General features: G+C 69.1%; 51 protein-coding genes (1 of these 51 running past the window's edge). 27 read left to right on the top strand and 24 right to left on the bottom strand.

Translation table 11 applies throughout. The annotated features are described in order from the left end of the window. Positions 1 to 494 precede the first annotated feature (494 nt). Positions 495 to 1,628 carry an amidase gene (locus tag ACFTE1_RS12130; RefSeq protein WP_380622927.1) on the bottom strand — a complete coding sequence of 378 codons (1,134 nt, stop codon included), beginning with the start codon at positions 1,626 to 1,628 and terminating at the stop codon, positions 495 to 497. 388 nt (positions 1,629 to 2,016) lie between these two features. Between ACFTE1_RS12130 and ACFTE1_RS12125 the strand changes: the two genes are divergently transcribed. After that, on the top strand, positions 2,017 to 2,553 hold the full coding sequence (locus ACFTE1_RS12125) for a hypothetical protein (protein ID WP_380622929.1): 537 nt from the start codon (positions 2,017 to 2,019) through the stop codon (positions 2,551 to 2,553). 86 nt (positions 2,554 to 2,639) lie between these two features. On the opposite strand, the gene ACFTE1_RS12120 is transcribed toward ACFTE1_RS12125, so the two are convergent. Beyond that, positions 2,640 to 3,731: a CapA family protein gene (locus ACFTE1_RS12120; RefSeq protein ID WP_380622931.1), complete on the bottom strand. Its 1,092-nt coding sequence runs from the start codon at positions 3,729 to 3,731 to the stop codon at positions 2,640 to 2,642. Positions 3,732 to 3,804: 73 nt separating this feature from the next. Between ACFTE1_RS12120 and purU the strand changes: the two genes are divergently transcribed. Further along, positions 3,805 to 4,656: a formyltetrahydrofolate deformylase gene (gene purU, locus ACFTE1_RS12115; protein WP_380622933.1), complete on the top strand. Its 852-nt coding sequence runs from the start codon at positions 3,805 to 3,807 to the stop codon at positions 4,654 to 4,656. On the opposite strand, the gene ACFTE1_RS12110 is transcribed toward purU, so the two are convergent. Continuing rightward, positions 4,653 to 5,345, bottom strand: coding sequence for a phosphatase PAP2 family protein (locus ACFTE1_RS12110; protein WP_380622935.1), 693 nt, complete (start codon positions 5,343 to 5,345; stop codon positions 4,653 to 4,655). The genes purU and ACFTE1_RS12110 overlap by 4 nt on opposite strands. Positions 5,346 to 5,460: 115 nt before the next feature. On the opposite strand from ACFTE1_RS12110, the gene dxr reads away from it, so the two are divergent. From dxr to map, 5 genes are all read left to right on the top strand, one after another. Then, on the top strand, positions 5,461 to 6,657 hold the full coding sequence (dxr, locus tag ACFTE1_RS12105; RefSeq protein ID WP_380622937.1) for a 1-deoxy-D-xylulose-5-phosphate reductoisomerase: 1,197 nt from the start codon (positions 5,461 to 5,463) through the stop codon (positions 6,655 to 6,657). A gap of 148 nt (positions 6,658 to 6,805) precedes the next feature. Beyond that, the gene (locus ACFTE1_RS12100; protein WP_380622939.1) at positions 6,806 to 8,062 is read left to right on the top strand and encodes a M50 family metallopeptidase; all 1,257 of its coding nucleotides are present in this window, start codon (positions 6,806 to 6,808) and stop codon (positions 8,060 to 8,062) included. A 16-nt stretch (positions 8,063 to 8,078) separates the two neighbouring features. Then, positions 8,079 to 9,254, top strand: a complete 1,176-nt coding sequence (gene ispG, locus ACFTE1_RS12095; protein WP_380622941.1) for a flavodoxin-dependent (E)-4-hydroxy-3-methylbut-2-enyl-diphosphate synthase — start codon at positions 8,079 to 8,081, stop codon at positions 9,252 to 9,254. 195 nt (positions 9,255 to 9,449) lie between these two features. Further along, positions 9,450 to 9,974 (top strand): hypothetical protein, encoded by a 525-nt coding sequence (locus ACFTE1_RS12090; protein WP_380622943.1) that lies wholly within the window; start codon positions 9,450 to 9,452, stop codon positions 9,972 to 9,974. A 394-nt stretch (positions 9,975 to 10,368) separates the two neighbouring features. Further along, entirely contained in the window at positions 10,369 to 11,292 is a 924-nt protein-coding gene (gene map / locus ACFTE1_RS12085) for a type I methionyl aminopeptidase (protein WP_380622945.1), read from the top strand. 54 nt (positions 11,293 to 11,346) lie between these two features. Here the strand turns inward: map and ACFTE1_RS12080 are convergent, their stop codons facing one another. From ACFTE1_RS12080 to ACFTE1_RS12060, 5 genes are all read right to left on the bottom strand, one after another. After that, positions 11,347 to 14,154 (bottom strand): ABC transporter permease, encoded by a 2,808-nt coding sequence (locus tag ACFTE1_RS12080; RefSeq protein ID WP_380622947.1) that lies wholly within the window; start codon positions 14,152 to 14,154, stop codon positions 11,347 to 11,349. Next, on the bottom strand, positions 14,151 to 14,870 hold the full coding sequence (locus ACFTE1_RS12075; protein WP_380622949.1) for an ABC transporter ATP-binding protein: 720 nt from the start codon (positions 14,868 to 14,870) through the stop codon (positions 14,151 to 14,153). The genes ACFTE1_RS12080 and ACFTE1_RS12075 overlap by 4 nt, the downstream gene beginning before the upstream one ends. Before the next feature lie 89 nt (positions 14,871 to 14,959). Further along, on the bottom strand, positions 14,960 to 15,556 hold the full coding sequence (locus ACFTE1_RS12070; RefSeq protein WP_380622951.1) for a PadR family transcriptional regulator: 597 nt from the start codon (positions 15,554 to 15,556) through the stop codon (positions 14,960 to 14,962). A 134-nt stretch (positions 15,557 to 15,690) separates the two neighbouring features. Then, positions 15,691 to 16,104 (bottom strand): DUF4439 domain-containing protein, encoded by a 414-nt coding sequence (locus ACFTE1_RS12065; protein WP_380622953.1) that lies wholly within the window; start codon positions 16,102 to 16,104, stop codon positions 15,691 to 15,693. Further along, on the bottom strand, positions 16,101 to 16,505 hold the full coding sequence (locus ACFTE1_RS12060; RefSeq protein ID WP_380622955.1) for a hypothetical protein: 405 nt from the start codon (positions 16,503 to 16,505) through the stop codon (positions 16,101 to 16,103). Before ACFTE1_RS12060 ends, ACFTE1_RS12065 begins: the two co-directional genes overlap by 4 nt. 170 nt (positions 16,506 to 16,675) lie before the next feature. Here ACFTE1_RS12060 and rimP point away from each other — a divergent pair, with 170 nt between their 5' ends. From rimP to ACFTE1_RS12005, 11 genes are all read left to right on the top strand, one after another. After that, complete coding sequence (gene rimP / locus ACFTE1_RS12055; RefSeq protein WP_380622957.1) at positions 16,676 to 17,134, top strand: ribosome maturation factor RimP; 459 nt, start codon at positions 16,676 to 16,678, stop codon at positions 17,132 to 17,134. Positions 17,135 to 17,211: 77 nt separating this feature from the next. After that, on the top strand, positions 17,212 to 18,201 hold the full coding sequence (gene nusA / locus ACFTE1_RS12050) for a transcription termination factor NusA (protein WP_380622959.1): 990 nt from the start codon (positions 17,212 to 17,214) through the stop codon (positions 18,199 to 18,201). Between the two features lie 148 nt (positions 18,202 to 18,349). Beyond that, a complete protein-coding gene (locus ACFTE1_RS12045; RefSeq protein ID WP_380622961.1) occupies positions 18,350 to 18,697 on the top strand; it encodes a YlxR family protein in 348 nt (115 codons plus the stop codon). Positions 18,698 to 18,826: 129 nt separating this feature from the next. Continuing rightward, positions 18,827 to 21,775, top strand: coding sequence for a translation initiation factor IF-2 (gene infB, locus ACFTE1_RS12040; protein WP_380622963.1), 2,949 nt, complete (start codon positions 18,827 to 18,829; stop codon positions 21,773 to 21,775). A gap of 73 nt (positions 21,776 to 21,848) precedes the next feature. Continuing rightward, positions 21,849 to 23,279 (top strand): methyltransferase, encoded by a 1,431-nt coding sequence (locus tag ACFTE1_RS12035; RefSeq protein WP_380622965.1) that lies wholly within the window; start codon positions 21,849 to 21,851, stop codon positions 23,277 to 23,279. A 153-nt stretch (positions 23,280 to 23,432) separates the two neighbouring features. Further along, positions 23,433 to 23,729, top strand: coding sequence for a DUF503 domain-containing protein (locus ACFTE1_RS12030; RefSeq protein WP_380622967.1), 297 nt, complete (start codon positions 23,433 to 23,435; stop codon positions 23,727 to 23,729). Positions 23,730 to 23,757: 28 nt separating this feature from the next. Then, positions 23,758 to 24,195: a 30S ribosome-binding factor RbfA gene (gene rbfA / locus ACFTE1_RS12025; RefSeq protein WP_380622969.1), complete on the top strand. Its 438-nt coding sequence runs from the start codon at positions 23,758 to 23,760 to the stop codon at positions 24,193 to 24,195. A gap of 139 nt (positions 24,196 to 24,334) precedes the next feature. Next, complete coding sequence (locus ACFTE1_RS12020; RefSeq protein ID WP_380622971.1) at positions 24,335 to 25,684, top strand: MATE family efflux transporter; 1,350 nt, start codon at positions 24,335 to 24,337, stop codon at positions 25,682 to 25,684. 652 nt (positions 25,685 to 26,336) lie between these two features. Continuing rightward, positions 26,337 to 27,221, top strand: coding sequence for a tRNA pseudouridine(55) synthase TruB (truB, locus tag ACFTE1_RS12015; protein WP_380622973.1), 885 nt, complete (start codon positions 26,337 to 26,339; stop codon positions 27,219 to 27,221). Positions 27,222 to 27,250: 29 nt separating this feature from the next. After that, the gene (locus ACFTE1_RS12010) at positions 27,251 to 27,880 is read left to right on the top strand and encodes a mycothiol-dependent nitroreductase Rv2466c family protein (protein ID WP_380622975.1); all 630 of its coding nucleotides are present in this window, start codon (positions 27,251 to 27,253) and stop codon (positions 27,878 to 27,880) included. A 400-nt stretch (positions 27,881 to 28,280) separates the two neighbouring features. After that, positions 28,281 to 29,825: a sodium-dependent transporter gene (locus ACFTE1_RS12005; protein ID WP_380622977.1), complete on the top strand. Its 1,545-nt coding sequence runs from the start codon at positions 28,281 to 28,283 to the stop codon at positions 29,823 to 29,825. A gap of 291 nt (positions 29,826 to 30,116) precedes the next feature. Here ACFTE1_RS12005 and ACFTE1_RS12000 read toward each other — a convergent pair whose 3' ends face one another. After that, on the bottom strand, positions 30,117 to 30,611 hold the full coding sequence (locus ACFTE1_RS12000) for a DUF3145 family protein (protein WP_380622979.1): 495 nt from the start codon (positions 30,609 to 30,611) through the stop codon (positions 30,117 to 30,119). A 587-nt stretch (positions 30,612 to 31,198) separates the two neighbouring features. Between ACFTE1_RS12000 and ACFTE1_RS11995 the strand changes: the two genes are divergently transcribed. Then, on the top strand, positions 31,199 to 31,540 hold the full coding sequence (locus tag ACFTE1_RS11995; protein ID WP_380622981.1) for a hypothetical protein: 342 nt from the start codon (positions 31,199 to 31,201) through the stop codon (positions 31,538 to 31,540). A gap of 89 nt (positions 31,541 to 31,629) precedes the next feature. Here the strand turns inward: ACFTE1_RS11995 and otsB are convergent, their stop codons facing one another. Both otsB and ACFTE1_RS11985 read right to left on the bottom strand, forming a co-directional pair. Continuing rightward, on the bottom strand, positions 31,630 to 34,191 hold the full coding sequence (gene otsB, locus ACFTE1_RS11990) for a trehalose-phosphatase (protein ID WP_380622983.1): 2,562 nt from the start codon (positions 34,189 to 34,191) through the stop codon (positions 31,630 to 31,632). A gap of 69 nt (positions 34,192 to 34,260) precedes the next feature. Further along, positions 34,261 to 35,676, bottom strand: a complete 1,416-nt coding sequence (locus ACFTE1_RS11985; protein ID WP_380622984.1) for an alpha,alpha-trehalose-phosphate synthase (UDP-forming) — start codon at positions 35,674 to 35,676, stop codon at positions 34,261 to 34,263. Positions 35,677 to 35,949: 273 nt separating this feature from the next. Here ACFTE1_RS11985 and ettA point away from each other — a divergent pair, with 273 nt between their 5' ends. The 4 genes from ettA (at position 35,950) to ACFTE1_RS11965 (ending at position 39,724) form a co-directional block, all read left to right on the top strand. Beyond that, positions 35,950 to 37,629 (top strand): energy-dependent translational throttle protein EttA, encoded by a 1,680-nt coding sequence (gene ettA / locus ACFTE1_RS11980; protein WP_380622986.1) that lies wholly within the window; start codon positions 35,950 to 35,952, stop codon positions 37,627 to 37,629. A gap of 85 nt (positions 37,630 to 37,714) precedes the next feature. Next, positions 37,715 to 38,119 (top strand): acyl-CoA thioesterase, encoded by a 405-nt coding sequence (locus ACFTE1_RS11975; RefSeq protein ID WP_380622988.1) that lies wholly within the window; start codon positions 37,715 to 37,717, stop codon positions 38,117 to 38,119. Further along, a complete protein-coding gene (locus ACFTE1_RS11970; RefSeq protein WP_380622989.1) occupies positions 38,104 to 38,706 on the top strand; it encodes a hypothetical protein in 603 nt (200 codons plus the stop codon). The genes ACFTE1_RS11975 and ACFTE1_RS11970 overlap by 16 nt, the downstream gene beginning before the upstream one ends. Positions 38,707 to 38,998: 292 nt before the next feature. Beyond that, complete coding sequence (locus ACFTE1_RS11965) at positions 38,999 to 39,724, top strand: type III secretion system chaperone family protein (protein ID WP_380622991.1); 726 nt, start codon at positions 38,999 to 39,001, stop codon at positions 39,722 to 39,724. 323 nt (positions 39,725 to 40,047) lie between these two features. On the opposite strand, the gene ACFTE1_RS11960 is transcribed toward ACFTE1_RS11965, so the two are convergent. The 5 genes from ACFTE1_RS11960 to ACFTE1_RS11940 all read right to left on the bottom strand — a co-directional run bounded on the left by ACFTE1_RS11960 (position 40,048) and on the right by ACFTE1_RS11940 (position 44,678). Beyond that, complete coding sequence (locus tag ACFTE1_RS11960; RefSeq protein WP_380622993.1) at positions 40,048 to 40,872, bottom strand: lytic polysaccharide monooxygenase; 825 nt, start codon at positions 40,870 to 40,872, stop codon at positions 40,048 to 40,050. Positions 40,873 to 41,119: 247 nt separating this feature from the next. After that, entirely contained in the window at positions 41,120 to 41,914 is a 795-nt protein-coding gene (locus ACFTE1_RS11955; RefSeq protein ID WP_380622995.1) for a lytic polysaccharide monooxygenase auxiliary activity family 9 protein, read from the bottom strand. 138 nt (positions 41,915 to 42,052) lie between these two features. Further along, positions 42,053 to 42,532 carry a hypothetical protein gene (locus ACFTE1_RS11950; RefSeq protein ID WP_380622998.1) on the bottom strand — a complete coding sequence of 160 codons (480 nt, stop codon included), beginning with the start codon at positions 42,530 to 42,532 and terminating at the stop codon, positions 42,053 to 42,055. Between the two features lie 317 nt (positions 42,533 to 42,849). Next, positions 42,850 to 42,951 (bottom strand): methionine/alanine import family NSS transporter small subunit, encoded by a 102-nt coding sequence (locus tag ACFTE1_RS11945; protein ID WP_380623000.1) that lies wholly within the window; start codon positions 42,949 to 42,951, stop codon positions 42,850 to 42,852. A 2-nt stretch (positions 42,952 to 42,953) separates the two neighbouring features. Next, positions 42,954 to 44,678 carry a sodium-dependent transporter gene (locus ACFTE1_RS11940; protein WP_380623002.1) on the bottom strand — a complete coding sequence of 575 codons (1,725 nt, stop codon included), beginning with the start codon at positions 44,676 to 44,678 and terminating at the stop codon, positions 42,954 to 42,956. Between the two features lie 317 nt (positions 44,679 to 44,995). On the opposite strand from ACFTE1_RS11940, the gene ACFTE1_RS11935 reads away from it, so the two are divergent. Continuing rightward, positions 44,996 to 47,194 (top strand): HelD family protein, encoded by a 2,199-nt coding sequence (locus ACFTE1_RS11935; RefSeq protein ID WP_380623004.1) that lies wholly within the window; start codon positions 44,996 to 44,998, stop codon positions 47,192 to 47,194. A 59-nt stretch (positions 47,195 to 47,253) separates the two neighbouring features. Further along, complete coding sequence (locus tag ACFTE1_RS11930) at positions 47,254 to 49,014, top strand: Stk1 family PASTA domain-containing Ser/Thr kinase (protein ID WP_380623006.1); 1,761 nt, start codon at positions 47,254 to 47,256, stop codon at positions 49,012 to 49,014. Between the two features lie 14 nt (positions 49,015 to 49,028). On the opposite strand, the gene ACFTE1_RS11925 is transcribed toward ACFTE1_RS11930, so the two are convergent. Genes ACFTE1_RS11925 through ACFTE1_RS11915 form a run of 3 tightly spaced genes read right to left on the bottom strand, consistent with a single transcriptional unit; the run spans position 49,029 to position 51,010 of the window. After that, positions 49,029 to 49,787, bottom strand: a complete 759-nt coding sequence (locus ACFTE1_RS11925) for a hypothetical protein (protein ID WP_380623008.1) — start codon at positions 49,785 to 49,787, stop codon at positions 49,029 to 49,031. Further along, positions 49,762 to 50,199 carry a hypothetical protein gene (locus ACFTE1_RS11920; RefSeq protein ID WP_380623010.1) on the bottom strand — a complete coding sequence of 146 codons (438 nt, stop codon included), beginning with the start codon at positions 50,197 to 50,199 and terminating at the stop codon, positions 49,762 to 49,764. Before ACFTE1_RS11920 ends, ACFTE1_RS11925 begins: the two co-directional genes overlap by 26 nt. After that, positions 50,192 to 51,010, bottom strand: coding sequence for a hypothetical protein (locus ACFTE1_RS11915; protein ID WP_380623012.1), 819 nt, complete (start codon positions 51,008 to 51,010; stop codon positions 50,192 to 50,194). The genes ACFTE1_RS11920 and ACFTE1_RS11915 overlap by 8 nt, the downstream gene beginning before the upstream one ends. Before the next feature lie 161 nt (positions 51,011 to 51,171). On the opposite strand from ACFTE1_RS11915, the gene ACFTE1_RS11910 reads away from it, so the two are divergent. Continuing rightward, positions 51,172 to 51,798, top strand: a complete 627-nt coding sequence (locus ACFTE1_RS11910; protein WP_380623014.1) for a class I SAM-dependent methyltransferase — start codon at positions 51,172 to 51,174, stop codon at positions 51,796 to 51,798. 3 nt (positions 51,799 to 51,801) lie between these two features. Here ACFTE1_RS11910 and ACFTE1_RS11905 read toward each other — a convergent pair whose 3' ends face one another. From ACFTE1_RS11905 to ACFTE1_RS11890, 4 genes are all read right to left on the bottom strand, one after another. Beyond that, positions 51,802 to 52,269 (bottom strand): hypothetical protein, encoded by a 468-nt coding sequence (locus ACFTE1_RS11905; RefSeq protein ID WP_380623016.1) that lies wholly within the window; start codon positions 52,267 to 52,269, stop codon positions 51,802 to 51,804. Between the two features lie 168 nt (positions 52,270 to 52,437). Then, positions 52,438 to 53,325 (bottom strand): hypothetical protein, encoded by an 888-nt coding sequence (locus tag ACFTE1_RS11900; protein ID WP_380623018.1) that lies wholly within the window; start codon positions 53,323 to 53,325, stop codon positions 52,438 to 52,440. Positions 53,326 to 53,442: 117 nt separating this feature from the next. After that, positions 53,443 to 54,147: a class I SAM-dependent methyltransferase gene (locus ACFTE1_RS11895; protein ID WP_380623020.1), complete on the bottom strand. Its 705-nt coding sequence runs from the start codon at positions 54,145 to 54,147 to the stop codon at positions 53,443 to 53,445. 51 nt (positions 54,148 to 54,198) lie between these two features. Then, positions 54,199 to 55,161, bottom strand: a complete 963-nt coding sequence (locus ACFTE1_RS11890; RefSeq protein WP_380623022.1) for an NAD(P)/FAD-dependent oxidoreductase — start codon at positions 55,159 to 55,161, stop codon at positions 54,199 to 54,201. A gap of 115 nt (positions 55,162 to 55,276) precedes the next feature. Between ACFTE1_RS11890 and ACFTE1_RS11885 the strand changes: the two genes are divergently transcribed. Further along, positions 55,277 to 55,918, top strand: a complete 642-nt coding sequence (locus tag ACFTE1_RS11885; RefSeq protein WP_380623024.1) for a class I SAM-dependent methyltransferase — start codon at positions 55,277 to 55,279, stop codon at positions 55,916 to 55,918. Between the two features lie 8 nt (positions 55,919 to 55,926). On the opposite strand, the gene ACFTE1_RS11880 is transcribed toward ACFTE1_RS11885, so the two are convergent. Then, positions 55,927 to 56,483: the 3' portion of a helix-turn-helix transcriptional regulator gene (locus tag ACFTE1_RS11880; RefSeq protein ID WP_380762726.1), read on the bottom strand. The gene runs 226 nt beyond the window's last position; only the last 557 of its 783 coding nucleotides appear in the window; its start codon lies off the right edge, out of view — the gene reads right to left on this strand; the stop codon is at positions 55,927 to 55,929.

Raw genomic sequence — 56,483 nt, 5'->3', positions numbered from 1 at the left:
CCTGCGTAGTTGTCGTGCCTGCGAGCGATCGTGCTCGCGAGAGTGCTTCGCATCTGTTCCCACGCGATCTTAACGTGAGATAAATTCATGGCGGCCTTGCCTTCTCGGAGTACAGGGAAAATTGACGATTCATCTATTTAATGGCCCCGCGTCTGTGATGGCGGCTGTACGCAACCTGGAGAAACAAAGGCGCTCAGACAGGCTGAAGGCCTAGCGGCCCTTGCCGTTATGCTCCAGTCAAAACGAGCCTCACTCGGACCGTCCGCTTCCGCCATCGCCGAACGGGAGCGCTCAAAGTGAGCCTGTCGGCTGGAGTGACGGCGGACATCGAAACCAGGTGCGACTTCTAACAGCGGTTCTGGTGGGGTCGGAGCGGATCTGACCTCAAGAAGGCGGGCCCGCTATCCCCACCATCCAGGGAGCGAGGCTCCGGCCCAGTACTCCGCAATTCCGCTGGAGGGGAGGGCGAGCGCGAATAGCGGCGGCGCCGGCGCTCAAATCCTCGCTGCGAACTCCAGCAGCGACTCGTCCGCTCCGCACGCGGCGATCAGCTGCAGCCCGATCGGAAGGCCTTCGATCTTTCCCAGCGGCAGCGATATCGCGGGTGCCCCGGACAGCCCGGACAGGCACGTCAACCGGACGAGCGCTTCGCGGTCCGGCTGGTCGTCGAGCCTGGGCGCGGGCCCAGCGGCAGCGGGGATCGCGAGCACCGCTCCGCCCGCCAGGCGCTTTGTCAAGATCTCGGTGACTTCTGCGCGCACTTTTCTGGCGGGTGCGAGGTCGTCCTTGCCGATCTCGGCCGCCTTGGCGAACCGCTTGGCGACGCCCGGCCCGAATGTCGGCCGAGCCGCCTCGATCCACTCGCCGTGGCATTGCCAGGCCTCCCACCCCTGAAGCGTGGAGTAGGCCCTTCTGGCGTCGTCGAGCTCGTCCTCTCCGCTGAGCAGGGGAGTGCGATCGATGTCGAGTCCGAGCCGTTCGACAGCAGGGTACAGGGCCTGTCGCACCTCAGGCGGCATCGCGTCCCAGATGTCCCGCGGCGCAAGGACGCCCGGGATCGGCGACGGCGGGCTCGGCTCCGGGTAGAGGGCATTCATGGCCGTCCGGAGGGTCGACGCGTCGCGGGCGAGGATTCCCGCGGTGTCGAAGGAGGGCGCCAGGGGAACGACGCCGTCCATCGGGATCCGGCCGTGCGTGGGGCGCATTCCGTAAAGGCCGCAGTAGGAGGCCGGCACCCTGACCGATCCGCCGGTGTCGGTGCCGAGGGCGATGTCCGCCAGGTCCAGGGCCACGGCGGAGGCCGATCCCGAGGAGGATCCCCCGCTCATCCTTCCTGGGGCGGCGGGGTTGTCCGGTGCCCCGTAGTGGACGTTGGTCCCGTTCAGGCTCCAGGCGAGTTCGTCGGTGATCGTCTTGCCCACGACGACCGCTCCGGCGCGTTTCAGGCGGGACACCGCAGAGGCGTCCGAGTCGGGGGCCTCGTGGGTCTCCGGCCAGCGCGGATTGCCGGCTCCCGTCGGCGTCCCGGCGAGGTCGTACAAGTCCTTGACGGCCAGCCGGAGGCCTCTCAGGGGGCCTTCGGCCGGGGACTCGGCGGGGGCGATCGTGCGGATGAAGGGATCGGTCACCACCTCACCATAGCGAGGGCGCTCTACCGGGGAAAGGGGAACCGCCGACGGGCCGGCCGAAGGGCTTCGGCGGGATGCACCGCCGCCTCGTCGCCGATGGGGAATGACGTTTCGGCGGCCTTCGGGAAAGTCCCCTGTGGGCGGTGCGCCCCCTCCGGTCGCCGCCGGTGTTCCCGAACGCGCTAGAGAGGGTAGCCGGTATTCATTGATCGAACTGTTCGATTTCCTTGAATGCGGTCTTTTTCGAGGTGGTGGCAGCATGGTCGCCCAAGGTCATGACGCGGGGGTCCTTCCCTCCCGTAATTTAGGAAGATATCCTTATAAATATCAACAGGGGTTCACCAGCCATGCGAACCTGGGTGGGCCCTGAAAGACCCTGGGAGGGACCATGACCGACACGATACAAGAACCCCGCGCCTCCGAGGCCGCCGAGGAGAGCCGGGTCAGGCCGGGCGGAAAGACCCTGGCGCTCACCCGGATCGCACTGAGCCTCGTCTTCCTGTGGCCGGCGCTGGACAAGACCTTCGGGCTCGGCTACGCGACTCCGTCGGGCCAGGCCTGGATCGACGGGAAGAGCCCCACCTCCGGATACCTCATGGGACAGGAAGGCACCTTCGGGAGCCTGTTCTCGGGCATGAGCGGCAACGCCCTGGTCGACGTGCTCTTCATAGGCGGCATGGCCGCCGTCGGAGTCGCCCTGCTGCTGGGAATCGGCATGCGCCTGGCGGCGTTCGGCGCGACCTGCCTCATGGGAATGCTCTACCTGTCCGCGATGCCCCTGGCGAACAACCCCGTCATGGACGAGCACCTCGTCTACGTCGTCCTGGCGATCGCCTTGGCGGCCTCGCGCGCGGGGGACACCCTCGGTTTCGGAGCCAAGTGGGGCGACCTCGGCCTCGTGCGGTCCATGCCCTGGCTGAAGTAGGCATAGGAGGCATAACCGAAGGACCGGAGGGGCTCAGGCCCGGGGCGGCGTCGTTCATGCGGGCGCCGCCCCGTCCCGTGTCCGGTTCAGGCCGGCGGTTCCGGCGCGAGCCCCGTGCATCCGCGCAGACGCTCCCTCTCGCCGAGGATCCGCTCGGCCTCGGCCCCCTCGACGGGAATCGGCTGTCCGGTCTCGCGGCTGATGAGAGCCGGCACGAACTCAACGCCGGTGACCTCGGGCCCCGTCAAATGGAGCCGGAGGACTCCCGTGTCGTTGCTGAAGCTGTCGTCGCGCCACCACAGGAAGTTCCCAAGCCCGTAGTGCACGTACGTGTCGTCCAGCCAGCCGTCCGAGAGCAGCAGGTGCGCGTGGGTGCCCAGCAGGGCGTCGGCCCCGGCGTCGGCCAGGGCCCGCGCGGCGTCCCTCATCTCGGGAATCGGGCACTCATTGCCCTCCTGTCCCCAGTGCATGTAGACGATGACGACGTCGGCCCGCTCTGAGGCGCTCCGGACCGCTTCGGTGGCGCGGTCCAGGTTCTGCACGTAGGCCATGCCCGGAGAATCATCGCCGGCCTCCCACGACTCCCACAGGTCCCACACCTGGTTCAGCCCGAGGAACGCGATCTCCACGCCTTCGACGTCGGCGACGAGGGGAGCGTAGGCCTCCTCGGCGTCGCGGCCCGCCCCGACTGTGTCGACACCGTGCTCCTCGGCGTAGTCGAGGGTGTCGAGCAGGCCCTCCTCCTTGTAGTCCAGCCCGTGGTTGTTCGCCAGGGAGACGAGGTCGACGTTCGCCGCGGCGGTGGCCTCCATCGCCTCCTCGGGCGCCTTGAACGTCCACAGCTTCGCCTCCGCGTCGGTCGCCCCGGTCACCGGTGTCTCCAGATTGACCACCGAGTAGTCGGCCTCGGCGAAGACCTCCGCCATGGGGCCGTAGGCGGTGGCCGGGTCCTCCAGCAGGGCCGCGGTCCGATTCGGGACGCCCTCGTCGACGGCCGGGAAGTGCACGTCGCCCGCGAACGCCAGCGTGATCTCGCTCGGCCCGGAAGACTCGGTCGGGACCGGGCCCGCCGTCGTCGGCTCGGCGGACTCCCCGCCGCCGTCCGAACCGCACGAGACGAGCAGCGGAACGGCCGCGCCCGCCACGGCGGCCGTGGCGAATCTAATACGGAGGCTCATGGAACCCATCGTAACCGGACGAATCCGCCGCCCGGAGTTGGCACCGGGCGCGCCACCCCCTTAAGATTGCCGAATGAGCAGCCACTTCATCCTGACCCTGTCGTGTCCCGACCGGGTCGGCATCGTCCACGCCGTCTCGGGATTCCTCACCGAGCGGCTCGCCAACATCGTCGACTCCCAGCAGTTCTCCGACCCCGCCACGGAGACGTTCTTCATGCGCGTGGAGTTCAGCCTCGACACCGGCGTGGACGCCGAGCAGCTCTCCGTCGCCTTCCACACCATCGCCCAGAGCTACAAGATGGAGTGGAACCTCGCCGACGCCGCCGAGAAGCCGCGCGTGCTTATCATGGCCTCCAAACAGGGCCACTGCCTCAACGACCTGCTCTACCGCTTCCGCATCGGCGCCCTCCACGGGGAGGCCGCCGCCGTCGTCTCCAACCACCCCGACTGGGCCGAGCTGGTGGAGTCCCACGACGTCGACTTCCACCACATCCCCGTCACGCCCGACGGCAAGGGCGAGTCCGAGGAGCGCCTCCTCGAACTCGTGGAGCGCGAGCGCATCGACGTGGTCGTCCTGGCCCGCTACATGCAGATCCTCTCCCCGAAGCTGTGCGAGAAGATGCCCGGGCGGATCATCAACATCCACCACTCCTTCCTCCCCAGCTTCAAGGGCGCCCGCCCCTACCACCAGGCGCACGCCCGCGGCGTCAAGCTCATCGGGGCGACCTGCCACTACGTCACCTCGGACCTCGACGAGGGCCCGATCATCGACCAGGAGGTCGCGCGCGTGGACCACACCGCCACCCCCGAGGACCTCACCGCGGCCGGACGCGACCTCGAGTCGACCTGCCTCGCCCGCGGCCTGGCCGCCCATCTGGACCGCCGCATCCTGCTCAACGACCACAAGACGGTCGTCTTCGGCTAGGCGGTTATCCGGGGGATCCGCATGGTGTCGTCCGGCCGGGAGTGCCGGCCGGAGGGCGCCTCGTCCCGCAGCACCCACGGCGAGAGGGCGAACCAGAGCAGAAGGGCCACCCCGAGCCCGACGCAGGCCCCGCCCGCCACATCGGTCAGCCAGTGCGCGTGCTGCCACGTGCGGGCCCACATCATCGCCGCCGCCAGGACGGCTCCGATGGCCCACCACCGGCGGCGTCTTGCCAGGGGCACCAGGAACATCCCGATCACGAAGACGAGCACCGCCATGCGCGCGCTGTGCCCCGAAGGGAACGACGCCCCGTGCACGGCCACCAGGCCGTCCTCCGGCCGGGGCCGGTCGGCGAAGGCCTTGAGCCCGGAGTTCACCGCCTGCACGGCGATGTAGCAGACTCCCATGAACACGGCGGTGCGCCACCGCCCGTACCAGAACACGAAACCCGCCAGCGCGATGGGAACGATCAGGCCGATCGGGCTACCCAACAGGTTGAAGAACTCCGCGGGCCACCACCAGGCGCTCGCCCGCGAGCCGTCGGCGACCCCGGCCCACCAGTCGTCCAGCCCCTGGAACGGGGGATCGGCGGGGTCGACTCGGATGACGAGCGCCAGGGAGGCGGCGACGGCGAGCAATGGTATTCCCACCAGGAGCGGGGCGGCGGGACGTCGGCGAATGAGCAACATTCACGCAACGTTATCAGTCGTTCACCCGAAACTGGAATTCCAGGTACCGAGAACACATAGTCACAGACCCGGCTCCCGTCCCCCGAACCGGCCGCCGTACCCGCATAATGGGCCCGTGAGCGAATTGCGAGAGATCACGCTTCTGGGCTCGACGGGATCCATCGGCACCCAGGCCATCGACATCATCACCGCCAACCCCGACCGCTTCGCCGTGACCGCCCTCGGCGCCGGCGGAGGCAACCCCCGCCTCCTCGCCGAACAGGCGATCGCCCTGGCGCCGAAGGCCGTCGGCATCGCCGACGAGAGCGCCGCCGAACCCTTCCTCCAGGCCTACAAGGCCCTCGGCGGAAAGGGCGCCCCCGAGATCGTCACCGGGCCCGAGGCCATGGCCGACCTCGCCGGACGCCCCGGCAGCGGCCCGGGGAACGGCGGAACCGCGCACACCGTCCTCAACGGGGTCAACGGCTCCCTCGGACTCGCCCCCACCCTCGCCGCGCTCAAGGCCGGACACACCCTCGCCCTGGCCAACAAGGAGTCCCTCATCGCAGGCGGCCCGCTGGTCGCCGAAGCCGCCGCGCCCGGCCAGATCGTCCCGGTCGACTCCGAGCACTCCGCGCTCGCCCAGTCGCTGCGCTCGGGGACTCCCGGCGAGGTCGCCAAGCTCATCGTCACCGCCTCCGGAGGCCCCTTCCGCGGCCGCAAACGCTCCGAACTGGAGAACGTCACGGTCGAAGAGGCCCTCGCCCACCCGACGTGGGCCATGGGGCCCGTCATCACCATCAACTCGGCCACCATGATGAACAAGTCCCTCGAGGTCATCGAGGCCCACGAGCTCTTCGGCGTCCCCTACGACCGCATCGAGGTCACCGTCCACCCCCAGTCGGTCGTCCACTCCCTGGTCGAGTTCGCCGACGGCAACACCATCGCGCAGGCCTCCCCGCCGGACATGCGCCTGCCGATCTCCCACGCGCTGGCCTGGCCCGGACGCGTTCCGGGCTCGGCTCGGCCAGTCGACTGGACGCGGTCGCACACCTGGACCTTTGAACCGCTCGACGACGAGGCCTTCCCCGCCGTCGCCCTGGCCCGCGAGGTCGGGACCCGGGGCGGCGTCTACCCGGCGATCTTCAACGCCTCCAACGAGGAGGCCGTGGAGGCCTTCCGGCGCGGAGCGATATCCTTCACCGGCATAGTGGACACCGTCGCCGACGTCGTCGCCGCCGCACCGGAGTTCGCCGCGCCGCGCGACATCGCCGACGTCCTCGCCGCCGAGGACTGGGCCCGCGCCAGGGCCCGCGAGATCCTCGCGGGCTGAGCCGAACGCGGCGGGGAGCCGAGACGGCGGCCGGTATCCTAAGGAAGGTCTTATCGGCCTTCCCCGGCCGCGGACGAAACACCCCATTAAACTCGACATGCGCCCAGACCCGCACTCCGACGTACACCATGAAGGAGACTGACACTTGATGGCCTACACCACGGGAGTGATATTCTTCGCTCTCGCCCTGCTGATCTCGGTCAGCCTCCACGAGTTCGGTCACCTCTTGACGGCCAAGGCCTTCAAGATCAAAGCCACCCGCTACTTCGTCGGCTTCGGGCCGACGATCTGGTCCTTCCAGAAGGGGGAGACGGAGTACGGGCTCAAGGGCATCCCCCTGGGCGGCTTCGTCAAGATCGTGGGGATGACGCCCGAGGACGAAGAGGAGGAAGCGCTCTCCGAGTCCGACAAGAAGAGGGTCTTCTGGCGCAAGCCGCTGTGGCAGAGGACGATCGTCCTGGCCGCCGGCTCCATCACCCACTTCATCCTCGCCTTCGTCATCCTGTGGACCATCGTGTCCTTCATCGGCACGCCCAACCCTGCCGCCGCGCAGTCCTACCAGGAGTCGCAGGACACCGCGACCGTCGGCGTCTCGGAGTGCCTGTACCCGGCCGACGCCGACGCGGACTACGAGTGCACCGCCGACGACGACTCCAACCCCGCCTATGAGGCCGGGATGCGCGACGGGGACCGCATCGTCTCCGTCGGCGGCGAGTCCGTAGGCGACTGGGACGGCCTGCTGACGGCCGTCACCGCCCTGGAACCCGAGGAGCCCGTCGACGTCGTCGTGGAGCGCGACGGCGCGGACGTCGACCTTACCGTCACCCCCTACACCGCGAAGGTGGAGTACGCGGACGGCAAGACCGAGGAGGTCGCCAAGCTCGGAGTCACCCCGTACGAGGACCCGGACATCCCGGAGACGGTCACCAGCGGCCCGATCCAGGGCATCGGCGACACGGCAACCTACACCGGCGACATGTTCAAGAACACCTTCATCGCGCTCGGACAGCTGCCCTCCAAGATCCCCGACCTCTGGAACGCCATCTTCGGCGGCGAGCGCGGCGACGACACGCCCGTCAGTGTGGTGGGAGCCTCACGAATCGGAGGAGAGCTGGCAGAGCGGGGTCTCTGGGTCAACTTCTTCATGCTCCTGGTCGTGTTGAACTACTTCATCGGCGTGTTCAACCTGCTTCCGCTGCTACCTTTGGACGGTGGCCACATCGCCATCGCATGGTTTGAGAAGGTGCGCTCCTGGTTCGCCGCCAAGCGCGGAAAACCCGACCCGGGGCGCGTCGACTACTACAAGCTCATGCCCCTGACCTATGTCGTGCTGGTGGTCCTCGGCGGATTCATGCTGTTGACGATCACTGCGGACATAGTCAACCCGATCCGTATCTTCCAGTAGGTGGACAATAACTTCCATGACCGCTGTAGAACTTGGCATGCCCGGTAAGAAGGACGTCGTCGAGCCCATCACCGAGCGCCGCAAGACCCGGCAGCTCAACGTGGGCGGCGTGCTCGTGGGCGGGGGAGCCCCCGTCAGCGTGCAGTCGATGACCACGACCCGCACCGCCGACATCGGCCCGACCCTGCAGCAGATCGCGGAGCTCACCGCGAGCGGCTGCCAGATCGTCCGCGTCGCCTGCCCGACCCAGGAGGACGCCGAGGCGCTGCCGATCATCGCGAAGAAGTCGCAGATCCCGGTGATCGCCGACATCCACTTCAACCCGAAGTACGTCTTCGCGGCCATCGAGGCCGGCTGCGCCGCGGTGCGCGTCAACCCGGGCAACATCAAGAAGTTCGACGACAAGGTCGGCGAGATCGCGAAGGCCGCGAAGAACGCGGGCACTCCGATCCGCATCGGCGTGAACGCCGGCTCGCTGGACAAGCGGCTGTACGAGAAGTACGGCAAGGCCACGCCCGAGGCGCTGGTCGAGTCGGCCCTGTGGGAGGCCTCGCTGTTCGAGGAGCACGACTTCCGCGACATCAAGATCTCGGTCAAGCACAACGACCCCGTCGTCATGGTGAAGGCCTACCAGCAGCTCTCGGAGGCCTGCGACTATCCGCTGCACCTCGGCGTGACCGAGGCCGGACCGGCCTTCCAGGGCACGATCAAGTCCGCCACCGCCTTCGGGGCGCTGCTCTCGCAGGGCATCGGCGACACCATCCGCGTGTCCCTCTCGGCCCCTCCGGCCGAGGAGGTCAAGGTGGGTCTGCAGATCCTGGAGTCGATGGGGCTGCGCGAGCGCGGCCTGGAGATCGTCTCGTGCCCCTCGTGCGGGCGGGCGCAGGTGGACGTTTACAAGCTCGCCGAAGAGGTGACCGCCGGCCTGGAGGGCCTGCCGGTCCCGCTGCGCGTGGCCGTCATGGGCTGCGTCGTCAACGGCCCGGGCGAGGCCCGCGAGGCCGACCTGGGCGTCGCCTCGGGCAACGGCAAGGGGCAGATCTTCGTCAAGGGCGAGGTCATCCGGACCGTACCGGAGTCGCAGATCGTCGAGACGCTCATCGAGGAGGCCGTCAAGATCGCCGAGGAGCAGGGCGCCGACCTGCCCGAGGAGCTCAAGGAGCTGGCCAATCCTCAGGTTGAGGTGTACTGAGCCCGCAAGCTTCGAAGGCCGTCGCACCAGGTGGTGCGGCGGCCTTTTCCGTGCCCGCTTTCGGTTGTCAGAATGCCGACATAAGGGCGCTTTTGGGCGGTATGTCACAGCCTGAAACCCGAGTTCCCATGGTGAACACCGTGTGACACACCATACTTGTACCCAGCAAGTGTTGTGCCTACCAGGAGGACCACCATGGGCAAGATCGTCCGCGAGATCGAAGAAGGCGTCACCAAGTACTACTGGTATCCCGGCGAGAAGGGCGACTGGCTCAAGGCGCTCATCGCCCTGGCCAGCGGAGCGGGCCTGTACGTGCTCGTGTTCGTCCTCTTCGACAGTTCGCTCATGGCGGCCGCTGTCTCCTCCTCGGGCGTCCTCGGCCTGGCGGGCTTCTACCTGGGCCGCAAGGACGCGGCGGGCCTCGACGGCTTCCACGACCCGACCTCGGAGCGCAAGGCGGCGCTGGCCGACGGCACCCGGGCGGCCTGGCGCGGCACCCTCCAGGGACTGGTGTCGGCGGGCGCGGCCGTCTTCGTCATCAACATGCCGCACGGCGGGTTCCTGGCCGACTGGGTGCTGCCGCTGGTGCCCTCGATCGTCGGGGCCGTGGCGCATTCGGCGGGGATGCTGTGGCAGCGCATGGCGAACGACGCCGAGGCGGAGGGCGGCGGGGAGGCCCCCGCCGAAGAGGCGCCCGCCGAGGAGAAGGCCGACGCCTGACCCCGAACGCACGAGGAGGGCCGCACCCTGGGGTGCGGCCCTCCTCGCTCACTAGGGAGCCGGTGTGTCGCTTTTCCTCTGCCACGCCGTCCTCTCGGACGGGGCGCTCGACTGCGGTCGCGGCAACGACGCAGGAGCACGACCCGCTCGGCGCCGACGGTGTGGGTAGAGTATCGCGGCCTGGTAGGAGCCGCGAGCACACCGCCTTCCACGCTGAGCGGGCATCAAGCCGCACACCGGCTCGTCATACGTTCCAGATCGTGGAACGACAGCTCAACTCCGTCCATCATCTATGACTCCTGTGCGAATTGCAAGTTCATTAAGGGGTGGCCGGGCCTCCCTGTAGCGGAAGTCTCACAGCTGTTCAGAGGGGCCGGAAGTTACCCTTGAAGGCATGACTGCACGAGCCCCATTGCGGCCTGGCCGCCAGACGCCGAAGCGCACCGTTCCCACCGAGATCGCCCGTCCCGAGTACGTGGGAAAGCCCGCCCCGAGCCCGTTCAGCGGCACCGAGGTCAAGGACGCCGAGACGGTGGAGAGGATGCGCGTGGCCGGACGGATCGCCGCCGACGCGCTCAAGGAGGTGGAGAAGGCCGTCGCGCCCGGCGTGACGACCGACGAGCTCGACCGGATCGCCCACGACTACATGGTCGACCACGGCTCCTATCCGTCCACGCTGCTCTACCGCGGCTACCCGAAGTCCTGCTGCACCTCGCTCAACGAGGTGATCTGCCACGGCATCCCCGACTCGACCGTCCTGGAGGACGGCGACATCGTCAATGTCGACATCACCGCCTTCACCGGCGGGGTCCACGGCGACAACAATGCGACCTTCCTGGTGGGCGACGTCTCCCAGGAGGTTCGCGACCTCGTGGACCGGACCTGGCTCGCCACCATGCGCGCCGTCAAGGCCGTCCGGCCCGGGCGCCAGCTCAACACGGTCGGGCGCGTCATCGAGACCTACGCACACAAGTTCGACTACGGCGTGGTCCGCCAGTTCACCGGCCACGGCATCGGCACGGCCTTCCACTCCGGCCTCTATGTGCCGCACTACGACGAGCCGAGCCTGGAGCGGGAGATCGAGGTCGGCATGACCTTCACGATCGAGCCCATGATCAACCTCGGCGTGGCCGACCACGTCATGTGGGACGACGGCTGGACGGCGGTGACGCGGGACGGGAAGTGGTCGGCCCAGTTCGAGCACACGCTCCTGGTCACCGACGACGGGGCGGAACTGCTCACCTGGCCCAGTGAGGGGCTGCCCGCCGGCACGCCCGAGGGTCGGGAGATCCCCGAGAGGCTCATTCCGAAGGAGTGAGGCGGCCGGCCGCGGCCCGGCGCCGCTTCCGATCGCGGAGGGCGCCGGCCCCGGTCAGCCGACCCTGCGTTCGGAGGGGATCTGGGTCCGGGTCAGCACCCAGGCGGCGGCCATCGCGATGAGGGGGACGGCCACGGCGGTCGTCCCTATGAACACCCACGGCACGTGGAACGGGTACGGCGTCTGGATCGGATAGCGGCTCTCGGCCTGCGCGTTGAGGATTCCCACCAGGACGCCGTATCCGGCGAAGCCCACGACGCACCCGATGCCCGTGCCGATCGCGGAGATGGACGCGGCCTGCCACATCGACAGGTTGCGGCGCATCAGCGGCGAGGAGCCCACCGCTCCGAGCGTGGCAAGGTTGCGGCGCGACTCGATGACCACCAGGCCGGTGGCCACAGCGGTGGCGCCCAGGGCGATCAGGCCGCACGCGAGGGCGGCGAGCAGCACGTAGGCGTTCGGGGCCGACAGCCCGGAGGGGGCGGGAGAGTAGACGCTGGCCTGCCAGCCCTCGTCGGTGTAGGAGTATCCGGCCCTGTCGAGGCGGTCGTTGATCTCGTCCGCCGAACCCTGGTCGATCGCCTCGGAGCTGAGGGCTATCTCGTTGGTGGGGGTCTCGGTCTCCAGCCCGAGCCCGTCCAGGGTCGCGGGGGAGACGGCGAAGGTGGTCGTGCTGAGGTCCGCGTCGGGGAAGACGGCGGCGTCGAGGGTGAAGGGGCGCTGCTCCTGGACTCCCTCCGACTCGGGGTCGTCGTCGGGATAGGTGGTCTGGTCCAGGGTGAGGGTGATCCGGCCGTCCTCGACGAGCTGCTCGTTGGAGACGACGGCCTTCCCGTCCTCAAGGGCCTCGAAGGCCCGGTCGAGCACGGCCCCCTCCAACCCCGTCTCGAGCCCCAGCAGGGCGCGGCTGTCGGTGACGGCGTGCTCGCCGGGGTTGTAGACGTCCCGCTCGGTCATGCGGCAGCGCGGGTCGTCCAGCGCCTGGGCCTGTTCCTCGTCGGTGAGCGAGTCGAGGTTGGGCACGTCCCACGGGCACATGTTCGCGCTCGGCACCGACACCTCGACGTTGCACTGCGCCGTGTACCCCTCTCCGGGCGGGGCGCAGACGACGAAGTTGCGGTCGGGGGTGAACTCCGCGTCGGGGACGACCTGCCGGACGATGTCGCGGACCTCGTCGCGGACCGCACCGTACTCCTCTTTGGAGTAGTCGCCGACGCGTTCGGGATCGCCGGAGTTCTTGGCTATGTAGATGCTCAGGACGTTGTCCTCGGCGGGCTCGGTCCAGATCCCGGTGTCCCGAGCCGCGTTGGCGGCGGCGAAGGAGCTGATCAGGAGGCCCGCTCCGACGACGGCCATGATGGCGGTGACGGCGGGCGCGGCCGTGCTGCGGTTGCGCGCCGTCTCGCGCAGGGCGATGCGCGGGGTCACCGGCAGGCGCGAGGCGAGGCGGCCGACTCCTGAGACTATGCTCGGCGTGCAGCCGATGAGCCCGAACTGGACGGCCACGATGCCGACCATCGAGAGCACCACTATGTCGACGGTCATGCCGACGACGCCGGCGATCATGCCGACGGCGACTACGGCCAGCCCGGCGAAGAGCCACAGCCGCTTGACCTTGGGCTGCGTCATGTGGCCGCTGACGGCGGCCGCGACGTTGACCCGGGAGGCGGAGACGGCGGCCGTCAGCGAGGCGAGCATGCCGGTCCCTATGGCGGCCACCACCGCGGTGGCCTGGAGCGAGGGCCAGAAGTCGATGGACGCCGCACGCCGTCCGAACCACTCCTCGGACAGGGAGACGATCGCCAGGGCGAGGCCGGACCCGAGGAGCAGACCGATGACGGCGGCGACGGCCCCTGAGACGAGTCCGCTGGTCAGCACCGCCCACCGCAGTTGACGGGGCGTGGCGCCGTTGGCGCTCATGACGGCGTAGTCGCGGATGCGGCGCTTGACGCCGATCGTGTAGGCGGGCCCGGCCAGCAGGACGACCTCGATGACGGCGAAGGTGGCCAGGAGGATCGCGGCGATGACGCTCCGGCTGTCCCCGCCCCCGTCGTCTCCGCCCGCCGCCTCTGCGGCGCTGGAGATGGCGGGGGAGTAGGCCGTGTACCCGTGGGAGTTGAGGTTCTCGAGGTCCTCGTCGGTGACGGGGGTCGAGAGGTCGACCAGCCAGGAGGGGATGACGGGGTCGCCGACCTCGGCGGAGAAGTCGTGGGGTCCGAAGACGAAGTTCTCGTAGAGCGCGCTGGGCCGCTCGACCACGGCGGTGACCGTGTACTCGTCCAGGGTCTTGCCCTGTCCGTACCGGATCTTGGAGCCGGGGCGCAGGTCGAATTCCCGGGCCACCGACCGGCTGACGGCGACCTCGCCGGAGCGGTCGGGGGCGGTTCCCTCGGTGATCTCGAAGGGGCCCCGGTTCAGGAGCGGGTCGTCGAGGTCGTAGGCGTAGGCGGTGGCGTCGAGGACCTCTTCCCCGTGCTCGACGCGGCCCAGGTCTCCCCCGGAGTACGGGTCGTAGGGGGTGATTCTCTCGATCGCGGGGAAGATCTCCTCCAGCTGGGTGCGGCGCTGCTCGGGCGTCAGGCCGTGCTCCGGGCCCGCCTGCGTGTAGCCGCTGTCGAAGGAGGTCCCGTCCTGCTTGTCCGTCGCCTTGTAGGGGGTGGAGGTGATGAGCGCGTCGGTGTCTCCCAGAGTGAGGCGCGCCTCTTCCGCGGGGGAGTTGTCGAAGGTCGCCCATGTGGTCGCGGCGAAGGAGACGACGGCGAGCGGGAGCACCAGCATGGCGATGGTCAGGGCCGTGCGGGTCTTGTTCCGGGCGGCCTCCCGCAACGCCAGGCGCAGTGCCAGGCGGAAGGTCGCGATCATAGGGTGAAGTCCTCCAACAGGGAGTCCACCGAGGGCAGCGGGTCGGAGCTGTCGACGATGGTCCCGTCGCGGAGGAAGAGGATGCGGTCGGCCCATCCGGCGGCGCGCGCGTCGTGGGTCACCATGATGCCGGCGGCGCCGTCCTTGCAGCGCGACTGGATGGTCTCGAGGATGTCCATGCCGGTCGTGGTGTCGAGCGCGCCGGTGGGCTCGTCGGCGAGGATGAGGCGGCGAGGCCCGATCAGGGCCCGGGCTATGGCGGCCCGCTGGGCCTGGCCCCCGGAGACCTCCTCGGGGAACTTGTCGGCCTGGTGGTGCACGCCCACCTCGACCAGCGCGTGCATGGCCTCCTCGCGGGCGGCGGAGACCCGCTTGCCGTCCAGTTCGAGCGGCAGGGACACGTTCTCGAGGACCGTCAGGGAGGGAATGAGGTTGTAGTCCTGGAACACGAAGCCGACGTGGTTGCGGCGCACCACGGCCAGGCGCGACTTGGTCAGGCTGGCCAGGTCGGTTCCCTCGACCTCCACCGACCCCTCGGTGGGATGGTCGATGCCGCCGGCGAGGTTGAGGAGGGTGGACTTGCCCGAGCCGCTGGGGCCCATGACGGCCACCAGCTCGCCCGGTTCGACGGTGAAATCGATGCCCGAGAGCGCGGTGACGGCTCCGTCGCCTTCACCGTGGATCCTCGTGACGCCGCGCATGCGGAGGACGGACATGATGCGAATGACCTGCCTTCAAAGGGGGGAGAGACACGGGGCGGCGCGCGGCGCCGCCCCGGCGTCGATCGTGGAGTCCGGGGCCGGCCCTATCGGCGCGAGGCCGGGGCGCGGGTCTCCTCGGACTCGGGCTGGGCGGGAACGCCCTTGGGCTCGATGGGGCTGAGGCTGTGGCGCGGCGTGCGCGCGATGACGGCCTCAGTGTGGTCCAGCCACCGGATCTCCGCTTCGGCGCGGTAGATCATGGACTCCAGGACCAGGATCCACGCGAGGTCGTCGGAGTGCGTGGCGTTCTTCAGCCTGGTGTACTCCTGCAGGGTGCGCAGCGTCGAGACGCGCTGCTTCTGCAGGACCGAGGCGATGTCGACGCCGGGGGTGGTCACGGCGAGCGCGACCTTGATGGCGAGTTCGTCGCGGGTGTTGTCGATCGACTTGACCGGCGAGGAGAACCAGGCCTCCAGGGAGCCCAGGCCCCCCTCGGTGATCTCGTAGAGGCGCTGGCCCTGGTCGTTCTCCGGCAGGGAGTTGACCAGTCCGTCGCGTTCGAGCCGTGCGAGGGTGGTGTACACCTGGCCGATGTTGAGGGGCCAGGTGGACCCGGTCGTGTATTCGAACGAGGCGCGGAGCTCATAGCCGTAGGCGGGCTTGGCCTTGAGCAGCGCCAGAAGTGAGTACTTGATGCTCATGAGCGTTCCTCCGAAATAGTGTTATAAGCAGTATCGCACGGTCGCCGTAAATACTGAGTACACGACCCGGCCCCTCTGTGTCAAACAGGATATGTGATTCTCATGACTAATTGTGAGGCGGGGTCGCAAGGCCGTCAAGGTCTCTCCCTGCCCGGCCAGGGGTTCTCGATCGACTTGCCAAGGCCCGCTTTCAGAAGCGCCCCGTTGGCGGCGCAGCGGCGCAGGCTCGGGACGCAGACCTCGCGGACCGGGGACTCCGCGGCGCACCCGGAACGGTACACCGCGGCGGTCCGACGCTCCACCGACACCAGGAAGTCCCCGGCGCCGGAGTCGTTGGCGAGGTCGTAGGCGGACTCGGGGGCCGGGACCTCCCAGCCCTCGTCTCCGTAGAGGTCGAAGAGCTCGGCACGGGCCTCACGGTGGCGGGCGAGGACGCCCCGGGCCGCCTCGGCGGCGCGCTCGTCGAGTCGGGGTATGAGGGTCTCATAGGCGTAGATCGCGGCGTACTCCGCGCTCACCGCCCGGTCGAGGATGTCATGGTCGCTCATGTGGTGCGCAGCGTTTCTACGTGGGCGCCGCGGCAGGCGGCGATCTCGGACAGCAGGACGGCGTATCCCTCTTCGGCGGAGAGGGCGGCCTCGGCGGCCAGGTCGGCGTGTTCGGACTCGGCCTCGGCGAGGGCGGCGTCGTCCAGGGCCTCCACGGCGGTCGGCTCGGGCTCCGGGCCGGCGAGGATCCGGTTCAGGGTCTCGATGTGGGCGGTGTGGTCGGAGGCCACCTCCTCCAGGCCGAGGCGCTCGGCGGCGTCTCGCAGGCCCAGGGCGGCCTGGAGGGCCTCGGTCAGGCCCTCGTCGGGAATCTCCGGGGGCTCGGCGGCGGGACCGCAGGCGGCCGTCAGTCCGACGGCGGCGGTCGCCGACACGGCGAGCAGTGTTCGTCTAGTAGCCACGGCACTATTTTCGCAAGTGCGGTCTCGGCCTGCGACAGCGGCCGCTACCCTCGATAGGCCGGGAACCGGTCGCCGCGTGTCGGCGTCCCCCGACCTGGGGATCCTCCCGGCCCGGCCCGCCGGAGAGCGGGGTCGGAACGACTGGGACGCACAGAATAAGAGGGGAGCGCATGGGAGAGGTCACCGCAGAGCGGCTGAGGGAGATCGTCGAGCCGGCCGTCGAAGAGGCCGGGTACGACCTGGAGGACTTGGAGGCCAAGAAGGCCGGGCGGCGGATCCTGCTGCGGGTCGTCATCGACGGGGACGGCGGAGTCGGCCTCGACGACATCGCCGAGGTCTCCCGGAAGGTGGGCAAAGTCCTCGAAGGCGCCGAAACGACCGGTGGATTGTTCGCCGAGGCCCCCTATACTCTTGAGGTGTCCTCCCCGGGCATCGACCGCCCGCTGACCCTGCCGCGCCACTGGCGCCGCAACGAGGGCCGGCTGGCGACGGTGAAGGTCGGGGAGGAGCGACTCGAGGGACGGATCGTCTCCGCCGGCGAACGGGGGATCGAGCTGGAGACCGAGGCGGGCGTCCGCTCCCTCGAATACGGCGAGATGGGCCCGGGGAAGATCCGAATCGAGCTGTGACCGGCGGACGCCGGCACCACGACGTACAACACACCGGCCGCCGACCGCGGCCGGTGCCGAATATCTAAGGAGTTCAGGTGCACATCGACCTGGCGGCGCTGAAATCGCTGGAGAGCGAGAGGGACATCCCTTTCGAGACCATCATCGGCGCCATTGAGACCGCCCTGCTGACCGCCTACAAGCACACCCCCGAGGCTGACGAGAAGGCGCGTGTGGCCGTGGACCGCGAGACCGGCATAGCCGCCGTCTTCGTCCCCGTCTACAACGATGACGGCGAGGTCGTCTCGGAACGGGACGACACCCCCGAGGGATTCGGCCGCATCGCCGCGCAGACGGCGCGCCAAGTCATCCTCCAGCGCCTGCGCGAGGCGGGGGACGAGGTGACCTACGGCGAGTACTCGGGGCGCGAGGGCGACATCGTCACCGGCGTGATCGAGGCCGACAGCCTCCACAACAAGCGCGGCATGGTGATGGTCAACCTCGGCAAGATCGAGGCGCAGCTGCCGATGAACGAGCAGGTGCCGGGAGAGAAGTACGAGCACGGCAAGCGCATCCGCGGTGTCGTGACGCAGGTCAACAGGACCGCCCGGGGCCCGCAGGTCACCGTCTCGCGGACCCACCCGGCCCTGGTGCGGAAGCTCTTCGAGCTCGAGGTGCCGGAGATCGAGGAGGGCAGCGTGGAGGTCAAGTCCATCGCCCGCGAGGCCGGCCACCGCACCAAGATCGCCGTCCACGCGACCACGCCGGACGTCAACGCCAAGGGCGCCTGCATCGGCCCGATGGGGTCGCGCGTGCGTGCGGTCATGAGCGAACTGGGCGGCGAGAAGATCGACATCGTCGACTGGAGCGAGGACCCGAGGGTGTTCGTCGCCAACTCCCTCTCCCCGGCCAAGACCACCTCCGTGGAGGTCGTCGACGAGGACAACCGCTCCACCGCGGTCGTCGTCCCCGACTACCAGCTGTCGCTGGCCATCGGCCGCGAGGGGCAGAACGCGCGCCTCGCCGTGCGCCTCACCGGATGGCGCATCGACATCAAGTCGGAGTCCGATGTAGCGAAGAACACGTAGTCCGATTTCGACTCCGTGCGGGCGTTCCGGGGCCGACCGGAGCGCCCGTTCGCGTGTTCGAAAGACGGGATATAGAGGGATGTGATCGCGGCCTCGATGTCCTCGCAGCTCAAAGGGCCTCAAGGTGAACGGTCCCGGAAGGAGCGAGATGAAACAGACAAAAGGGGCCGCCCGCGTCCGTTCGCCAAGGGAGGAGGTAGACTTGCCAGTGGTTCGTAACGCCAGGCCGATCCGCACGTGTGCGGGCTGCCGGAAGCGTACAACGGCTGACCGGTTGTTGCGCATTGTCGCCGACCCGACCAGTCGGACAGGTGGAGAGCCCGTTCGCCTGCTGCCTGATCCGAAGCGCCGCCTCAGCGGCCGAGGAGTCCATGTTCACCGCAGTGGTCAATGCCTGGAACTGGCATTGCGAAAGCGTGCTCTGGGCCGGGCCCTGCGGGTCGAGGGGAAGGTCGACGCCGGTGCGGTACGAACGTTCTTCGACTCGGAGGCCTAGCCTCCCGTACACGAAGCAGGTAACAGAAATGCAGACCGCCCAATGAACGCCGCATGAGCATGAGGCTTCAAGAGGACGAGTGAGGTCGCCGGGGCAGCCCCGCGCGACCTTGGATGATAAAGGAGTGCTGTGGCAGCTAAGCCCCGCGTACATGAACTGGCCAAAGAGCTGGGAACCACCTCGAAGGAGGTGCTGGCCAAGCTCAAGGACATGGGTGAGTTCGTCAAGACCGCATCGAGCACGGTAGAGGCCCCTGTGGCCCGCCGTCTGCGTGACGAGTTCGCCGGTTCGGCCGAGGGCGCGTCCGACGCGCCCGCCAAGAAGGCGGCCAAGAAGACCGCCAAACCCGCCGCGGAGAAGAAGAGCGAAGACGCCGAGAAGCCGGCCAAGCCGCGCGGCGCCGCCCCTTCCCCGGCGAAGGTCGCCCAGACCAAGACCACCAAGGCCTCGGCCGCGAAGACGCCCGCCAAGGGCGGGGCCAAGCCCGGTCCGCCGAAGCCGAAGGGCCCCAAGCCGGGTCCGAAGCCCGGGCCGCGCGGCGGTGGAGAGGGCGCCAAGCCCGCCAGCGCCCGCGACATCGAGGTGGCCGCCGAGCAGGCCCGCGCCGAGCGCCTCAAGCGCGACCAGGAGGAGGCGGCCAAGCGCGCCGCCGAGGCCCAGCGTCGCGGCTCCGAGGCCGCCAAGCCCGGCCCGAAGCCCGGTCCCGGCCCCAAGCCGGGCGGCGGCGGAGCGCCCAAGCCGGGCCCGAAGCCCGGGCCGCGCGCGCCCAAGCCGGGCGGACCGCGCAACCCGTTCGGAATCTCCGGTGAGACCGAGCGCGCGCCCCGTCCGCCGAAGGGCGGCTCCGAGGGCGGCGAGCGCTCCGGCGGTCCGCGCCCGAGCCCGCGCATGATGCCTCCGCGCCCGAACCCGAACATGATGGCCGGGCGTACCAACAACCGCGACGGCGGCGGACGCGACAGCGGCGGTGGCCGCGGTCGCGGTGGTCGCGGTCGCGGACGCGGCGGCCCGGGCGGCGGCGCCGGCGCGCAGCAGAGCAATTACCGCGGCGGCTACTCCGGCGGCGGTCCGCGCGGAGCGGGCGGCCCGCAGTCGGCTCCCGCCCCCTACCGCGGCGGCGGAGGCCGCGCCGGCGGTGGCGGCAAGGCGCGCGGCGGCGGTGCCGCGGGCGCCTTCGGAAAGGGCGGCCCGAGGGGTCGCAGCCGCAAGTCGCGTCGTCAGAAGAGGCAGGAGTTCGACAATCTGTCGGCCCCGAAGATGCAGTCGGGCGCTCCGACCGGTCACGGCCAGGAGATCCGCCTGCCGCGCGGCGCCTCGCTGTCGGACTTCGCCGACAAGATCGACACCCTGCCGGGCACCCTCGTCCAGGAGATGTTCTCCCTCGGCGAGATGGTGACCGCGACCCAGTCGGTCCCCGACGAGCTGCTTCAGCTGCTCGGCGAGCACCTGAACTTCACCATCTCCGTCGTCAGCCCCGAGGAAGAGGACAAGGAGCTGCTCTCGCAGTTCGGCATCGACCTCGAGAAGAACAACTCGGAGATGGCCCCGCGGCCGCCGGTCGTCACGGTCATGGGCCACGTCGACCACGGTAAGACGAAGCTGCTGGACGCCATCCGCCACTCCAACGTGGTCGACGGCGAGGCCGGCGGCATCACCCAGCACATCGGCGCCTACCAGGTCTCGGTGGAGCACGAGGGCGAAGACCGCGCCATCACCTTCATCGACACCCCGGGCCACGAGGCCTTCACTGCCATGCGAGCCCGCGGTGCCAACGTCACCGACATCGTCATCCTCGTGGTGGCGGCCGACGACGGCGTGATGCCGCAGACGGTGGAGGCGCTCAACCACGCCAAGGCCTCCGGCGCCCCGGTCGTGGTGGCGGTCAACAAGACCGACCTGGACGGCGCGAACCCGCAGAAGGTCCGCCAGCAGCTGACGGAGTACGGCCTCGTGGCCGAGGAGTACGGCGGCGAGACCATGTTCGTCGACGTGGCGGCCAAGCCGCGCATCGGTATGGACAGCCTCCTGGAGGCCGTCCTGCTGACCGCGGACGCCGCGCTCCAGCTGGAGGCCCCGCAGGCGGGCAACGCCCAGGGTGTGGCCATCGAAGCGCACCTGGACAAGGGCCGCGGCCCCGTCGCCAGCGTCCTGGTCCAGAAGGGCACCCTCCGGGTGGGCGACTCCATCGTCGCCGGCGCCGCCTACGGCCGCGTCCGCGCCATGCTGGACGACCTGGGCAACCGCGTCACCGAGGCGACCCCGTCGTTCCCGGTGCAGGTGCAGGGCCTCGCGTCCGTGCCGATGGCCGGGGACGTCTTCCTGGCCGCCGACGACGACCGCACGGTCCGCCAGATCGCCGAGCAGCGCCAAGCGCGCCGCCGCGCGGCCCAGCAGGCCGCCCGCGTCGGACGCGCCACGCTCGAGAACCTCATGGACAAGATCGCCGAGGGCGAGCGCACGACCCTGTCGCTCATCATCAAGGGTGACGGAGCGGGCTCGGTCGAGGCCCTGGAAGAGGCCCTGGTCGGCCTCGAGGTTCCGAACGACGTCCAGCTGCGGGTCATCCACCGCGGCGTCGGACCCGTCACGGAGAACGACGTCAACCTCGCTTCGGCGGGCGACGAGACGGCCGCGACCATCCTGGCCTTCAACGTCCGCGCCGAGGGCAAGGTCAAGGACATGGCCGACCGCGAGGGCGTCGACATCCGGTACTACTCGGTCATCTACCGGGCGATCGAGGAGATCGAGTCGGCCCTCAAGGGCATGCTCAAGCCGGAGTACGAAGAGGTCGAGATCGGTTCGGCGGAGATCCGCGAGGTCTTCCGCTCCTCCAAGTTCGGCAACATCGCGGGTGCCCTGGTCACCAAGGGCCTCCTGCGGCGCAACGCCAAGGCGCGCCTGGTGCGGGACGGGGCCACGGTCATCGAGACCGAGCTCTCCTCGCTGCGCCGCTTCAAGGACGACGCGACCGAGGTCCGCGAGGGCTTCGAGTGCGGTTTCACCTTGAAGAACTACAACAACATCGAGATCGGCGACGTCGTCGAGGTCTACGAGATGCGCGAGAAGCCCCGCGAGTAGCAATGGGCTTCACAGGGGCGGCGGTCTTCGGGCCGCCGCCCCTTTTTTCCGTAGCGACCGTCCGGGGAGAGAGATGGAACTGCTGAGCGACGCCGAGGCCCTTCTCCTGAAGGAGTCCTTCGAACGCAACTACGCTGCCGAGAGCCGCTATGAGCGCTTCGGGACAGGGCTGGAGCCGGCCGCGCGGGGCGACTACCGGGCGCTGCTGGCGGTCCTGGAGGACGATCCGCAGTCGGTGTGGACGGCGCTCTTCGACGCCGGTCTCGCCGTCGAGGAGGGGCCCCTGGAGCGCGCCCTGGCGCCCCTGCCGCTGGAGGCGGCCCGCCGGTGCGGAATGGTCACGCCGGAGGGCGCGGCCGGCTGGGGGCTGGAGTCGGACCCCGAGGGCCGTGCCGTCTTCTCCGACCAGCGCCACGGCATTTCGGGAGCGCGGGGCAGGGAGCACGTCCTCGGCATAGGCGGCGCGTCCCGGCTGCTGCGGGACGCCACCCTGACCTCGCCGGTCGACAGCGCGCTCGACATCGGCACCGGCTCGGGGGTGCAGGCGTTCCACCTGGCCTCCGCCGCCCGGTCGGTATGCGCCACGGACCTCTCCGAACGCGCCCTGGCCTTCGCACGCCTCAACGCCGTCGTCAACGGGCTGGAGGCGGAGTTCTTGCGGGGCGACCTGCTGGAGCCCGTCGCGGGGCGGACCTTCGACCGGGTGGTGGCCAACCCGCCCTTCGTCATCGCCACCCCCGGCGACGGCTGGACCTACCGGGACGGCGGGCGAGAGGGCGACGGCATCGCGGCCGAGCTGGCCGCCGCCGCGCCCCAGCTGCTGAACCCCGGCGGGACCCTGCAGTTCCTCGCCAACTGGCTGCACGTGGAGGGGGAGGACTGGAGGGACCGCGTCGCCTCCTGGATTCCGGAGGAGGACGTCACGGCCTGGATCGTGCAGCGCGACGCGGTCGCCCCGCTGGACTACGTCCGGACCTGGCAGCGCGACGCGGGCGACGAGGACCCGCGGCGGGCGGCCGCCTGGCTGGACTGGTTCGACGAGCACCGCGTCGAGGCCGTCGGCTTCGGCTTCGTCAACCTCAAGCTCACTCCCGGGCGTTCGGCGGTGCGCGCGGACTCTGTCGCCCAGGCCGTCGAGGCGCCGTGGAGCGCGCGCGTGGCGGAGGTCCTGGCGCGGCTCGAGGCGCCGCTGGAACCGGAGGACCTGTGGGGCGCGGCGCTCCGCGTGGCCGACGGGGTCCGGTTGCGCCAAGAGGCGGAGGTCGGGGAGTCGGGCTGGGAGGTCGGCCGCCAGTGGATCGAGCAGACCCGCGGGCTCCGCCTGGCCGAGGAGCTGGATCCGCTGCTGGTGGAGTTCCTGGCCAGCTGCGACGGCACGGTGCCGGTCGGCGGGATCGTCGGCGTCTTCGCCGAGGCCTATGAGAGCGAGTCCGGCCTGCTGTACGCCTCGATGTTCCCGGTGCTCAAGCACCTTGTCGAGCGCGGTTTCCTGGTCGGGCCGTAGGCCGTCGGGGAAGGCCCGCCGGGGGCGGCGACCGTCGTGGGCGCTCCCGCCGGGGTGTCCGGTCCGTCATCGGGCCCGCCTTCCCCGCGCGGTCCTGCCCGTATGGCGTATATTCGCTTGTCGTCGGCCGTCCGCCCGTCCTACGATCTACCGATGTTCTGTGGAACCTTGGAATTCGACATCCTGCTCCCCGGCGACTCGCAGTCGCTCAAGGCGAAGCGGGCCTATGTCCGCCCCCTGGTCGCCCTGTTGCGCAAATACGACGTGGCGGTCTCCGAAGTGGGCGACCATGACCTCTATGGACGCGCCCGGATCGGCGCGGCGGCCGTCGCGGGCGACAACGCGCACGTCGCAGAGGTCCTCGACCGCTGCGAGCGCGCCGTCGCCGGGCGGGTGGAAGTACAGTTGTTGAGCACGCGCAGGCGTGTCTTCGGCCCCGAGGACGAGTAGGGCCGGACGATCACCAGAAGGAGCCATCATGGCAGACGAAGCTAAGCAGGCGCAGGTGGCGGAGCGCATCCGCACGCTGACCGCGACGGCGGTGCGGGGGTTGAAGGACCCCCGGATGGGCATGGTCACCATCACCGACGCCCGGATCACGCCGGACCTGCGCGAGGCGACGCTCTTCTACACGGTGCTCGGTTCGGACGAAGAGGTCAAGGACACCGCCGCCGGCCTGAAGAGCGCCACCGGCCACCTCCGCACCGTCGTGGGAAGGGCCCTGGGCATGCGCAACACGCCCAGCCTGACCTTCGTGGCCGACACCGTGCCCGAGCACGCCGAGCGCATCGAGAGCCTCCTGTCGGAGGCCCAGAAGCGCGACGCCTCGGTGGAGCAGATCCGCGAGAACGCCGGGTACGCCGGCGAAGAGGACCCCTACCGCGAGCCGCGGACGAAGGACGAGGAGTCCGAGTAGCGGTCGCGGCCGCGGACTGCCGGGATCGGCGGGGCCATCGCTCCCTCCGACTCCGGCGGACCCGGACCGGCGGAACACCGCGTTCGAATCGGCGTTCCGATCCCGGAAGGCCCGGACCGACGGGAGCGTTGAAGCCTCTGTGACATCCCAGCAGCAAGAGCGGAAGCCGGCGCCGGAAGGCGCCGGCTCGGCCGTGTCCCTCCGGCGCATCGTCGCCCTCTCCCTCCCCGCGCTCGTCGTGCTCGCCGCCGAGCCGATCTACATGCTCATCGACACGGCCGTGGTCGGCCACCTCGGGGCCCGCCCCCTGGCGGCCCTCGCCCTCGGCACCACGGTCATGGGGCTGGCGGCGTGGATCGGCGCGATCCTCGCCTACGGGACCACCGCACGCGCCGCGCGGCGCTACGGTGCGGGAGACAGGGCCGGAGCGGTCGCGGAGGGCGTCCAGGGCACGTGGCTGGCGCTCATCGCCGGCGCGGTCATGGTCGCGGGGGTGCAGGTCTTCGCCGGTCCTCTCTCCCATGCGCTGGCCGACGACCCGGTGGTCGCCTCGGAGGCGGAGCGGTGGCTGCGCACCGCGATCTTCGGCGCGCCCTTCCTGCTCGTCACGGCGGCGGGCCAGGGGTGGATGCGGGCGCTGCAGGACACCAAGCGCCCCATGCGCTTCGTGGGTCTGGGGTTCGCCGTCGCCGCGGTGCTGACGCCGACGCTGGTCTACCCGGCGGGACTGGGCCTGCACGGATCGGCGATCGCCAATGTGATCGCGCAGGCGATCGCCGGAAGCCTCTTCCTGTGGGCCCTCCGGCGCGAGCGGGTTCCGCTGGCGATCCACCTTCCGCTGATGAGGAGGCAGCTGACGGCGAACCGGGACCTGCTGGTCCGGGGAGCGGCCATGCAGGCGTGCTTCATCTCCGCCACGGCCGTCGCCGCCCGTATCGGCGCCGACGCCCTGGCGGCGCACCAGATCGGCATCCAGTTGTGGTACGCGATCGCACTGGCCCTCGACGCGGTGGCCATCGCGGCGCAGGCGCTCATCGGAGCGGACCTCGGCGCGGGCAACACCGTGCGGGCCAAGGCCACCGCGAAGAGGCTGACCTGGATCGGCCTCGGGTACGGCGTGGTCTTCCTGGTGGGGTTGGCGGCGACGTTCTGGTTCCTCGGCGGGCTGTTCACCTCCAGCGGGGCGGTCGTCTCCCAGCTGGGGCACGTGTGGGGCTGGATGATCGTCCTGATGCCGGTGGCGGGCGTGGTCTACGCCCTCGACGGCGTGCTCATCGGCGCGGGGGACCTGCGGTTCATGCGCAACATGAACGTGGCGGCGGCGGTGTCGTGGCTGCCGTTCACCTGGCTGACCCTCGCCTTCGGATGGGGCCTGTCCGGAATATGGGCAGGGCTCACCTGCTTCATGGCGGTGCGTCTGGTCTTCATCGTTTGGCGCATGTACCAGGGGACTTGGCTTGTGGCCGGAGCCGATCTGAACGCCCGTTAAAGTTCGCATTCCATAATGCGGGAATCCTGTTCCGCCGGAACTTAACGGCGATTAGGGTATGGGGCATGCGTACGGTATCGATTCTTGTTAGCCGCGACGAGTTCTGACGCAGCCGGCGCCTCGTCGCGGAGTAGTCCATCTTGTTGGCTGCCGCGACTTTCGCTACTTCGACCAGTAGCCATCGCGGAGGCACACGTCCCGCACCCGGGGCCGTCCTCACTCTCACAGCCGCCCGTATGCGGACCACCGCACCGGGCCATCTCATTTCCCACACGGAATTCCCGCCGTTCCACACACCCATAGGGATCGCTGTGTGTGCATTTCGCGATTCCTTCCCGCACTGAGATGTAGAGGTAGCAATCATGTTCGAAGAGTCCCGCACCAAGTCCGCCGAGTCCGACCCGCGCGAGGAGTTCCGCCGCGCCATGCAGGAGTCGCTGGAGCGGCACGAATAGGCCGCGGAGGCGGGCGCCTCCGGCGCCCCACCCGTGATTCCCCGGAGGCCGGGAGAACGGTCCCCCTCGGGGAGAACGCGACACGGACCTCGCGATACCCCGGACGCCGGAGGAACGGACCTCCGCCGGGAGAGCGCGACGCGGAGCGCGGCGCCCTCGGAGGCGCCGCGCTCCCCACGCCGTTATCCTTGAGGCTTGTGACTGACGAAGCCGGATTCGCCATAGTAGACAAGCCGCAGGGCATCACCTCGCACGGAGTCGTGGCGGCCATGCGCCGCCTCCTGGGCACCCGCAAGGTGGGACACGGGGGAACGCTCGACCCCATGGCGACGGGCCTGCTGGTGGTGGCCGTCAACAAGGGCACCAAGCTCCTGACCTACGTCTCGGGGCTGGACAAGACCTACGACGCCACCATCCGACTGGGCGAGGCCACCTCCACCGACGACGCCGAGGGCGAGACAGTGGCGGTGAAGCCCGCCGGAGACGTGTCCGAAGCGGCCGTCCGCGAGGCCCTGGCGGCCCAGACAGGCGAGATCGACCAGGTCCCCTCGTCGGTGAGCGCTGTCAAGATCGACGGCAAGCGGGCCTACCAGCGAGTCCGCGACGGCGAGGAGGTCGTCATCAAGCCCCGGCGCGTCCGGATCTCCGCCATCGACGTCCACGCCGTCCGCCGCGAAGGCGAGTTCACCGACGTGGACGTCACCGTCGCCTGCTCCTCGGGCACCTATATCCGCTCCATCGCCCGCGACGCCGGCGAGGCGCTGGGCGTCGGCGGCCACCTGACGGCCCTGCGCCGCACCTCCATCGGCCCCTTCCGCCTGGACCGGGCCAAGACCCTCGGAGAGCTCGAGGAGGCGGGGAGGGCCGACCTGCTGCCCATGGGGTCGAGCGCGTCGCTTCTCATGCCCTCGTTCACCGTCTCCGCCGACGAGGTCCGCCGGCTCGTCATGGGCCAGAAGATCCGCGCCCGCGGAGAGGGCGGCGTCTACGCCCTGGTGGACGACTCGGGCGACCTGGTCGCGGTCGGACGCGACAAGGGGGAGAGGGTCAAGACCGAGATCGTCGTGGCGCGGCAGGTTTAGTTGTCCGGCCAACGAGTTAAGCTTTGGGCATGACGGACAAAGTGAGCATCTACTTCGACCCCGCCTGCCCCTTCGCCTGGCTGACCTCCCGGTGGCTCATCGAGGCCGCCGAAGTCCGGGACCTGGAGATCGAGTGGCGGGTCATGAGCCTGTACCTGCTGAACAAGGACAAGCTCGACGAGATACCCGAGTTCTACGCGGACCTGCTGCCCCGCACCCGCCCCGCCGTGCGCCTGGCGCAGGCGGCGGCCGAGAGGCACGGCAACGAGGCCGTCGGCCGCCTCTACAGCGCGCTGGGGGAGTACATCCACCGCCAGGGCATGGAGGACGCCGGAGAGTACATCCCCCGGGCCCTGGCCGACGCGGGACTGCCGGAGGAGCTGAAGGACCTCGCCTACGGCGAGGAGCACGACGAGGCCCTCCAGAAGTCCCACGACAGCGCCATGGGCCTCGTCGGGCAGGACGTCGGCACCCCGGTCATCGCGGTGGAGGACGAGGAGGGCAAAGAGGTCGGGTTCTTCGGGCCCGTCATCTCCGACGTCGTCCGCGGCGAGCGTGCCGGCCGCATGTGGGACGGCGTCCTCGCGCTGGGCACGATGCCGGAGTTCTACGAGCTCAAGCGCACTCGCGACCGCGAGCCGAACGTGGCCGCCTCCTGAAGCCGCCGTCGGCCGGACCGCTCCGGCCGAATGCCGGTATCCCCGTGCGCCGGCCCCGCCCGGCCCTAGACTGAAGAACGCCCCGGACCGCAGGTCCGGGGCGTTCTTCGTTCGTGACCGAGGATCCCGGATGGTGGGAAGAAAATGCACTACCGTGAAGTACGGCGAGGTGGATCCGTAATCTCTGAGGCCGCCCGCAGGGAGGGAATCGATAACGCATCGATAACAAGGACTTGTGCGTTCACCTCCGGATGAGTACCTTTTAGGGTACTTGTGAGTGCCCTCACACTGTGTTATCGAAGCTGTTCATAATGAACGCAAGGCGATCCCTTGTCGGCGAGAACGGAGGCGGCCCACCGCCCCCGCCCGGATTGGCCCTGCCTCGATTGGGAGTGACAAAGTGACTGGAAGTGTACGCGAAACCTGGGGGAGCCGTGCCGGGTTCCTCTTGGCGGCCGTCGGCTCGGCCATCGGCCTGGGGAACATCTGGCGGTTCCCCGGCGAAGCCTATGAGAGCGGCGGAGGCGCCTTCCTCATCCCGTGGATGGTGGCCATCCTGACCGCCGGCATACCCCTGTTGATCCTCGAGTACACCATCGGGCACCGCTCCCGGAAGTCCGGTCCCTCCGCGTTCCGCTCCATGAGCAAGAACGCCGAGGGCATCGGCTGGTGGCAGGTGGCCGTGGCCATCCTGCTGGCGACCTTCTACGCCTCCATCCTGGCCTGGGCGGTCTCCTACACGTTCTTCTCCGTGACCGCCTCGTGGGGCGACGAACCGGGCGCCTACTTCACCGAGTTCCTCAACGTCAGCGGAGAGGTCTACCAGTTCGGGGAGTTCAACTGGGGCATCTTCGGCGCCCTCGCCGGCGTGTGGGTCGTGTCGCTGGTCATCATGGCCGGCGGAGTCCGCAAGGGCGTGGAGCTGGCCAACAAGGTCTGCATCCCGCTGCTGGTGGTCCTCTTCGGCGCCCTGGTCGTCCGCGCGGTGACCCTGCCCGGCGCACTGGACGGCCTGAACACCTTCTTCACGCCCGACTGGAACGCCCTGGGCGACTACCAGGTCTGGGTCGCGGCCTACGGACAGGTGTTCTTCTCCCTCTCGATCGGTATGGGCACCATGATCGCCTACGCCTCCTACCTGCGCAAGAAGTCGGAGCTGACGATGACGGCCACGACGGCCGGACTCGCCAACGCCTCCTTCGAGCTGCTGGCCGGCATCGGCGTGTTCGCCGCCCTGGGTTTCATGGCCTACAACTCCGGGGGACCGGTCATCGACGAGCAGAACCCGATCGTCGGCGGCGGCCTGGCCTTCGTCACCTTCCCGACGATCCTCAACGAGATGCCGGGCACCGAGCTGTTCGGCTTCCTCTTCTTCGGCTCGCTGGTCGTGGCGGGCGTCTCCTCGCTGATCTCCATGCTCATCGTGCCGCTCGCGTCCTTCCAGGACCGCTTCGGCTGGGACCGCAAGAAGACCGTCCTCGTCATCGGCATACCGATGGCCCTGGTCTCCCTCGCGGTCTACCCGACCCGCAACGGCCCGATGATCCTCGACGCCGTTGACCAGGCCGTCACGCCCTACGGACTGGTCATGGCCGGCCTGGCGTCGATCATCGCGGCCTTCGCCAGCGGCAAGATCGGCCGACTGGCCTCCGACGCCAACCGCTACTCGATCCTGAAGCTGGGCGCCTGGTGGTACGCCTTCCTCGGCATCACCGCCGTGGTCCTGGTCTACATCCTGCTGTTCAACCTGGTTCCGGACCAGATCGACTGGTACCTCAACCCGAAGGAGGGCAACACGCTCTCGCCCGACCAGGTGCTCATCACCTGGAGCGTGGGCGCCGCCAGCATCCTCTTCGGTCTGGTGATGGGCGTGGTCATGCGCAACAAGCCCGTGCCGCAGACGGACGAGGACCTCGAGAACGCCGAGGAGGAGGCCTCCGCCTGAGCTCGTGGGGGCGGCGGTCCGGCGACGGGCGGCCGCCCCGCGGGAACGGGGAGCCGAGTCCGGCCGGTGTCCGGGCCGACTCGAGTCCCGTCGGCGGACCGGGCCGTCCGAACGCAGAACGAGGGCCGGCTCCCCAAGGGGCGCCGGCCCTCCTCTCGGCTCTGCGTCCCGGCCGCGTCGCCGGCGGGCGAACCTGTATCAGGCCTGTCCACCGACGACGGACACAGAGTAACGGTTTACCGTGGTACACATCGGAAAGTCATTCGGATCGCGGATGGCGAAGGCCCGGCCTCAGGAGACGTGGGCCAGCCAGGACTGCTCCTGCTGGTGGCCGGACTCGCGGTACGGGGCGAGTTCCTGCTCCCACTCCAGTCCGAGCAGCTGGTGGAGGCCGCTGCGCAGCGCTTCGGCGCTGGTGGTCGTGGCCATCAGCGCGCGGATCCTGTCCTCGGCCACCATGACCGAACCGTCGGCGCTCATCGCCGCGCGGTACACGCCCCGCTCAGGGAGGTACATGATGCGCTCACCGTCACGGCCCTCGGAGGGCTGCTCGGTGATCTCGAAGCGGAGCATGGGCCACTGCATGAGGGCGGAGGCGATCTCGGCCGCGGCGCCGGGCTCGGCGACCCAGGCGCGGGAGGCGCGCATCGCGCCCTTCTCGACCGGCTGCGGCGCCCAGCCGAACTTGACACCGGTCACTCCGAGGACGCGGCCGATCGACCACTCCACGTGCGGGCATACGGCCGCGGGGCTGGAGTGGACGTAGATCACTCCTCTAGTCGACATGGCTGCACCTCCTCCGGAGTGCGTATCGGTAGCGGTATGTGCCTGCGGGGTTCGGGGTTCGTCCGGTCACATGGATCGCGACGTCAGGACCGTACGGGAGACGCTACCCGGAGCGGCGGGAGGGTGCACCGGAATATCCGGTTCGGCCCGTGGTGAAGTCGTTCGCAGGGTACGCGATTCGGTTCTGACGATCCACTCCATTACATCTTGACAGTAATTCCCCGCTCGCGCCAGACCGAAACTGCTCAAAAGTCCGATTTTTTTCCGTTCCGGGACGAAACGCGGCCGGAGAATGCGGCGCGGAAGTGTTCTCAGTCTCCTTCGCCTGTGCCACCGGGAATAACGCCCCACCTCGCCATGTTGGACCCCGCGGGCATGAGATACAATTGCCCGGCCGGTTCTGTGGTAGACGCCCGATGGAGGGGTCAATGGCGTGCGGTGAGAGCCCGCAGCACCGAGCGGCCCAGTTTTCTCCGGCCCGAGCGTCGGAGTGAGGCATCAAGCCGGATTCCCCGACCCACGGGACGATCCGGGGCGGCGATCCGGCAAACGAACGTTTTATCTGAATTCTGATTGGGGTGACTGGCGTGGCCGCAAACACGTCCAAGACAGCGCGCGCTTCCGTTAAAGCGGGGCAGGCAAAGGGTAACGGCGGACTGAGCGTCCTCGGCGAGTTCAAGTACCTTATCCCGCTCAACCAGGGCAAGCACGTCTACCTGCGCAACATCACCGACGGCCGTACCCTCCACCTGGAGGTCGGCTCGGAGAAGTTCAACGAGGCTCTGAAGACCCAGATCGAGGCCGGTCACGGTGACAAGATCAAGAGCGAGATCGAGGGCTTCGTCAAGGACCTGCCCGAGCAGGGCTGGGACGCCACGCTGAAGTCCCTCGACGAGGCCGGCGTGTTCGGCGAGGCCGTCGCCGCCTGAGTCTTGACAGGACGCGACTGACAGCCTCCCGGCGCTAGTCGTAAGGAGAAGGGGATCCCCGACGGGGATCCCCTTCTTTCTTGCCGTCGTCAGCTTTCCAGCAGGCGCGCCACCCGGATCAGCCCCAGGTGGGAGTAGGCCTGCGGGTGGTTGCCCAGCCCGTGCTCGGCGATCGGGTCCCACTCCTCGGAGAGCAGTCCGGTCGGGCCGGCCGTGGCGAGGATCTGCTCGAACAGCTCCTCGGCGTCCACGCGGCGGCCCAGCTGGACGAACGCCTCGGCCAGCCACGCCGAGCAGAGCGTGAATCCGCCCTCGTGCCCGGGGAGCCCGTCGTCCTTGAGATAGCGGTAGACCGTCGGCCCCTTCCGCAGGGCGGCTTCGGTCGCGAGCACGGTCTTGAGATAGCGGTCGTCGTCGGGCGCCAGCAGCCCCGAGAGACCCACCCACAGGCTCGCCGCGTCGAGGTCGTCCGAGCCGTAGGCGGCCGTGTAGGCCCCCACCCGGTCGTTCCAGCCCAGGTCGAGCACGTTGGAGGCGATCGCGTCCCGCAGCTCGGGCCAGTGCGCTTCGCCCTCCATCCCGAACTGCTCGGAGAGCTTGATGGCTCGGTCGATCGTCTGCCAGCACATGACCTTCGAGTACACGTGGTGGCGCGGCGCCTGCCGCTCCTCCCAGATGCCGTGGTCCGGCTCGTGCCAGCGCTTCTCGACGGCCTCCGTCATCTGCCGCATGATCGTCTGCTCGAACTCCGTCAAGTGCCCGCGGCGGTGCGCCACCGACTCGACCAGGGCGGCCACCGGGCCGAAGACGTCCAACTGCACCTGCCTGTTGGCGGCGTTGGAGACGCGCACCGGGCGCGAGCCGGCGTAACCCGGAAGGGTCGGGATGACCGCCTCCGGACCGGGAGCGTATCCCTCGACGTCGTAGAGCGGGGCGAGCCGCTCGGGCTTGCCCCCGGTGCGGGAGAGCACCCCCGCGGTCCAGTCGAAGAACTGCTCGGCCTCTTGCAGGCTTCCCAAATCCACCAGCGCCTGCGCCGACAGGGCGCCGTCGCGGATCCAACAGAACCGGTAGTCCCAGTTGCGCACCCCGCCCAGCTCCTCGGGGAGGGAGGTCGTCGCCGCCGCGAGGATCGCCCCGGTCGGCTGGTGGCACAGGGCCCTCAACGTCAGCGCCGAACGGCGCACCATGTCCGGCTCGTTGCGGCCCACCTTCAGCGAGTCCGACCAGTTGCGCCAGGCCGCCTCCGTCGTCCGCCGCCGGACCATGACCGGGGTGCCCCACTCCTGGAGGTCGTCCACGCCGCAGCGCAGCTCCAGCACCAGCGGCCCCTCGCGCTCGGACAGGTCCACCGCCGCCCGCGCGGTGTAGTGCTCGCCCTCCTTGTCGATCGTCCACTCGATCCCCGGGCTGCGCAGCACCAGCGGCTCGTTGCCGCCCAGCACCATGATCCCGTCGCCGACCGGCTGCAGCTGCACCGGAATCTGCCCGAACTCCGGACGCGGGGCGAACTCGATCTCCACCGGCACCGAGCCCGACAGCTCCCGCACCACGACGGTGGCGTTCAGGTCGCCCCGGCGCCGGGGCGTGGAGTCCATCCAGTCGGTGACGGTCAGGCCCGGCCAGCGGGTCTCGACGGTCATCGTGCCCGCCCGGTAGCGCTGCCCCAGCGGCAGCCCTTTGGCCGCCGGCTGGACCGTGAAGTGCCCGGCCGGCTCGCCGCCGAGCAGGTGGGCGAAGACCGCTCCGGAGTCGGGGCGCGGGTGGCACATCCACGTCATCCGCGCGTCCGGCGTGATCAGCGCGTGGTTGGCGCCGTCGGCGATCATGGAGTGGCGCTCGATCTGGGTGGTCGACTCGCCGCGCAGCCACCGGGCGCGCAGGTCCGCCACGCGGGCCAGCAGCTCGGCCACGTCCTGCGGGTCGCCTATGCGGAACTCCGCCTTGGAGTCGCCGTTGCCCACTTTGATGCCCACGTCGGGGCCGTGCAGGCTGGCGAAGGCGTTCTCGTCGGTGACGTCGTCGCCGACGAAGAGGACCGCACTCGCCCCCAGCTGGTGGCGCAGGTGGTCCAGGGCGTCGCCCTTGTGGGTGGAGACCACCGACAGGTCCAGGACGGCCTTGCCCTCCGTCATCTGCACGCCCGGCCAGGTCGCCGGGCCTTCGGTGACCGCGGTGCCGGCCAGCTCCGCGTCGTCCTCCGACGCCTCGCGGGTGTGCAGGGCCGCTCCCGCGGGCTTGACCTCGACGCGCACGCCGTTGTAGCGCGCCGCGATCGAGTAGAGCTCGTTGGTCATCTTCTCGAGAGTGCGTCGGTCCGCCTCACCGAGCCGGTCCTGGAAGTCCACGTCGAACTCCGAACCGTGGGAACCCACGAGGTACACCTCTGCGGGAAGGCGCGAGAGCGCCGCCAAATCCCGCAGCGCCCGGCCGGAGATGACGGCCGAGTGCGTATCGGGCAGGCTTGCCAGCGACCGCAGGGCCGTCACCGACTCGTGGATCGGCTTGGCTTGGCTGGGGTCGGTGACGATGGGCGCCAGAGTCCCGTCGTAGTCGCACGCGACGAGCAGGGTGGGTACCCGGCTAACAGCCTTGAGCGCCTCGGAGAGCGACTCGCGGGCGGTCTTCTCCGGCTGCTGCGAAACGGACATAAATTCATCTCCATGACCAGATGTTGCTGATATGTAATCTATTTGTAACTATAACGTTCCCACTGTCCGTCACCGGGTCTCGTCCGTCGCGGATTCCGGGACGCCCAACGCGGTGAGGAAGCCTCGCGCCCAACGGTCCACGTTGTACTCCTTGAGGAACGATCGCATCTTCTCCATGCGCTCGCGCTTCTCCTCCTCGGGCGCCGTCACAGCCGTCATGAACCGCCGCTTCATCTGGGTGATGTCGTACGGGTTGACCCGGTAGGCCCCCGACAGCTCGCCCGCGGCCCCCGCGAACTCGCTGAGCAGCAGCGCCCCCGAGTCGTCGATCCGGGCCGCGCAGTACTCCTTGGCCACGAGGTTCATCCCGTCGCGCAAGGGCGTCACGGCCATGACGTCCGCCGCCCGGTACAGGGCGGCCAGCTCGTAGCGGTCGTAGGACTGGTGCAGGTAGTGCACGGCGGGCAGCCCGACCTTTCCGAAGTCGCCGTTGATGCGGCCGACCTCCCGCTCCACGCGGTGGCGCAGCACCCGGTACTGCTCCACCCTCTCGCGGCTGGGAGTCGCGACCTGCACCATCACCGTCTCCGGAACGGACATCGACCCGTCCTCGAGCAGCTCGCGGTAGGCCTTGAGCCGCTGTTCGATCCCCTTGGTGTAGTCGAGGCGGTCCACGCCCAGGATAAGGGTCTCCGGATCCCCGAGTTCAGCGCGTATCTCCTTGGCGCGCTGGGTAACCCGCGCACTCGAGGCAATCGACGTATTGCCCTCCGTGTCGATGGAGATGGGGAAGGCGTCGGCGCTGACGTGCCTTCCGTCCACCGTGATCAGATGCCCCTTCGGCTCGTACTCGGTGACCGTCTCCACCGCCTTGAGGAAGTTCTCCGCCGCCAGGGGCCGCTGGAAGCCGATCAGGTCGGCCCCGAGTACGCCCTCCAGGATCTGCCGCCGCTGGGGCAGCTGCATGAACAGCTCCACCGGCGGGAAGGGGATGTGCAGGAAGAACCCGATCCTGAGGTCGGGGCGGCGCTCGCGGAGCATGGCGGGGACCAGCTGGAGCTGGTAGTCCTGGATCCAGACGACGGCGCCCTCGGCGGCCTCGGCGGCGCAGACCTCGGCGAAGCGCTCGTTGACCTCGCAGTAGGTCTTCCACCAGGAGCGCCGGAAGACGCTCGGCTCGACGGCGTCGTGGTAGAGCGGCCAGAGGGAGGCGTTGGAGTACCCTTCGTAGTAGGCGCGGACCTCGTCCTTGGACAGCTCCACGGGCAGAAGGCGGACCCCCTCCGAGTCGACGGGGCCGGGGGTGGCCTCCGTCGTCCCGGCCCAGCCGATCCACGTCCCGTGGTGGTCCCGGAGGACCGGTTCCAGGGCGGTCACCAGGCCGCCGGGGGAGCGCACCCACTGGACCTCGCCGCTCTCCTCGTCGACGGAGGCGTCGATGGGGAGGCGGTTGGCGACGACTATAAATGCAGCTTTGCTGTGCATGTGATTCCCTTCTTTGGGGATGAGGATAGCGTGCCCTCCTGGGGAGGTGAACCACTCAAGAGGCGCGTTGGCACAGGCGGAGCGGGCCGGCGCACCCTCTGCGAGTATGGAACGCTCTCTTGTCCGGTGTGCTACTAAAACGATTACGGGATCATGAAGTGGTTCGCAACACGCGACCCGCGATGCGGGAGCGCGGGGCTGACTTGGCATCATGGGTACCGGCCGACGATCGGCCGGCACACCACCATCTTCACACGCAACCGAAGGAATACTGTGGCGCAGTTCATTTACTCGATGGAGAAGGCGCGCAAGGCGCACGGCGACAAGGTCGTGCTCGACGACGTCACCCTGCACTTCCTGCCCGGGGCCAAGATCGGTGTGGTCGGTCCCAACGGCGCGGGAAAGTCCAGCCTGCTCAAGATCATGGCCGGCATCGACGAGGTCTCCAACGGCGAGGCCCGCCTGGCCGAGGGCGCCACGGTCGGGCTGCTGGCCCAGGAGCCCCCGCTCAACGAGGAGAAGACCGTCCTGGAGAACATCCAGGAGGCCGTCGCCCCGATCCAGGCCAAGATCGACCGTTACAACGAGGTCGCCATGGAAATGGCCACCGACTACACCGACGAGCTCATGGAGGAGATGGGACGCCTCCAGGAGGAGCTCGACGCCGCCGAGGCCTGGGAGCTGGACTCCAAGCTCGAACAGGCCATGGACGCCCTGCGGTGCCCGCCCGGCGACGAGGAGGTCACCCACCTCTCCGGTGGAGAGCGCCGCCGCGTGGCCCTCTGCAAGCTGCTGCTCGAGGCGCCCGACCTGCTCCTGCTGGACGAGCCCACCAACCACCTGGACGCCGAGAGCGTGCTGTGGCTGGAGAAGCACCTCAAGGACTACCACGGCACCGTCATCGCCATCACGCACGACAGGTACTTCCTTGACCACGTGGCGACCTGGATCCTCGAGCTCGACCGCGGCCGGACCTACCCCTACGAGGGCAACTACTCCACCTACCTGGAGAAGAAGGCCGAGCGCATGAAGGTGGAGGGCCGCAAGGACACCAAACTCCAGAAGCGCCTCAAGGACGAGCTGGAGTGGGTCCGCTCCAACGCCAAGGGCCGCCAGACGAAGTCCAAGGCGCGCCTGGGCCGCTACGAGGAGATGGCCGCCGAGGCCGAGAAGACCCGCAAGCTGGACTTCGAGGAGATCCAGATCCCGCCGGGGCCGCGACTGGGGTCCACCGTCATCGAGTCGCTCTCGCTGCAGAAGGGCTTCGACGGGCGCGTCCTCATCGACGACCTGTCCTTCACCCTGCCGCGCAACGGCATCGTCGGCATCATCGGCCCCAACGGCGTCGGTAAGACCACGCTGTTCAAGACCATCGTCGGCCTCGAGAAGCCCGACGCCGGCGACGTCAAGGTCGGCGGCACGGTGGAGCTGTCGTACGTGGACCAGAACCGCGAGGGGCTGCACGGCGAGAAGACCGTCTGGCAGGTCGTCTCCGACGAGTTGGACTACATCATGGTCGGCAAGGTCGAGATGCCCTCGCGCGCCTACCTGGCCGCCTTCGGCTTCAAGGGGCCCGACCAGCAGAAGCCGACCAAGGTCCTCTCCGGCGGCGAGCGCAACCGCCTCAACCTGGCGCTGACGCTCAAGCAGGGCGGCAACGTGCTGCTGCTCGACGAGCCGACCAACGACCTGGACGTGGAGACCCTCTCCAGCCTCGAGAACGCCCTGCTGGAGTTCCCCGGCTGCGCAGTGGTCATCTCCCACGACCGGGCGTTCCTGGACAAGGTCGCCACCCACATCCTGGCCTGGGAGGGCCTGGACGAGAACGGCGTCCCGCAGTGGTTCTGGTTCGAGGGCAACTTCGAGTCGTACGAGCAGAACAAGATCGAGCGGCTCGGCGCCGACGCCGCCAAGCCGCACCGCGTGACGCACCGCAAGCTCACGCGCGGATAGGCGCGGCGGGGGTCGGGGCCGGGGCGCCGCCCCGGCCCCGACCCCCGCCACCAACAGTCGAAACCCCTGAGAACGGAGTGGAACGATGGCCCGATTCACCACCGAGGTGGCGTTGCGATGGTCGGACATGGACAAGTTCGGACACCTGAACAACGCCGTCTACGGCACGCTCTTCGAAGAGGCCCGCGTGGCCTCGATGTTCTCCGAGGCCCGGGAGGCCGGCGTCGAGTCCTTCGAGAAGGGCGTTGTGGTCGCCCGCCACGAGACCGACTTCCTGCTGCCGGTGCTGCACGAGCAGACGGTCCGCATCGAGCTGTGGGTCGAGAGGATCGGCAACTCGTCCTTCACGTTCGCCTACGAGCTGTTCGCCGACGACAAGCTCGCCGCCAAGGCCCGGACCGTCATGGTCCTGATCGACGCGGCCACGGCCTCTCCCAAGCGCATCGGCGAGCGGGAGAAGGAGTTCCTGGAGCGGTGGATCGAAGAGTGAGCGGCGAGGACGAGGACCTCCTGCTGTACGCGGGCCGCCTGGCGCGCCTCGACGCGAAGTCGCTCGTACGGGTGGAACCCGGTGCGGTCTGGTCGATCCTTCCCATTCAGCTGCTGGCGCGTCGCCGGATGAACACATCCTGCCTACCAGGGATTTACCAGGCGGGTGATTTCTCGGAGGGGATTCCGGCGGGGCCCCGGGCCGACCTCCGCTGGCTCCAGCGCCTACCGAAGGAGGCGGACGTCCTGGAGGAGGTCCCCGCCCGGACTCTGGCCGAGGTCGACCGCGCGGCCGGTGCAGCGTTGCGCGAACGACGAGGTCAGGGCGTGGGTGATCGACGTCTCCGTGACGTGATGCTGGACCACGTCGTTATCACAGTGGACACCGGCGGACGACGCTACGAGGTGAGGCAGCGGCTGGTGACGGGGCTCATGCGCATGGGCTTCCTCGGCCCCGCGGCCGAGGGAACGGTGCAGGTCGTCGGCGAGTCGCCGACGGGTCGCCGGCTGGGGCTGCGCGCCCCGTACGGCGAGGTGTGGGAGCTGGACAGGTCCCTGACCCTCACACCGGTGCGGCCGAGTTCCTAAAGCGGGGTGGAGTCCCTGGTCACATGGCGGATCGGGGGTGCGGTCACCGGTTGGTCACCGCCGTGCCGAGGCGGGACTCGTACTTTCGGTCAGTCTTCCTTGACGGTTGTGCAATGTCGGCGGCAAGTCCTAGGCTGCCTGTACCGATTCCACGTAGCGTTGCATTACGGGCCCGCGCCCGTTCTTCGGCGCGCGCCCGACCCCTTGCGGTGGCGGCCGAAGCCGCCCTGGGGTCCGTGGAATTTTGCACGAGGCCATACACACACGTTATCGGGTGGGAGGCGGTTGAGCTATGGCATGGTGGCGCAACGGAAAGAAGCGCGACATCGAGCAGACGGGGGGCGTCTCGCCGGAATGGATCACCGAGGAGGCATTCGACGAGCGCAATGAGACCCGCGCCCGTCAGCCTGAGGCGATCCCCGAGCAGGCGACGACCTTCGAGGAGTTGATCTCCTACGAGCGCGAGCAGATCGCGTTCCCCGGCGTCGACGACGAGCCGGAGGACGACGCGGCCTCTCAGTGGCAGCTGATCAAGCAGGACCTCGAGGAGATCGACCCCGACTTCATGGACGATCTGCGCCAGATCGCGGCCGACTCGTGCCACGAGGTCAAGCCCCTCTCGGGGGAGCGCATCATCGAGGCGCTGCAGGCGCTGGGCATCCGCTACCTGGTCGACGACCGCGGCAGCCTGGTGGCCCTGTGGGAGCGCCACGTCATGCAGCTGCGCACGGAGGGTCCCGACGAGGACATCCTGGTGCTGCGCTGCCGCGCCTACCAGACCGTGCCCGCCGAGTTCCACATGCGCGCCTACCAGGCCGTCAACGAGTGGAACCGCACCCGGCGCTTCCTGAAGGCCTACGTCGGCGAGCCGACCGAGTCGGGCGCCCTGCCGGTGTTCGGCGAGCTGCAGGTCCCGGTCCGCCCGGGCATCTCCCCGGCGCTGCTGGAAGAGTTCATCGACTGCGCCACGGCCGTGTCCGGCGCGTACGTCGAGTGGCTCGAAGGCGAAGTGCTCTAAGACTTCCGCGAGCGGGCGGCCCGTCGGGCCCGTCCGCTTTCGTGGCACCATGGGGTGATCCCCCGTCCGGGTGAACCCGGTTCACGCGAGGTCCGGCGGGCTGAGCCGACGGCCGCCGGGGTCCTCCGCAGTCTTCCTGAAAAGGCGGTCTTCCTAACCGGGCCGCCGCATCGCAGGCGATGTGCCGCGAGGTCCCGATCCGGGACGTGAGAAGAGGGGGTTCCCGCCGTGGCAGCGGCGGGAACCCCCTCTTTCGTCATCTTGTGAGCGACCGGTCCGGAGTGCGGAACCGGTGCGGATCGCGGGACTGGAGTTCGACGGGCCTAGCAGGCGCCGTTGTGCTCCCAGACTCCCCACTCACCGGTCGAACCGGGCTCCTGGCCCTGGGTCCACCACTTGGCGGTGTAGAGGTCTCCGTTGAAGGACACCTGGTCTCCGCCGAGGTAGGCGTCGTCGGCGTTCCAGGCGGCCGCCTGGCACTCGCCGGGCTCTTCTCCGCCCGGGTCCTCGCCGCCGGGGTCTTCTCCGCCCGGGTCGCCGCCGTCACCGGAGAAGTCCACATCGATGCACTGGTAGAAGGAGTTCGTGGTGTCCGCGATCTCCCACACGGCGTAGATCACGTGCTGGCCGGACTTCTGCGGCAGGTCGATGGTGTCGACGTGCTGCTTCGGCGGCTTGCTGCCGTCGTAGTCCACGGTCGCGAAGGGCTCGGCCTCGAGCTGGTCGCGGCTGAGCGGGTCGAGCGGGCTCCAGCCGTCCTTCGTGATGTAGTACTCCCACTTGGAGGTGGCGTGGTTGGCGGTGTAGTTCCAGCCGATGCCGACCTGTCCGCCCGAGGTGACGGGGTTGGTCGGCCAGTCGCCGCCGCGCGGGTTGTCCAACTCGGGGAAGGCGCCCACACCGCAGAGCTGGCCGTCGGCCGGGCCGGACTCGGGGAAGCCCTTGGCGTACTCGACGCTCTGGGGCTCGTACTGGATGGCACCGCAGTCGGTGAGGGTGCCGTCAGAGCAGTAGCCCGAGCGGGAGTTCACGTCGCCGACCTGGTCGTTGACCCAGCCGTGCGCCGAGGCGGGGCTCGCCACCGCGAAGGCGCCGGCGATGGCGCCCGCGGCGATGAGGCCGCCCTTTACCTTGTTCTTGAAGCCCATTTCGTCTCCTAACCATGACGTTGATGGCTTGTTGTAGGGAAGAATACTAAACAAATTTTCGCATTAATCGTGGGGGTGCCCACTTCCCCTGTTATGCAAAAGAGGACGATATAATTACACATCATCAGTGGTGAATACAACTATCGCTAGCTGGTACGCTCTCCAATGGACACATGAAAGGGGCTGCCGGCCACGGAGACCGGCAGCCCCTGGGTATCAGTCGTTCGGGTGGTTCACGGCGGGTCCGCTATGGCGAACAGGCCCCCACGTGCTCCCAGACGCCCCACTGCCCGGTGGTGCCGGGCTCGTCGCCCTGGGTCCACCACTTGGCACGGTACTTCTCCCCGGAGTGGGTGACCTCGTCTCCGCCCTGGTAGACCTGGCCGGCGCCCCAGGCGCCGATGCCGTCACAGCCTTCCGGGGGGTCGGGGTCCGGGTTGCCGTTGCCGCTGTAGTCCACGTCGATGCAGGCGTAGAACGCGTTGCCGGTGTCGGCGATCTCCCAGTAGGCCAGGATCATCTGGCGGCCCGTACGGTCGGGCAGGTTGAAGGTGTGGTTCTCGATCTGGTTGGGCTGCCGCCCGCCGTAGTCCTCCACGTACAGCGGCTGCAGGTCCAGCTCCGACCGCGTCAGCGGAGTGTTCGGGTCGTAGGAGCCGTTGGTGATGTAGTACCGGTAGTCCGTCGTCGAGTGGCGCGCGGTGTGGTACCAGGTGAAGGTGTGGCTCCCGGCGCTCACGTTGGTGGCGGGCCAGTTTCCCCCGCGCGGGTCGTTGAGCTGGTCGAATCCGGCGAGGCCGGCGGAGCAGATCTGGTTGTCCGGAGCGCCCGCGCTGGGAAAGCCCTTGGGGCCCTCGACGCTCTGGGGCTCGTACTGGATCGGTCCGCAGTCGTTCAGCGTGCCGTTGGAACAGTACTCCTGGCGGCTGGGCAGGTCCGTGACCCAGGCGTGCGCGCCGGCCGGTGATGAGGCCAGCGCCAGGCTCACGACCATCGCGCCCAGGGAGAGCACTGCCAAGAGCATCCTCTTGGTAGTTCGCATGTCTCCTCCAATAAATATGGAACAGTATCTATGCATTAATATAGGGAACTTTAGAGTTAATGTCAAACTTGAAAGTTTCCTGAAGGCGGTGAAGGGGAAGGGGAGCGGTGAACCGAGCGCCGGGCCGGCCGGAGGCGCTCAGCCGGCGGGCCGCAGATCGGCGCAGAGCACGCGGTCGGACTCCATGCCGTACTCGTCCAGGACGTCGTCGACGTGGACGACGATGGCCCTCATGTCCTCGTCCTCCCCGTGGCGGCTGTGGGCGGAGACCTTCGCCGTGCCGTCGGCGTAGGAGTTGAAGGGCATGTGGATCTCGTTGTCCGGCCCCGTGCCGCCGTCGGGGTCGTTCTGCCAGTGCCCGCCGCCGACGGGGGAGGAGTCGCAAGGCGCGTCGTGCACGTGCGCGGTGTAGGCGGTGGAGGGGCGCAGGCCCCGCAGAGAGAGCTCCACGTCGGTCCCGTTGGCGAAGGAACGCACGGTCGCCGTCCCCTCTGCCTCGGGATGGGAGTCGGCCGCGTCCGCGAGGACGTCGAACCCGGCCTCGTCGGTGGCGGCCTTCTCGGAGCAGCCGGAGGCGGTCAGTAGTCCGGCCAGGGCAATGCACACCCGTCGCAACACGTCGCGTCCTTCTAGTCGGGTCCCGGGGCGCGGGCGACGCCCCGATGCTGGGGAGCGAGATTAGTGGAAGCGCGGACGGAGAAGGGGAGATGGCGGCGTGTCGCGGACCGGGTCCACCGACGGGGTGATGGGGCCGGCAGCGGCCACAGAACGGCCGTGGGGCGCCGGGGCGGGGCGTCCGAGTCCCCAAGGCGATGACGGCACCCGCGGGCCTTCAGGGGCGCCGTAAGCAGTGCCGGAGGCCCTCCCCGGGGTCGCGTGCAGCGAAAAGGGCCGCTCCCCGCCGAACGGCGGGAAGCGGCCCGAAGAGCCGAAGCCTACTTCTCAGGCGATTTCAGCAGCGTGGTCGCGGAGGCGATGAGGCCTCCGAAGATGACCAGCATCGAGATGACCATTGTGATCACGGCGATGGAGTCCATGTTTACTTCGCCTCCTCTCGCTTCTCCTCGGAGTCGCCGTCGGAACCGTCGTCGGAGTCTTCCCCGGACTCGTCCTCGGGCTCCTCGGCGGACTCGGCCTTCTCCTCGGACGGTCCGGACTCCTCTTCGGAAGCCTCGGCGGCCGGGGCCGCGCCGTCGTCATCGTCATCGTCGTCGGAGGTGATCTCCTCGCCCTTCGACTTGTAGCCGAGCAGGACGATGTTGAGCAGGACGGCGAGGCCGAGGGCGCTGAGCACCAGCACGATTCCGTAGTCGACGAACGGCTGCGCGGTCTCGGCGTCCTCGAGGCCGAAGTACTCCATGGCCCACTCGACCTGGAACTGCGCCTGCACGCTCTGGTACAGGGTGACGCCCAGGATGAGGACCGTGACGACGCCCAGGGCGCCGAACCAGAGGTCCTTACGGCGCTTGACCAGTTGGAACGTCGACGACGAGTTGGCGTTCTCGACGATGACGGGCCATTTGCGGACGATCCAGAAGACCACCAGGATCGAGGTGAACCCAGCGCCGGCGATGCCGAAGGCGTTGATGTAGGCGTCCGTGGAGTCCAGCATGAACAGCCCGTTGTTCGCGGAGAACAGCGACACCGAGATGACGGCGAGGACGGCCCAGACCACGCCGGCGGCGGCCTTCTGCGAGACTCCGAAGCGGTCCTTGATCGCGGCGGCCGGAACCTGGACGATGCTGATCAGCGAGGTGAGGCCCGCGAAGGTCAGCGAAAGGAAGAACAGGATACCGAACAGCGCCGGGGCGAAGGGCAGCTGGTTGATGATCGCCGGGAACGCCACGAACGCCAGCCCGACACCGCTGCTGACCTGCTCGTCCACCGGGGTTCCGCTCTGCACGGCCATGAAGCCGAGGACGGAGAACACGCCGATGCCCGCCAGGAGTTCGAAGGACGAGTTCGCGAAGCCGACGGTCAGCGCCGAGGTCGTGATGTCGTTCTTCTTCTTCAGGTACGAGGCGTAGGTGATCATGATGCCGAAGCCGATGGACAGCGAGAAGAAGATCTGACCGTAGGCGGCGATCCACACGTCGGCGTTCGACAGCTCGCTCCACTCGGGAGTGAAGAAGGCGTTCAGACCGGTGGCGGCTCCCTCCAGGGTCAGCGCCTGCACGACCATGACGCCGAACATGACGATCAACAGGGGCATGAAGATCTTGTTGAATCGCTCGATGCCCTTGCGGACGCCGGCGACGATGACGACGCCGACGATGAGCCAGACCGCGACCATGCCCCAGAGGACCTGCTGCGAATAGCCGCTGAAGTCGAAGAGGCCGGTGGCCATGTCGGCCCCGAGGAAGTCGAAGAGGAACCCGCCGGTCTCGTCCGCCGAACCCCAGGACTGGTCGATCGAGAACCAAGTGTACCAGGCGGCCCAGGCAACGATGGCCGCGTAGTATACGGCGATGACCGACGCGATGATCGTCTGCCACCAGCCGATGAACTCAGCGCCCTTGCTGAGTTTGCGCCAGGCCAGGGGCGCCGACGCGCGGTACTTGCGGCCGATCGTGAACTCCATGATCAGCAGCGGGATACCAGCTGTAAGGAGCGCCACCAGGTAGGGGACGAGAAACGCGCCGCCGCCGTTCTCATAGGCCACACCGGGGAAGCGCCAAATGTTGCCGAGGCCGACCGCCGAACCGACCGCCGCGAGGATGAACCCCAGCCGGGTCCCCCAATTCTCACGAGTGGCGTCAGCCATTGTTCACCATCCTTTTCGGGCAGGCAGGGATGGTCGCTGGCCTGCAATTTTGTTGCATTTTGATAAACTCCAGTCACATAAAGTGAGGGCACTCACAAGTATTATCACAGTACTGGTCCGCACATGGGGGCGCAAGTAGCTGTTATCAGAGCGTTATCGTTTCCATATCGTGGGCGCCCCGGAGCTTCACAGCCTAAAGGTCACGCTGGGTGAGGCCGAATGAGGGGCCGAGTGTCGCTCATATTCTGGGAATGCACGAGACTCCGCGGGGCGCTATTATGGAAAGTCGCGTTTTCACCGGGAAATAAAGGAGATCCATGGCCCTCGACCGCGCCTCGGCCCTGCGCGAAGAGCAGAACCGACTCGACGACCTGTACGCCCGCCTCGACCTCCTGCGGGACGAGGCCGCCGAACGGGCTGCCAATTTGCGACTGGACCATGTCGAGAACGAGCAGGAGCGCTCGCAGCGCGACGCGGAGACCCTGCTGTGGAGCCGCCGCCGCCGCGACCTGGACGCCGTGGAGGAGGGGCTGGTCTTCGGCCGCCTCGACTTCGCCCGCGAGACCCAGTACCTCGGCAAGATCGGCCTGCGCTCCGAGGAGGGCGAGCAGGCCCTGGTCGACTGGCGCTCCGACGCCGGGCGCGAGTTCTACCTGGCCACCGCCGCCAACCCCGGCCCCGTCCGCCGACGCCGCCATCTGCGCACCCGGGCGCGGCGCGTCACCTCCCTGACCGACGAGAACTTCGGCTCGGGCGCGGCCGACTCCGACAGCAACATAGCCAGCGAGTCGGCGCTCATCGCCGCCCTCGAGTCCGCCCGGGGCGAGCACATGAGCGACATCGTCGCCACCATCCAGACCGAGCAGGACGAGATCATCCGCTCGCCGCTGGAGGGCATCACCGTCGTCGACGGCGCCCCCGGCACCGGGAAGACCGCCGTCGCGCTCCACCGCGCCGCCTACCTGCTCTATCAGCACCGGGAACAGCTGGCCCGGCGGGGCGTGCTCGTCATCGGGCCCGGCACCGACTTCCTCTCCTATATATCCGAGGTGCTGCCCGGCCTGGCCGAGACCGACGTCCTGATGCGCACCCCCGGGCAGATCTTCCCGGGCGTCGCGCCCACCCGCACCGAGTCCGACGAGGTCGCCGCGATCAAGGGGCACCGCCGGATGGCCGGGGTCATCGCCGCCGCCATCGCCGACCGCGAGGCGGTCCCGCGCGGGCCGGTCCCCCTCTCCTTCCACGGTGTCGAGCTCTACCTCCGCCCCGAGAAGGTCACCGCCGCCCGCGACGCGGCCCGCGAGTCGGGGTTCCCGCACAACCGGGCCATCGAGATCTTCCACAAGCGCGTCATCGCCGACCTGGCCAACCAGTACGCCGACTTCATCGGCGAGGACCCGCTGGGCGGGGAGAACTTCCTCGACGTCGACGACCGGGTCCGCTTCGCCGAGGAGATCGCCGCCGACACCGTCATCCGCGCCGAGATCGCCGGGCTGTGGCCCGAACTGACCCCGTTCGAGCTGCTCGACGACCTCTTCGGCTCGACCGCCCGCCTGGCCGCCGCCGCGGCGACCATGAAGCGCCACCAGCGCCAGGCGCTCTACCGCCCGTCGGGCGGCGGCTGGACCGAGGCCGACATCGCCCTGCTCGACGAGGCCGCCGAACAGCTGGGCGAACTGGAGCGCCGCAGCCGGGGGCGCTCCTTCGACGCCGAGACCGACTACGCCGAGGGCGTGCTCTCCATCGCCTCGGGTTCGGCCTCCTTCGAGTTCGAGGACGAGGACGACTCCGAGATCCTCTCGGCGCGCGACCTCATCGACGCCGACCAGCTCGGCGAGCGCCAGGGCCAGGACCTCTACATTTCAGTGTCCGAGCGCGCCGCGGCCGACCGCCGCTGGATCTTCGGGCACGTGATCGTCGACGAGGCGCAGGAGCTGTCGCCCATGATGTGGCGCGCCCTGCTGCGCCGCTGCGTCACCAAGTCCTTCACCGTCGCGGGCGATCTGGCCCAGGCCGGCACCGCCGCCGCGCCGGAACGCTGGGACGACGTCTTCGATCCCACTGGGGCGCAATGGCGCCACTGCAGGCTGACCGTCTCCTACCGGACGCCCGCTGAGATCCTCGCGGTGGCCGACAGGGTGCTCGCCGAGATCGACCCGAAGGCGCCCGCGACGTCGGCGGTCCGCCGCTCCGGGCGCGACCCGTGGCTGCAGATCGCGAAGGGGGACTTGGCCGAAGCGGTGGCCTCGGCGGCAGACGACCTCGCCGCCGAGGGGTCCGTCGCCGTCGTCAGCGCCCTGCCGCTCGACCTGCCCGGTGTCCGCGTCCTCACTCCCCGCCAGGCGAAGGGGCTCGAGTTCGACTCCGTGATCGTCGTCGAGCCCGACGAGATATCCTCGGGCGCGCAAGGACTGCGAGACCTCTACGTCGCGCTGACCAGAGCGACGCGCCAACTGGGTGTGGTCTCGTCCTCGCTCCCGCTGTTCCCGGGTGCGGAGCTACTCACATCTCGTTAAGGACAGTGGTCGTGGCCGCGCGACCCTAGAATGTAGGCATGTCAATGGAGGGCAAATCTGTGGAATCGACTACCGGGGTCGAACCGGGCACCATCGTGGACGGCCGATACCGACTCGGCCGCCTCGTCGCCTCGGGCGGCATGGCGGAGGTCTGGGAGGCCTTCGACGAACGCCTCGACCGGACGGTGGCCGTCAAGCTGATCAACCCCGAATCGGCCGCTGCGCAGGCGTTCAGCCTCGACGCCTTCGAGCACGAGGCCAAGACGGTCGCGGCGTTCTCGCACCCGAACGTGGTGGCGGTCTTCGACTCCGGGCGCCTGGGCGAGGCGCCCTACATCGTCATGGAGTATGTCGACGGAGGGTCGCTGCGCGACCGGCTGTCGTCCGGCGCGCTGCCGGTGGGCGAGGCCGTCAGCATCACCCGGCAGATCCTCGACGGGCTGCAGGCCGCCCACGCGCAGGGTTTGGTCCACCGCGACATCAAGCCCGAGAACATCCTCCTCAAGGCCGACGGCAAGGCCGACCGGGTCAAGATCGTCGACTTCGGCCTGGCCCAGGGGGAGGACGGCACCGGACCGATGATGGCCACGCCGGCCTATGTCGCCCCCGAGGTCCTGCAGGGCCGCAAGTCGACGCCGGCCAGCGACGTCTACTCCGTGGCGATCGTGCTCTACGAGCTCTTGTGCGGACGGACTCCCTACAACGCCACCGACTTCAAGACCGTCGTCGACAACATCGAGGGCGACATCCCCTCGCCGCGCGGCTTCCAGTCCGACGTCCCCGAACGGCTGGCGCAGCTGACCATGGTCGCGGCCTCCTCCGACCCGGACGTGCGGCCGGTCAACGCCGCGGAGTTCTCACAGCGGCTCGCCGAGGCCACCGGCGCCACCACGCAGATCATGCAGACCATGGCGGTGCCCGAGCAGAGGAGTCCGGCCCGGTCGGTCTGGAGGGCCCGCTCGACGCTGGCGGCCATGACCGTCATCGCCGTCCTGGCGGTGGCGGTCGTCTGGTGGGTCGGTTTCGGGCGGTACGTCAGCGCCCCCTCGATGCTGGACCAGTCGGTGTCGACAGTGGAGGAGTACGCCGAGGGGGAGGGCTTTACCGCGAAGATCGCCGACGGCGAGTACTCGGAGTCGGTTCCCAAGGGCGACATCATCTACCAGGACCCCGGCGTCGGGGACCGGGTCAAGGACGGCGGCGTGATCACCGTCGTGCCCTCCCTGGGGCCGGAGCGGTTCACCGTTCCCGACGTGACCGGCGATGAGGAGCAGGCCGCCGTGGACCGGCTCGAGGACCTGGGCGCGACGGTGAAGGTGGAGAAGGGGTTCTCCGACGACGTCGACGAGGGGAAGGTCGTGGGCACCGATCCCGGACGGGGCGAGAGCATCCGCATCGACGACACCGTCACCGTGACCGTCTCCAAGGGGTCCTCGCCCTATAAGGTTCCCGACGTCGTGGGCAAGGACGTGGAGGACGCCGAGGAGGAACTGCGCGAGGAGGACCTGGAGGTCGGCGAGATCGGCTACGCCTACAGCGACTCCATCGACGAAGGCGAGGTCATCTCGACCAGGCCCGGCAGCGGGGCCGGCGTCGAGCGCGGCACCGCGGTGGACCTGGTGGTCAGCGAGGGGCCGGAGCCGGTCGAAGTGCCCGACGTGGAGGGCGAGACGCTGGACGACGCCGTCGAGATCATGGAGGACGCCGGCTTCGAGGTCAAGGAGGTCAACCTTCTGACCGGGGGCTATGTCTTCAAACAGTCCGTCGAGCCGGGGGAGATGCGGCCCAAGGGCACCGAGATCTGGCTCTGGGCCCGCTAGATGACTTCCTTTTACTAGCGCCAGACCGTTCGCCGCTGCGCGAGGGTGAAGCCGAGCCGCGTCAGATTGGCGTGGCTGGCCGATCGTTCGGCTGCCGTGACGATCGCGGGGCCGTCGCTTTCGGCGGCCCCGGTCAGACGCGCCGCGACGAGGGCGGACTGGAATCCCCGGTTCCGGAGGGCCGGGAGCGTCGCCGCACCGGCCAGCAGAGAGGCGCGTCGGCCCGTGTAGAGGGATCCGGCCGCGACGGGAGCGCCGTCCGAGTAGGCGAGGAAGCGGCGGATCCCGGGGGTGGAGTGCTCGACGGCGAACATGCGGCGCAGCAGAGCCCGGTCGTCCCCCACTCCGAAACCCTCCAGCAGCACTTGAAGGTACTCCTCGTCATCGGCGGCCGCTTCGCGAACCGGCAGGGCGGGCTCGGACCGTGCGGGCCGGGCCCTCAGAAGGACCGTGGACTCTCCCGGAGCCAGGCCGGCGTCGGCCAGCGTTCGGCGGACTTCGGGCGTGTCGTCGTCCGAACGGACCTCCACCGCGGGGGCCAGGCCCAGGGACCGGTAGAAGTCGAGCATCGCCGGCAGGCGGCGGCGGTCGCCCGCGCGGTAGCCGCGGACCTTGTTGTAGGGCACATGTCCGGGTAGGGCGGGGAACCTCGTTGCGGCCGTGCGGCCGAACCACCGCAGTCCGGCGCCGGGACTCTCCCCCGACGCGGCGGCGAAGTCCAGTTCGGCCTTGCGGTCGAGGACGTCCTCAAGCGCCTCGTTTCCAGTCTTCAACGAGTCTCTCCGCATCGTCCAGGCTGTCGTCCAGGCGCTCGCGGACCTCGGTGCTCTGCGCGGCGATCTTGACGACCACGGGGAGGAACGCTTTGACCTGCTCGTCGGGCGTCATGTCCTCCAGCAGGTAGTCCTTACCGTACAGCGCCTGGAGCGCGCCGGTGACGTGCAGGTAGTTGATCTGGTCGGGACCGAGGTCGCGGTAGTCGTAGCGCAGCTCTTCCACGAGGCCGTCCAGGTCGGCGGGCGAAGGGTTCTCGCCGAGTCTGGCGGCGGCGACTATGGAGAACAGGGCCATCGCGAGGTAGTGGTACTCGCGCCTGTCCTCGGGCGTGAACCCCTCCGACAGCCGCGCCGCGGCCTCGCCGTCCCTCAGCGCGTAGGCCTTCAGGAGGCCCCTGACCTTATCCATCGCGTCCTCCGCCCTTCATTCTGCTCAGCAGTCGCCCGACCCTCTCGGCGATTATGGCCGAGACGATGATCAATGTCCCCGACACCTCGGGAGAATCACCCGATTCGATGTCCTTGTCCGCGTTCCGCAAGACGGGCTGGGGCTCGGGAACGCGAGTCGTGGTCCGGTACTCCGCGGGGTCGCCCGGCGGGTCGAAGGAGTCGATGAAGTCCTTGGCGGACTTCTCGACCTTCTCGGAGTAGTCCTTGAGGTCCCCGGCCCCTCGCACCAGATTGCGGCCGAAAGCCTGGCTGCGCCGCAGTCCGCGGTCCGGGTCGGGAGGATCGTCGGGGGCGCGGGGCGAAGGCACGCCCGCCGCCCGGGAGCCGTTGCCGCCGGAAGCCTCTTCGGTGCGGATCCCCATGAACGCGTCCAGCTCCCGGAAGGGGATGGCACCCGGAGGGCTGCCGTCCATGCGTCGCCCGATCCAGTGCTCGGCGGAGCCCGCGTCGGGCATCCGGGGCGCCTCGACCCGGATCGACTCGCTTCCCGGGGCCGTGAGCCCGCCGCCGCGGCTCCGGGCGAGCGCGTCGCCGACCGACGATCCGGCCCGCTCCAGGGAGGAGACGGCCGAGTCCAGCGCCGTGCGGCCGTTGCTCAGGGCGGTGTCGGCGGAGGCGAGGAGGCGGGCGCTGTTCTCCGCGCCGATGCCGGCGAGGCGGCGGCCCACGTCGGCCGCCTGCTCGGCGGTGCCGAGGGCCTCCGTCCTGAGGCGGTTCGCGTGCTCCTGCACGGCGCGGATCCGTCCGGCGAGCTCTTCCAGCCGACTCATGGGGATACCCTTCTGCGATGCCGATCACGTCATGGACAGCAGGCTATCGAAGTCACGCATGTCTGTAAACACGCAGTATGTCCGTTTCCGGCGGCGGGTGGCAGGTAGACCTCGCGCGGGCGGGTATACGACAGTATGCTGTGCGGCAAGGGAGGCGCATCATGAAGACCGTCAAGAACCTGGGTGACGTCAGGAGATTCTGGAACCGACAGTCCGAGGGCTACGACCGGAAGATGAGGATGGCCGACGAGAAGTTCTTCGGGGACACGCGCTCGTGGCTGTGCGGCCGGGCCCGGGGAGAGACCCTGGAAGTGGCGGTGGGGACGGGGCTCAACCTGGCCCACTACCCCGACTCGGTGGAACTCACCGGGATCGAGCTCAGCCCCGAGATGCTCCGGCACGCCGAGGAGAAGGCCGAGGCGTCGGGGCGCGGCGCGGACCTGCGCGTGGGAGACGCCCAGAGCCTGGACTTCCCCGACGGCCGGTTCGACAGCGTCGTCTGCACCTTCTCACTGTGCGCGATACCCGACGAACGCCGGGCCGTCGAAGAGATGGTGCGGGTGCTCAAGCCCGGCGGGAGGCTGCTCCTGGCCGACCACGTGATAGCGACCTCGGCGTGGATCCGCGCGATACAGCGGGTCGCGGACCTCGTCTCGATCCCCTTCGCCGGGGAGCACTTCAGGCGCCGGCCCTACGAACACGTCAAGCGGCTCGGCCTGACCTTCGCGGCGCACACGCGCTTCAAGAAGGGCCTCGTCGAGAGGTTCGAGGCCGTCAAGCCGGAGTGACGGTCAGGCCGCATCCTCGGCGCACAGCGGGACACCCGAGAGCGTCGGGCCCCCGCAGTCGTCCAGTTCCTGGTGGAGGGTCTCGGAACGCGACAGGAAGGCCAGGCCGGCGAAGACCGCCCGGGCGGCCTGGTCGTCCATCTCGCCGAGGAACGGCGGGAGGTCGACCGGCCGGTTCAGGGCCAGCGCGGAGACCAGGCGCAGAACGGCGCGGTCGCAGGGGCTCGCGGTCCGGTCGTGGGCGGCGTACTCGGCGGCCTTCTTCCAGTCCACCCACATGCGCACGGCTCCGCCGTGCCCGGCGAGCCCGGACATGCACTCCCCGACGAAGCGGTCGTCGGCGTACCAGCGGGAGGTGGCGTGCGTGAGGATGTAGACGGCGGAGTAGGGTAGCCACGAGCCGCGCACGTGGTTCAAGAGCGCTCGCGCTCTCTCTCCCGGTTCGTAGGCGGAGGGATCGATCAGGGGCATCGTCTTGGCGTCCTTCGAAAATGCGGTCGGTGTCCCCGGAATGGGGATGCATACCGAGTCGACACGGTTGATGGTAGTGGATGCACCCAGAGTGCGGGGACCGGTTCGCCGCTATGAGATGCCCGTCTCCCGATCTATTGGGGCCCTGGGGAACGGGATCGGCAGAGGTCAAGTCCGCCAGACGTGGGCGGGTATGAGCCCGGTGAAGCCGTCCAGGAGGTCGATCTGGCCGTCCAGGCGCTCGGGGTCCAGCGGATTCATGGCCATGAGGTAGCACCACCCGTTGTCGAGGACGAACCCGGTCCGCGTGAGATACGAGGCGTCCTGGAGCGGCGGCTGGGCCAGCATCCACTCCAGCGTCCGCTGGTGCAGCACGTCCATGGAGAACCGGTCGTTCTGGGAGTGCACGACGAACTTCTCGTTGAAGGCGTGGTGCTCCAGCTTCATATCGCGCAGCCCCCAGCCCTCCACGCTCTTGGCCCCCGGGGGTTTGGCGGCGACGCAGAGGAACGGCGTGGGGCGCGGCAGCCGGACGGCCACGACGGTGCGGTGGCTCTCCCCGGCGTTCTGCATCTTCTCGTCCATCCGCCGCCCGAGGAGCCTGTGGAAGAGGTCGTCCAGCAGGCCGTCGCCGCCCGACGCGGACCCGTCGCTCATGGGCACCGGACGCAAGTGGTGCTGGAACACGACCTTCTGCCGCCCGCCGCGCTCGGCGTTCATCACGTGCGTGCCGCGGATCCACTCGGGCCGGTGCAGAAGCTCGAACGTCGCCGAGACCTGGCCCCAGTGGAGTTTGTGGACGTCCGCCTGCTTCTCGGTGCTGAAGTCGGCAGCCCCCAGCGGCGGGCGCGAGCTGATGCCCAGGACGCGGTCGTCCCTCGGGGCGTAGGTGAAACCGCGCTGAGCCGCCCATCGGGGGAGCGCCTGCTCCTGCTGGTCGAGCAGCCGCCGGTTGAAGCGCTTTTGGCGGCGGGTCTTGACGAACGCCGCGATGAAGAGCGCGACGACCGCGGCGAGGCAGAGGAAGCCGACGGCGAGTCCGACGATTTCGTCCATGGGGCGGAACCTAACTGTCCGGGGAAGGGGCGGCCCTGATTATAGGGCTCCCGGGCAAGGACAGCGGTCCCTGCCCGGGAACTCCTCGGCCGAAGGCCGAACGGCGAGGCCGCCGGGTCAGCGGATCCGGCGGGCGCGCACCACCGTGTCGTGGACGGAGACCTCGCCGCCGTCCCCGTGCCCGTGATCACCGTGCGGCGCGTGCGAACCGTTCGCACAGTGCTCGCGCTCGCCCGGACGGCCGTGGGAGCCGTGACTCGTGCGCTGCATCGCCTCGGCCGTGTCCACCTCCCAGTCGGCCGGATCGAGCAGCGCCGTGACCGCCTCGGGGGTGAAGAAGGCCTCGTCGGAGTCGGTTCCGTAGACGCCGTCGAACTGCTCGGCGGGGTGGTGCCCCATGATCAGCAGGGTCCCGCCGGGGGCCACCGCGTCGGCCAAGCCCCGGAACAGGTCGTCGCGCGACCCGGCGGGGTGAACGAACAGCGATGTCACCAGGTCGTAGCGGGACTGCTCCGGCTTCCACTCGGTGAGGTCGGCCCGCACCCACGTGAGGCGGTCGGCCTCCTCCGGGGCGAGCTCGGCGGTGCGCTCGCGGGCCCGCTCCAGCGCGGTAGGGGAGAAGTCCACTCCCGTGACGGTCCACCCCCGCTCGGCCAGCCAGCGCGTGTTCGCCCCGTCCCCGCAGCCGGCGTCGAGCGCGACGCCCGGCTCGAGATCGGCGACCTCGGCCTGCAGGTGGGGGCTGGGCAGGCGGACGCCCTCGGCGAAGGCCGGGCTCTGATGGCGCTCTTCCCAGTAGTCTCTGTCGAATTCCCTGGACACGGTGGTTCCTTTCTCTATGGTCGGGGGACCGGCCCCCTGAAGCGGAGTCTCTCAGGCGCTCGCGGCCGACCGCAGGGCGACGGCGCGGGCGGCGTCTTCCTTGGCCAGGTCGGCATTGATCTGGGCGGCGGCGAATCCGGAGGCGGAGGCCGCCGCCGCGACGTTGGCGGCGATGTCGGCGACGTTGCCGGCGGCCCATACCCCGGGGACGGACGTGCGTCCCATGGCGTCGGCGACGATGTGCTCGCCCATTCCCGAAGGGTGTTCGGCGGTCTCCACGCCCAGGTCTCCGAGGAAGCCGGTCCGGGCGACCATGCGCGGCGCCATGGCGACGGCTTCGCAGGGCACGACCGTTCCGTCGACCGTGCGAACGCCGGTGACGGCGCCGTCCTCGCTCTCCACCGCGGCGACTCGGCCGGGCACGACGCGGACTCCGAGGGCCGCGAACTGTTCGCGCTGCTCGTCGTCCGGTTCGGCGTTCTCCTGCGGGAAGTAGACGACGTCCGCGCTCAGTTGCCTCCACAGGTGCACGCCGTGGAGGGACATCGGCCCGGTGCCGACGACCGCCAGGGGCCTGTCGCGCACCTCCCAGCCGTGGCAGTAGGGGCAGTGCAGGACGCCTCGGCCCCACTGCTCGCGCAGCCCGGGAATGTCGGGAAGCTCGTCGACCAGTCCGGCGGCCACCAGGACGCGGCGGGCCTCGGCGGACCGCCCGTCGGCGAGGCCGACGTGGAATCCCTCCTCGGTCCTCCGGACGTTCGCGACCACCCCGGAGAGGATCTCCCCGCCGTATCCCCGGACCTCGTCGCGTCCTCGTTTCAGCAGTTCCGTCGGCGGCGTTCCCTCGAGGCCGAGCAGGCCGTGGACTCCCTCGGCCGGCGCGTTGCGCGGTTCGCCGGCGTCGATGACGGCGACCGAGCGGCGGGAGCGGGCGAGAGTGAGCGCGCCGGCCAGTCCGGCCGTTCCGCCGCCGACGACGATCACGTCGTAGTTGTCTTTCAGGGTCTTCTCCATTGCGACCACCTCCGCGGCCATCATGGACCAGGTCTCTCCAAATCGACAAGTTTTCTTGCCGAAATGGCAAAATCCTGGTTTCCAGAAGGCGACCCGCGGACTATGATCGGTGACCATGACGCGTGAATCCCTCGACTACTGGCGCGATGCCGGAGCCTCCAAGACGTTCACACACCCCCTGGTACCCGAGCGCCTCGACTCACTCGACCGCTCGGCCCGGATCCTCGACTACGGCTGCGGTTACGGACGCGTCATGGCCGAGCTGAGCGATCTCGGCTTCACCGGCGTCCAGGGCGTCGACCCTTCGGCGGCGCTGGTCTCGCGGGGAAGGGGCCGGCGCCCGGACCTGTCCTTCACCGTCCTCGACACGCCGCCCTCCACGCCCTTCCCGGAGGCGCGATTCGAGGCCGTCCTGCTCTTCGCCGTCCTGACCTGCGTGCCGGACGGGGACGCCCAAGCGGCCGTCATGGCGGAAGTCGCCCGTGTCCTCAAGCCGGGCGGGCTGTTGTACGTGAGCGACATGCCGCTGCAGGACGATGAGCGAAACCGGGAACGCTATGACGCCCACGCCGAACGGCACGGCGGTCCCTACGGCGTGTTCACCACCGGGGACGGCGCGACCTTCCGGCACCACGGACCGGACGAGCTGCGCGGCCTCCTCGCGGACTTCGACATCCTGGAGGAGCACCGCCTGGCGGTGCCGACGATCAACGGGAACCGGTCCGAGGCGGTGCAGATCCTGGCACGCCGAGCCTGAACGGCCGTTCAGCCCAGTTCCAGGTGCGCCAGTTCCGTGCGCGTCTTGACCCCCAGTTTCGGATAGGCCTTGTACAGGTGGTAGCCGACGGTGCGCGGGCTCAGATAGAGCTGGGACCCGATCTCGCGGTTGGTGAGGCCCGTGGCGGCGAGCTTCGCCACCTGGAACTCCTGCGGGGTCAGGTTCTGCGCGGCGGTGGACTTCCGGCGCACGGCCGGGGCGCGCCCTCCGGCGGCGCGCAGCTCCGCGCGGGCGCGCTGCGCGGCGGTCTCGGCGCCGATCCTGTCGAAGCGGTCCAGCGCCAGGGCGATCTGCTCTTTCGCGTCGTTGCCCCGGCGCACGCGACGCAGCCACTCCCCGTAGGCCAGGTGGGTCAGCCCGTGGTCGAGCGGCGAGTCGCCCCGGCCGCCGTGGAGGTCCAGCGCCTCGGTGAAGAGCCCCTCGGTGTCCGCGTCCTCTTCGAGGAGGGCCCGGGAACGCAGGCTGACGGCCCGCACCCAGTCCTCCCCGGTGGCCTCGGCGTAGGCGGCGAGGTAGTCGGACGCCTCGGCGGCCTCCTCCGGCT

This window comes from Salininema proteolyticum, assembly GCF_042685645.1.
Taxonomy (GTDB): Bacteria; Actinomycetota; Actinomycetes; order Mycobacteriales; family Micromonosporaceae; genus Salininema; species Salininema proteolyticum.
The sequence above is the reverse complement of the archived record's forward strand: the minus strand, read 5'-3'. Positions and strand labels throughout refer to the sequence as shown.

Bases quoted from the DNA above. Each gene is read 5' to 3' on its own strand.
- ACFTE1_RS12125 (WP_380622929.1), top strand. From the start codon at position 2,017: ATGACCGACACGATACAAGAACCCCGCGCCTCCGAGGCCGCCGAGGAG.
- ACFTE1_RS12120 (WP_380622931.1), bottom strand. From the start codon at position 3,731: ATGAGCCTCCGTATTAGATTCGCCACGGCCGCCGTGGCGGGCGCGGCC.
- purU (WP_380622933.1), top strand. From the start codon at position 3,805: ATGAGCAGCCACTTCATCCTGACCCTGTCGTGTCCCGACCGGGTCGGC.
- ACFTE1_RS12110 (WP_380622935.1), bottom strand. From the start codon at position 5,345: ATGTTGCTCATTCGCCGACGTCCCGCCGCCCCGCTCCTGGTGGGAATA.
- ACFTE1_RS12100 (WP_380622939.1), top strand. From the start codon at position 6,806: ATGGCCTACACCACGGGAGTGATATTCTTCGCTCTCGCCCTGCTGATC.
- ispG (WP_380622941.1), top strand. From the start codon at position 8,079: ATGACCGCTGTAGAACTTGGCATGCCCGGTAAGAAGGACGTCGTCGAG.
- ACFTE1_RS12090 (WP_380622943.1), top strand. From the start codon at position 9,450: ATGGGCAAGATCGTCCGCGAGATCGAAGAAGGCGTCACCAAGTACTAC.
- map (WP_380622945.1), top strand. From the start codon at position 10,369: ATGACTGCACGAGCCCCATTGCGGCCTGGCCGCCAGACGCCGAAGCGC.
- ACFTE1_RS12080 (WP_380622947.1), bottom strand. From the start codon at position 14,154: ATGATCGCGACCTTCCGCCTGGCACTGCGCCTGGCGTTGCGGGAGGCC.
- ACFTE1_RS12075 (WP_380622949.1), bottom strand. From the start codon at position 14,870: ATGTCCGTCCTCCGCATGCGCGGCGTCACGAGGATCCACGGTGAAGGC.
- ACFTE1_RS12070 (WP_380622951.1), bottom strand. From the start codon at position 15,556: ATGAGCATCAAGTACTCACTTCTGGCGCTGCTCAAGGCCAAGCCCGCC.
- ACFTE1_RS12065 (WP_380622953.1), bottom strand. From the start codon at position 16,104: ATGAGCGACCATGACATCCTCGACCGGGCGGTGAGCGCGGAGTACGCC.
- rimP (WP_380622957.1), top strand. From the start codon at position 16,676: ATGGGAGAGGTCACCGCAGAGCGGCTGAGGGAGATCGTCGAGCCGGCC.
- ACFTE1_RS12045 (WP_380622961.1), top strand. From the start codon at position 18,350: ATGAAACAGACAAAAGGGGCCGCCCGCGTCCGTTCGCCAAGGGAGGAG.
- ACFTE1_RS12035 (WP_380622965.1), top strand. From the start codon at position 21,849: ATGGAACTGCTGAGCGACGCCGAGGCCCTTCTCCTGAAGGAGTCCTTC.
- ACFTE1_RS12030 (WP_380622967.1), top strand. From the start codon at position 23,433: ATGTTCTGTGGAACCTTGGAATTCGACATCCTGCTCCCCGGCGACTCG.
- rbfA (WP_380622969.1), top strand. From the start codon at position 23,758: ATGGCAGACGAAGCTAAGCAGGCGCAGGTGGCGGAGCGCATCCGCACG.
- ACFTE1_RS12010 (WP_380622975.1), top strand. From the start codon at position 27,251: ATGACGGACAAAGTGAGCATCTACTTCGACCCCGCCTGCCCCTTCGCC.
- ACFTE1_RS12000 (WP_380622979.1), bottom strand. From the start codon at position 30,611: ATGTCGACTAGAGGAGTGATCTACGTCCACTCCAGCCCCGCGGCCGTA.
- otsB (WP_380622983.1), bottom strand. From the start codon at position 34,191: ATGTCCGTTTCGCAGCAGCCGGAGAAGACCGCCCGCGAGTCGCTCTCC.
- ACFTE1_RS11985 (WP_380622984.1), bottom strand. From the start codon at position 35,676: ATGCACAGCAAAGCTGCATTTATAGTCGTCGCCAACCGCCTCCCCATC.
- ACFTE1_RS11975 (WP_380622988.1), top strand. From the start codon at position 37,715: ATGGCCCGATTCACCACCGAGGTGGCGTTGCGATGGTCGGACATGGAC.
- ACFTE1_RS11965 (WP_380622991.1), top strand. From the start codon at position 38,999: ATGGCATGGTGGCGCAACGGAAAGAAGCGCGACATCGAGCAGACGGGG.
- ACFTE1_RS11960 (WP_380622993.1), bottom strand. From the start codon at position 40,872: ATGGGCTTCAAGAACAAGGTAAAGGGCGGCCTCATCGCCGCGGGCGCC.
- ACFTE1_RS11955 (WP_380622995.1), bottom strand. From the start codon at position 41,914: ATGCGAACTACCAAGAGGATGCTCTTGGCAGTGCTCTCCCTGGGCGCG.
- ACFTE1_RS11945 (WP_380623000.1), bottom strand. From the start codon at position 42,951: ATGGACTCCATCGCCGTGATCACAATGGTCATCTCGATGCTGGTCATC.
- ACFTE1_RS11940 (WP_380623002.1), bottom strand. From the start codon at position 44,678: ATGGCTGACGCCACTCGTGAGAATTGGGGGACCCGGCTGGGGTTCATC.
- ACFTE1_RS11935 (WP_380623004.1), top strand. From the start codon at position 44,996: ATGGCCCTCGACCGCGCCTCGGCCCTGCGCGAAGAGCAGAACCGACTC.
- ACFTE1_RS11920 (WP_380623010.1), bottom strand. From the start codon at position 50,199: ATGGATAAGGTCAGGGGCCTCCTGAAGGCCTACGCGCTGAGGGACGGC.
- ACFTE1_RS11915 (WP_380623012.1), bottom strand. From the start codon at position 51,010: ATGAGTCGGCTGGAAGAGCTCGCCGGACGGATCCGCGCCGTGCAGGAG.
- ACFTE1_RS11910 (WP_380623014.1), top strand. From the start codon at position 51,172: ATGAAGACCGTCAAGAACCTGGGTGACGTCAGGAGATTCTGGAACCGA.
- ACFTE1_RS11905 (WP_380623016.1), bottom strand. From the start codon at position 52,269: ATGCCCCTGATCGATCCCTCCGCCTACGAACCGGGAGAGAGAGCGCGA.
- ACFTE1_RS11900 (WP_380623018.1), bottom strand. From the start codon at position 53,325: ATGGACGAAATCGTCGGACTCGCCGTCGGCTTCCTCTGCCTCGCCGCG.
- ACFTE1_RS11890 (WP_380623022.1), bottom strand. From the start codon at position 55,161: ATGGAGAAGACCCTGAAAGACAACTACGACGTGATCGTCGTCGGCGGC.
- ACFTE1_RS11885 (WP_380623024.1), top strand. From the start codon at position 55,277: ATGACGCGTGAATCCCTCGACTACTGGCGCGATGCCGGAGCCTCCAAG.